This is a genomic window from Castellaniella sp. MT123, assembly GCF_039614765.1.
Taxonomy (GTDB): domain Bacteria; phylum Pseudomonadota; class Gammaproteobacteria; order Burkholderiales; family Burkholderiaceae_B; genus Castellaniella.
The window spans coordinates 2,964,139-3,021,809 of record NZ_CP154879.1; the positions used below are offsets into that span (position 1 = coordinate 2,964,139).

The following is a 57,671-nucleotide window of genomic DNA, read 5'->3' on the forward strand; positions in this document are numbered from 1 at the left end:
CCGCGCGTTGTGCCGCGTTGTCTCAGGTCTCCCGTCGCAGTCCTGCCTCCCCGCGTACTCGGGCAACGATATGCCGAATGCCGCAGCCGGCCGGGCGCAGGTCTGGCGCGATACGCTGGAGCGCGCCCTGCGCTTGGGGCGACCTGCGGCCACGCTGCTGGGCGGCGATGGGACGCGGCACGATCTTTTGCTGGCGGTGCCCGTTCCCGGCAGCCAGCATGTTCATGCGCTGCTCGCGGTGGTGTCGCTGGAGCGCCTGCTCAACAGCACGCTGCCATGGTGGTTCGCCCACGACAACGAAGTGACCCTGACCGACCTCGATGGCAACCTGCTGGCTGTGCGCGACGCCAGCGTCAAGGGGCTGGGCGTCTATACCCATCGCATCGAGGCGGGCGTGGCCGACCAAGCGTTCTACCTGAACGCCAACAGCACTCATGGGTTGCCTCACCTGGTGCCGAATATGCTGACGGGCGTGGTGATCGCGCTGTCGCTGCTGCTGGCGTGGTCGGCATGGCTGTTGTGGCGCGACCTGGTTCGCCGCAGCCGCGCGGAGAATGCCTTGCGTGAACAGCAGGCCTTGCGGCAGGCCATGGAGGATTCGCTGGTCTCGGGTTTGCGGGCGCGCGATCTCGATGGCCGCATCACGTACGTGAACCCCGCGTTCTGCGAGATGGTCGGCTACGGCCCCGAAGATCTGATCGGGCACGGGCCCGACATGCCTTACCTGGCGCTGGAACTGAAAGATCGCTCGCGCCAGCGCCATGCCCAGCTGATGGCGGGAACGCTGTCCAATAAAGCCTGCGAATCGACGTATGTCCGTCGCGACGGGACCCGGCTGACCGTGCTGGTCAGCGAAGCGCCATTGCTCGACGGCGCGGGGAAACAGACGGGCTGGATGGCCTCCATCATCGACATGACAGAGCAAAAGCGCGCGCAGGAATTCCAGCACCAGCAAAACGAGCGCATGAATCACATGGCGCGCCTGATGACGATGGGTGAAATGGCTTCCGCCCTGGCGCACGAGCTGAACCAGCCGCTGGCGGCAATCAACAGCTACTGCACTGCGGCGCTCAATGTCATGGCGCACGGCGGTGGCAACGACACGGAGTCATGCGGCCTGATCGACAAGGCGCGCAGCCAGGCCGAACGGGCGGGGCGGATCATACGCCGCGTCCATCATTTCGTGCGCAAGACGGAACCGCTGCCCGGCCCGGTGGCCCTGGATGAAGTCATCGCCGAGCTCCTGCACCTGATCCGGTTGCAGACAGCGCGCGCCGGGGAGCCCATCCAGATGTCCATTCCGGCGACGCTTCCCCGGGTGCTGGCGGATCGGGTTCTGCTCGAGCAGGTTCTGCTCAATCTCACACGCAATGCGTTCGAAGCCATGGCGCAATTACCGCCATCGGAGCGTCGCGTGATCATTTCCGCCGACCTCGTCCAGGCCGGCGAATCCGCCACGGCGGTGTGCGTGTCGGTGCGGGATTGGGGCGCGGGGTTGACGCAAGAAAACGCGTTGCAGGCTATGGAGTCGCCTTTCTTCACGACCAAATCCGACGGCATGGGCATGGGGCTGGCGGTGTGCCGCTCGGCCCTGGAGCTGATGGGTTCCCGCCTTCAATACCGCGGAGGCGAGGGCGGCGGCGCGTGTTTCTATTTCGATCTGAAGGTGCTCGAAGGGCAATCATGAAAACCGTTTATCTGGTCGACGACGACGAGATCATCCGCGACGCCCTGGGGGCGTTGTTCCGTTCTCGTGGGCTGGCGCTCCAGGTTTTCGCCGACGGGCCGGCGTTCCTGGCGGCATGGGGTGGACGTAGTCTTGCGCGGCTGCCGGCCTGCCTGCTCATCGATGTGCGCATGCCCGGCATGAGCGGATTGGAATTGCTGGCGAAATTGAAAGAGGGCGGCCTGGCCGCGCATCACGTGGTCATTTTCCTGACCGGGCATGGCGATATTCCCATGGCGGTCGAGGCCCTGAAAAGCGGCGCCTATGATTTTCTTGAAAAGCCGTTCTCCGACAATAAATTGGTGGATCGGGTGCTGGAAAGCCTGGACTATGTCGATGGCGCGGCCGCCGCGTCATCGGAATCCCGAGACCTGAGCACGCGCCTGACCCCGCGCGAATACGCGATCGCCGAGCGCATCGTGGCCGGGCAGACCAACAAGCAGATCGGTGATGCGCTTTTCATCAGCGTGCGCACGGTCGAGGTGCACCGCGCGCGTATTTTCGCCAAGCTGGAGATCAAGAGCGCGATCGGGCTCGCGCAGCTGTGGGTTGCACCGCATCATTGACGAAACAGTCCCCCCGGTTCCGAGCAGGGAAAATTCTGGGGAACCCGAGGGGCATTCCGATCGTTCAGAATGGATAATCCTGCCGGCCGTGTTGAATGGTTACCCAATGATTCCGGGTGAATTCATGCATGATCCATTCGCCGCCGAAGCGCCCGATGCCGCTGTTTTTTTCGCCGCCAAAGGGGCCGCTCGGGGTGTCGTTGACGCTATGGTCGTTGACATGGGTCATGCCTGCCTGCACGCCCAGCGCAAATCGCACGCCGCGCTGTTCGTCGCGTGTAAAGACGGCGCTGGAGAGCCCATAGGGCGTGCCGTTGGCGATTTGCAGTGCTTCCGCCTCGCTGTGAACCTTGATGATGGGGGCGATCGGGCCAAACATTTCATACTGGGCGATTCGCATTTCATTGTTCACGTCCACGAACACATGAGGCGGCAATACTTGGCCTTGCGGATCCGCGCCCACCACTTGGCGTGCGCCGGCGGTGCGCGCGCCCTCGATGTGCGCCATGTGCGCCGCCAGTTGTTTTTTGTTGATGATCGGGCCAATGACGGTGTCCGCCTGGTTGGGGTCGCCGTACTTCAGGCCTTTGACCTGTGATACGAAGCGATCAACGAATTCGTCGTACACCTTTGCGTCGACGATGATTCGGTTCCTTGATGAACTCAATCTGGCTAGTCGCGCGACTAGCTCTTTGATCAGTCAGCATGACTCATGCGCAAAATCGGCTTGATCACCTTGCCGGACTTGGAGTCCTCCAGGGCCTGCTCGATCTGGTCCATGTCGTAGAACTTGACGAGGCGGTCGAAGGGGAATCGCCCTTGCTGGAACAGTTCGACCAAGGCCGGAATCAATTGGCCGGAGCGCCCGCCCCCGCCCAGCACGCCCATCACAGTCTTGCCCCAAAGGGTGGTGAGGTGATCGAGTGAAAAGCGTGCGCCCGCCGGTGCGCCGCCGATCAGCACAAGGTGGCCGCGCATGCCGATCGTCTCGGCGAGTTGCTCGATGACGGCGATGACGCCCGTGCAATCGAACGCGTAATCCACCGTACTGCCAGTGACCTTGGTGACTTCCTCGACGAGATTCTGATCCCGCGAATTGATGACATGCGTGGCCCCGAATTCCTTCGCCAGTTCAAGCCGGCTGGCGTGGATGTCGGCGACGATGATCTTGGTGACGCCGGAATTCTTGGCGGCCATCACCGCCGCCAGGCCGACGGCGCCCACTCCGGCGATCAACACGGAATCGCCTAGCCGAGGGCGGGCTTCGTTGAGTACGGCGCCGGCCCCCGTTCCCAAGCCGCAGGCCAGAGGGCCGAGCAGCTCGACAGGCGTATCGGTTGGCACTTTGACGAGCGCGTCGGCCGATACGATGGAATGGGTGGCAAACGACGATTGGCCAAAGAAGTGGCCGTTAAGGGGCTCGCCATTGCGCGAATAGGCGGTGGTGCCTTTGCCGTCGCCCTTGAAGCGCCGTCCGGAAACCAGCGCCTCGCCGGTTCTGAGGCAATAACGCGGTTGACCATCGAGGCAGTTGCGGCAAACGCCGCAAGACGGCCAGCCGATGATGACCTTGTCGCCCGGCGCGACCTCGGTGACCCCGGGGCCGACCCGTTCGACCACGCCGGCGCCCTCGTGGCCAAGGACAGCGGGGAAGGGCATCGGCATGTCGCCAGCGCGGGTGATGGCGTCGGTGTGACATACGCCGCAGGCAACGATACGGATCAGCGCTTCACCGCGCTCGGGTTCCGCGAGGTCGATCTCCTGCGGCACGAAGGGGCCGTTCTGACGGTCGACTACGAGGGCTTTGATTTTCATGAGGTTTTCTCCTGAGGACGCCGAATTTTGCGCGGCGAGACCCTGGGCGTCCGAACGAAAATTGATTGTGGCCTGGCCCGTGCGAATACGCTGAAGACAACGGTTATGTTCGCCAATCCATGTGCGGTGGTCAATGGGTACTGGAAACTGTCCGCACGCCCACGGCGACAAGATCGCAAGGTCATTACAGAGGAGATTTCGGTGCGCGTGGCGCAGGACGGGGCCTACCAGAATGCACAGAGGCAGAACGCCAAGCTGGAACACGACAAAGCGCTGAATCGCGTCTTCTTCATATGCCTCTCGCTCTCTGAGAGGCCATTGTCTCAAGTTACCTTGGATCGAAAAAGCCGGGGCAGATCAGGTCGCCTACATCGCTGCAAAAACACGGGCGTTTGACCAGCAGATCGGCCTGAAACCCGTCACCACGGCGGCGCGCAGTCCCCAGAGCATGGGCATGGCCGAGAGTTTCGTGAAGGCGATCAAGCGTGATTACGTCGCCTTCATACCCAAATTACAGGGGCAAACCCACTACTTGCCAGCCTTGGCGTCGACTTCACACTTCTTCATGAATGAACTTTTCGCGGCGCCGGCGAGAGGCTTGCCATTCTTGTCGACTGCCTTCTCAGCGCAAGCGGATGCAGCAGCGCGTTTGGCATCGGCTTCGCATTTCTTCACAAATGAAGCCTTCGCGGCACCTGCGAGCGGCTTACCGTCTTTGCTGACGGCCTTGGACGCGCAGTCGGACGCGGCAGGTGATGCCGCCGTGGCAACTTGTGTGAACAACACAGTCGCTGCAAACAGGCTTCCCATGGCGTAGGAAATGAACTTATTCATATCAGCCTCTTCCTTTTGATGATGGATTGGGCAAAGCGCAATTCAGCATAGCATGGCGCGTTGACACTGATGATCGTACATTTGCCCGAAACGGGCACTGTTAGGGAAGGTCTGAACAAGCCGTTTGGGAAATCAGCCCAAACCGCGCAATCAGCCCAGATTTCATAATGCAGAAGAAGTGCTCAAAAATTGGTCAAAATCGGGGTGATTTTCACCCTGAGCGACCTGCTTTGGGCTTGCTTCGCCCATTTCGGGCGCACCTATCCTGCCGTCGCCATCAAATGGTGGCGCACCTTCCACAGGTTCGCCAGCGTAAACAGCATCTTCAACTGCGCCGTGTTCTTCGCCAGCCCCCGATAGCGCACCTTGGTAAAGCCGAACTGGCGCTTAATTACCCGCAACGGATGCTCCACCCGAGACCGAAGACTGGCCTTGGCCCGCTCGTAGGATTCCAGTATCCGGCCCATATTGCTTCTGCCCAGCAACCGACGCTTGCCCGGGCGCAGGGCAATATGCCACCGGACATTGCGCCCCAGATTCTCTTGCCGCTTCTCAACCCCCTGGTAGCCCGCATCGCCCAGCGCCAGCTCCTCCTCACCATGCAGCAAAGCGTGCGCCTGGGGTCACATCGCTCACGTTGGCCGCCGTGCCAATCACGGTATGCACGATGCCAGTCATGTCCACGCCTATGTGGGCCTTCATGCCAAAGTGCCACTGATTGCCCTTCTTGGCCTGGTGTATCTCGGGGTCTCGCGTGCCTGTCGCGTTCTTGGTGGAGCTGGGTGCCTCGATGATCGTTGCGATCCACGATCGTGCCCTTGCGCACCATCATTCCCTGGTCGGCCAGCAACAGGTTGACCGCCTCCAAGGCGTCGGCGGCGATGTCGTGGTGCTCCAAGAGGTGGCGGAAGTTGAGGATCGTCGTCTCGTCCGGGATACTGCCACGCGCCAGCGAGAGCTTGGCAAAGCGGCGAATCGAGGTGCTGTCGTACAGCGCCTCTTCCATGGCCGGGTCCGACAGGTTGAACCACTGCTGCATGAAGTGGATGCGCAGCATCACCTCCAGTGGGTAGGGCCTGCGGCCATTGCCCGCCTTCGGATAGTGGGGCTCAACCAGAGCGGCAAAGACCTTCCAGGGAATGGCCCGCTCCATCTCGGCGAGAAACTTCTCGCGGCGGGTCACCTTGCGCTTGCCGACGAATTCGGCGTCAGAGAAGCTCAACTGGTTCATCGGGGCCCTCCTGATTGGGTCTCACTCAACAAACTACATTCTGTCAGGTCCGCAGGACTTGTTCAGACCTTCCCTAAGTTTTCCCTAAGTCAGCACACCTAAAATCGTTGCAACGAGTCAATTCCTGTCACGGCATGATCCACATATCGAATAATTCGTTGCGATGGGAAGCGATGCTCACGGAGCCTCTTGAACAGCGAATCGGGATCGCCCCCGACGAATTGGTGTCTTGCATTACCCAAGACCATTCCCGCGCCAATAACGCTTTGCCTTTCGACTCCGGCCTGGAATTTGCCGGTGATATCCGGGATGCCATTGCGGAATTACCGGTTTCCCTGAGGGAAAAGCTGGAATTCAAGCTCCTTGGCATATTCTTCATGTCAGGACTGGATTCATCCGCCACCACGGGCGTCATTGCTTATCCCAACGGCGATTTGATCGGCGCATTCGTCGTCATCGACACCCATGTGTTTCTCAGTCAAACAGCCAACGAATGGGCCACTTGGAATGAAAACCATTCATTCCTGGATAAAGGCACAGGTACCGTACAGCTCGACGTGAAAATTGTGGAAGACGCGGCGGACAACAGAACAGCCGCGATGCAATTCATTCTGCTGCACGAATTCGGCCGTGTCATGGCGGCCGAGAGTGATCTGCTGCCGAATTGGTGGGAAGAGGCGCCGTTTCGAAAAGGGTCATACCCATTTCTCGATCTGGGCTGGGCATTTGACCAACAAGGAAAAATACAACCCGTCCATCAACAGGATTTCCTTTTGCGTCAAGGCGCCAAGTTCCATGAGCAAGGCAAACTTCCCGCCAGCGACATCCGCTTGATCTATCAGGGGTTGGCGGCGACTTTCTTTCCAACCCTGCGCGCATCAGCCAGCGTTCATGAGGATTTTGTTGAAAGTTTCGCGACGTATGTGCATGTCGTCCTGCTGAAGAAAAAATGGGAAGTGACGTTGCGTGACGGCGACACCATCATCGAACAGTATTCCGATTTCTGGGCATCCCCAAGAAGCAACGCGAAGCGCGCATTTTTCGATATGTTTTTTTGCGAGGAACCGCAGTTATCCAAGCAGCGGAAAGAGCATGCTGCAATGGCCAGGACCTGTCTTGAACTCCTTCAACAGTCAGGGAAACGCTTTCTCGCGCTTGCCCCATTTTTGAGACTGAATATCGCGAACGTCGATTTGCGGCAAATTGCCGACATCCTGTTGAGCGAGACGAATTTACACCAGGGCAATGCTTTCCTCTGGATGAACCTGTCCACCCTGTTTTTCACCATGGCGCAGAAGGAACTTGCCTTGGCGATGCAGGCTGAAGCACTCGCTATGCAGCGCCTGTATCACTCCCCGGCAACGCAACAACCGGCAAAAGCCAGATTGCTGATGATTGTGTCGTCAGGCGACCTGGCCCAGAATACCCCTCTCGATTGCCTGTTGGAGGATAGCTGTATCGACCTCGTCTTCTATTTCGCCACGCCTGACGAGCCTCTCCCGAAAGATATGCCTGAGCATGACGTCCTCATGGTGGCGATCTCGCAGACGGATGATAGCCATGCCATCCTGGCTGCGTTGGAAGAAGCACTGAATCGTTACGAGAAACCGGTGATCAACCGGCCGCAATACATCCCTGGTGTCGAGAGAAACACGGCCAGCCGATTGCTGCAAGGCGTGCATGGTCTATCCATGCCACTCACGCACCACGTGACGCGATCCACGCTGGAGGCGGTCACGAGAGGGGAAACGGCGATAGGAGATATCTTCAGCGATTGCCGTTTCCCGGTCATCCTTCGTCCCACATGGTCGTACGCCGGACACGGTCTCGAAAAAATCGAAGATGCGGATGCGCTTTCCCGGTATTTCCTGACCGTCCCGGAAGAACATTTCTATATCTCCAATTTCATCGACTACAGCAGCGCCGATGGTCAGTTCAGGAAGTATCGCATCGCCTTGGTCAAGAAGACACCATTCATCGCACACATGGCGATTTCATCCCATTGGATGGTCCACTACGTCAATGCCGGCATGTACGAGGACCGCGAAAAACGCATGGAAGAGGCTCAGTTCATGGAGAACTTCGCTGCCTTCGTGGAAAGACATCGTACGGCGCTTCTCGGCATCCATGAACGCTCGCAATTGGAATACGTTTGCATCGATTGCGCGGAAACCAGGGACGGCGAGTTGCTCATCTTCGAGATCGATCATGCGAGTGTCGTACATGCCATGGACCCGGTAGAACTCTTTCCGCACAAGCAAAAACATGTGCTGAAGATCAAGCAGGCCGTGGAAGACTTGATCCTGGATCAGAATCCGAACTGACACCTTCACATAACGACGCGATGAATAAAGTGACGAAGCACGACCTCAATAAGCACAATTTTTCCGGCGGTCCTGGCGTATTGCCGGAAACGGTTCTGGAACAGTTAAAGGAATCCATCGTTGCTGTGCCAGATGTTGGACTATCCATCTTGGGCATCAATCACCGATCCGATTGGTTCGCCGTGGTGGTGGCGGAGCTTGAAGAAAATATCCAGAACCTTTTAGGCCTGCCGAAGGACTACCATTGTCTTTTCCTGCAAGGCGGCGCCACGCAACAGTTCTCGATGGTGCCGATGACGCTATTAAAAGGAAAGACGCAATCGGCGGAATATTTACAAACCGGATATTGGAGCAACAAGGTCATCGCGGAGGCGAGACGGGAAGGGCCTGTCCACGTATCATGGAGCGGACAGGCGGCCGGCTTCACGCGTTTGCCAAAAGACGAGGAAATCGAATTTAATCCTGGCGCGCCGTATTTGCACTACGTCTCCAATGAAACGGTCGAAGGCCTTCAATTTCACCGGATACCGGGGCGCGATGACGTGCCGAGGATCTGCGACATGTCGTCGGACTTTCTTTCCGCTCCCCGCGCATTCGACAAGTTTTCGATGATCTATGCGCATGCGCAGAAGAATATCGGGCCGGCCGGCGTGACTGTCGTGGTGGTGAAGGATGAGTTGCTCAAGGATGCGCCGCGCGATCTACCGGCCTTTCTCGATTATCGTGCGCAAATTGATGCGCGCTCCATTCTGAACACACCGCCTGTATTTTCCATCTATGTCGTGTTGCTGGTCACGCGATGGCTGCGGGACAGTATTGGCGGTCTGGCGGCAATGGCAGATTTGAATATGAAGAAGGCAAGCGCACTCTATCGGGCAATTGATGCCAGTGATGATTTTTATTGTGGGCGCGTTGTCAAGGAAGACCGTTCAACCATGAACGTCGTCTTCAATTTGAAAACGAAGGATCTTGAGCATCAATTCCTGGCATCCGCGCAAGAAGCCGGATTTTCCGGCCTCAATGGTCATCGCAGCATTGGCGGTATACGAGCATCCTTGTATAACGGCCTCCAACTGTCGGCCGTCGAGAACTTGATCGACTTCATGGAAAATTTCAAAAAATGTCATTCATGACCGCAAATATGCTGGGATCGAATGGGATATAAGAAGCTGTTTCAGGATTAAAAGCAGCTGGCAAGGAAATCTGTCAATTTTTTTGCTTGTTTCCTTGGGCTGGGGGAGAACCAGCACTCGACAGCGTTGGCCGCAAAGCGCTCGTTCGGGTGAGGTGCAGCTTCAGTCGGGGGTGCTTCGCCTGCCAGGACGGAGCCGTGGCAGGCCCAGCAAACACCGGATTTTTCTGTGATCAGCCAGTTTGAATCGCTGTCTTGACGCCCGGGTCTACGAACCTGCCAACAGCGGAAACTGTGAATGAGTGACGGCCTGCTTCAGGAGCTCCTGAACGGCAGGACCGAATGCATCCGCCACATTTCTGCAAGCGGAATATGCGGTCCAGCTGGTTGCGAAGGGATATTTGACGGACACTGTATAGCCGGGGGAATAGTTTGAACTGACCTGCATGGTGATGTTCCAGCTCGCTGGCGATACCGAGCTGAAGCTGATGGCCTCCAGACGGCCATTGATTGTTGCTGGTGCATTCGATTTGTAAACCTGAGCCAGGAACAGCTCCTCTTGGAAGGCCTCTTTGATGTATTGGGCAAGCGACTTCCCGGGGGCAACCTTGACCGGGCCGTTCATTCTGCACATCAGGCTTTCATCAACGCCGGGGGCAAGTGTGATCGAGCCGATGTTTACTGTCTTGCCTTGAGATTGCAGACTTTGCTGAATCGAGATGACGTTGGTGGTGGAGGCCTTGTACGGGATGGAGTTGGTTGTTTCGCACCCGGAAAGAAATAATAAGAGGCCTGCTGCCGCCAATGTTGTTTTAGCTACACGATTCATATATGCTCACTTTATTGTTACAAAGGAGTCACATCTTAGCAGCAATGAAGATGCTTTTGTGCCGCGCCCGCGAGGCCAAACCGCGAAGGATTCATGCACAGGCTCCCAGCAATGCGTCGTATGCCGAGGGCGGCGGCAATTGGACCAGGACTTCCGGTACAGGGGCGGGGCGCGGGGCGAAGCGCCCGCGCAGCGCATCAATGTCCGGTATCACGTCACGCCGGTTTCTCTGGCTTAGACCTGTCCACTTCGTGGGAGGAGGTCAACCTGCTGATCAAGACCCGCGGCAGTAGACTCATACATCCTGAACGGTGCCATCGACCGTGAGAGCGCCCTGGTGTACATCGCAGCAAATCCGCTGGTCACATGCCGGCTGCCTTCAGCTTCTTTTCGTGTTTCGCCCGGTACATGTCGTGATCAGCCTGTTTGATAAGCTGCTGCGCGAGTTCGCCGTCCTCGGGGTAATGCGCAATCCCGATGCTGGGTGCGATGCTCAGGGTGTGGCCGTCCAGCGTGAAAGGTCGGCGCATTGCGTCGTGGATTTTTGCCGCGACCGCTGCGGCATGTCCGGGTGTAGGCACACGTTGGAGGAGGACAACGAATTCATCCCCGCCAATCCGCGCCACGGTATCCGACTCACGCACGCACTGCTGCAAGCGGCTGGCGACTTCCTGCAGCAGCAGGTCGCCCACGCTATGGCCCAGGGTGTCGTTGACCAGTTTGAACTGGTCCAGATCGAGATAAAGTACGGACAGCCGCTCGTGTTCCCGGCGCGCCATCGGCAGGGCCGTCTTGATCCGGTCATACAGCAGCCCGCGATTGGGCAGCCCGGTCAGTTGATCGTATTGCGCCATGTGCTGAAGCCGGGCCTGCATTCGTTGACTTTCTATGGCGGTGGCGATCTGGGCAGAGATGAACTGCAGCAATTCCTGATCTTTCTCGTTGTAGCGCACGCCGTCCGGATAGCTTTTCAGCATCAGCACCCCGATGGTGCCGTGGTGCGATCTGAGAGGAACGCCCAATTGGCAAAGGGGGCTCGGGCCGACATGAATGCCCGGTTCATTGGCTGGGGCCGTTTCCTGCGTTAGCAGGAGTGGCTGCCCGCTCTGCAGGATTCTTGCGTAGAGCGTGCCGGCCAGTGGCCTGTAGGGCTCGGGCTTGCGTTCGTACTGGTCCGCGTAATAGGGAAAGCTCAGCAACCCTGTTTTCTGATCGTATAGCGCGACGGAGAAATTGTCCGCCGGGAGCAAAGTGCCGACGATCTGGTGGATGCGCTGAATCAGCGTGAGCAGATCCACGGCCTCGTGAGAAGCTTCAGAGATCGCATAGAGCGAAGTCTGGATCAACTCGGCGCGCTTGCGTTCGGTGATGTCGCGCGCTACGCCGATCCGCACCTGATCGGCAGGTGACCAGCGTGTCGCCCACATGAGATGGACGATCTGCCCATCCTTGCGCACATAGCGGTTCTCGAAATGAAGCTGAGGGTGGTCGGCCATGACCTCGCGCACCGATTGCCGGGTGCGTTCACGATCCTCCGGCAGCATGATGTCGAACATGTTCATTCCGACCATTTCTTCAGGGGTGTACCCGAAGATGCGTTCGCATGCCGCACTGGCGAACACCACGCATGCGTCTATGTCGACCGCAACCACCGCATCCATGAGGAGATCGATGAAGTTGGCATCGGGCGTGTAAGTTCTTTTCCGCATGGGAAATCATGGATTTGGCTCCCGGCGGCGGCCAGGAATGCCGGAACTCTAGTATCAGGCCGCCACCTGGATTCGAACTGAACGGGATGATTCACCCCCGGGTGTCACACGGCCTTCCGGCCGGCGGAAACCCAGGTTGGGCTGTCAAGCATATTGTGATCAAAGATTAAAGCATATGCCGCGCGACTTCTGCCAGGAAGCCCGCCTGCCAGCCGATCCACTGCGCCAGGTTGGGCACGATCAGGCCAGCCTCTCTGGGCAAATCTAGAACGTGGTTTCCTCGATACTGTTGTGTACCAGGAAATCCCGGATGGTCGAACCGCCCTTTGATTGTGACGCAAAGGCACACTCCGGGCTGAAACCTTTGCCGCCCGTGCAGTCTCTCATTCGTGGGCAATTCTGGAACAGCTCGCTGACCCAGTCGACGAATACGCGCACTTTGGGTGAAAGGTGCCGGTTGTACAGGTATGCCACAGAGATTGGCATGGGGGCGGGCGCCCATGGAGCCAACACCTCGCGCAACGCGCCTGTTTGCAGATAGGGCGTGACCATGTAGCGCGGCAACTGGATCATGCCGAAGCCTTGCAGCCCGCATTTCAGGTATGCCTCCGAGTCGTTCACCGAGATGACACCGCTGACGCTCACGAGTGTCATGAAATGGTCCCCCTAGTTTCGATTCCGGTTAGGGAACTTTGGGGGACCACGGGGGGACCGTCAATAGCTGCGATCTGGTGCTATCGAATGCGACTGTTTGCGACCGAAAAATGGCCTAAGTCTTTGTGTTTGCTGGGGGATTTGCGACTTCCTGCGGCTGATTGCGACAGGAAAAAAGGATGGGATGGTGGCCCGGGGCGGAATCGAACCACCGACACAAGGATTTTCAATCCTCTGCTCTACCGACTGAGCTACCGGGCCAAGACGCAGAATAATACACGAAAATTTGATCCGATGCAGACAAATGACCACGTCAGTGGCCCAATCCGGATGCGGCGACCTATAATACCGACGTCCAGTCATGTAAATTTCCCTGCGGCATGTCCGTTGACGTCCTCACTTTTGGCTTGAATCATGTGTCCGCCCCGGTGTCGGTGCGCGAACGCGTGTCCTTTCCGCTCGACCTGCTGAAACCGGCGCTGGCCGGCCTGCGTTCCGCGTTTGGCGCGTCGGTGCGCGAGGCAGCCATCCTGTCCACCTGCAATCGCACGGAAATCTACTGCGCGGCGGATCCGGGCATCAGTGCCGAATTGCCGGGCTGGCTGGCGGAATTCAATCGGCTGGAAACCGGCCAGCTGACGCCCCACCTGTATCAGTACCAGCGCAACGACGCCGTGCGCCACGCGTTCCGGGTCGCCAGCGGCCTGGATTCCATGGTGCTGGGCGAACCGCAGATCCTGGGGCAGATGAAAGACGCCGTGCGGGCCGCCGAACAGGCCGGCACGCTAGGCACCTTGCTGCATCAGCTGTTCCAGCGCACCTTTTCCGTGGCGAAGGAAGTCCGCTCGCAGACCGCGATCGGCGCCCATTCCGTGTCGATGGCGGCCGCCGCTGTGCGACTGACCGAACGCGTGCTGGGCGATCTGTCCTCTTCGAACGTGCTCTTCATCGGTGCGGGCGAAATGATCGAACTCTGCGCGACCCACTTCGCGGCGGTGCGGCCCCGCCAGATCGCGGTGGCCAACCGCACGGTCGAGCGGGCCGAATCGTTGGCTGCGCAGTTCGATGCGCGCACGCTCAAACTGTCGTCGCTGCCGGAACATTTGGCGGAATTCGATGTGGTCGTCTCCTGTACGGCCTCATCCTTGCCCATCCTCGGTCTGGGGATGGTGGAAAGGGCTGCGCGCACGCGTCGCCACCGCCCCATGGTCATGGTCGATCTGGCCGTGCCGCGCGACATCGAACCCGAGGTCGGTCGGCTGGCTGACGTCTATCTATACACGGTCGATGACCTGGGCCGCATGGTGCAGTCGGGCACCGACGCGCGCCGGGCCGCGGTGGTCCAGGCGGAAGCCATCATCGAGGCGCGCGTGCAGCATTTCATGCACTGGCTCAGCAATCGCGCCATCGTGCCGGCCATCATCGACTATCAGCAGAATGCCGACGCGCTGCGCCTGGCCGAACTGGACCGCGCCCGGCGTCTGCTGGCGCGCGGTGACGACCCCGATGCCGTCCTCGAATCCCTGGCCTACGGCCTGACGCACAAATACATGCATGGGCCTTTGGCGGCGCTCAACCGCAGCGAAGGCACCGAACGCGCCCAGTTGTTGTCTCTGCTGCCGCGCCTGCTGCCCGAATCCGGCGCACGCCGCCGGTAGCGGCTTTTCCGCGTTTTATTTGCTCGACCCGGCAGTCGGCCTGCCGGGTCGCGGCCCACTCTGAACCCCCGGAACCCACCATGAAAAGCTCGATGCGCAGCCGCCTGGAACAGCTCAGCCACCGTCTGGCCGAGATCGATGCTCTGCTGGCCGAGCCCGACAGCGCCGACGACATGGACCGGTTCCGCAAATGGACGCGCGAGCGGGCCGAGCTGGAACCCGTGGTCACGGTGTTCGAGTCCTGGGAGCGGGCGTGCGCCGACCAGGAGGCCGCGCGGGACATGCTGTCCGACCCGGACATGAAGGCGCTGGCCGAAGAAGAACTGGCCGGAGCTGACGGACGGATCGAGCAACTGGAGGCCGATTTGCGGATCCTGCTGCTGCCCAAGGATCCCGATGACGACCGCAGCGTGTTTCTGGAAATCCGCGCGGGTACGGGGGGCGACGAGAGCGCCTTGTTCGCCGGCAATTTGCTGCGCATGTACAGCCGCTATGCGGAAATCCGGGGCTGGCGCGTCGAGCTGATGTCCGAAAGCGCATCCGAACTGGGCGGCTATAAAGAAGTCATTGCCCATATCGAAGGCGATGGGGTCTATGGCCGGCTGAAATTCGAATCCGGGGCCCATCGGGTGCAGCGCGTGCCGGAGACCGAGTCCCAGGGCAGGGTGCATACGTCGGCCTGCACGGTGGCGGTCATGCCCGAGGTCGATGCGCAGGCGGACATCCAGATCAATCCGAACGACTTGCGCATCGACACCTTTCGCGCCAGTGGGGCCGGCGGACAGCACATCAACAAGACCGATTCGGCGGTGCGGATCACCCACCTGCCCACCGGGCTGGTGGTGGAATGCCAGGACGACCGCTCGCAGCACCGCAACAAGGACAAGGCCATGCAGGTATTGGCCGCGCGCCTGAAGGATCGCCAGCAGCAGGAGGCCCACGCCAAGGAAGCCGCCCAGCGCAAGAGCCTGGTGGGCTCGGGCGACCGGTCCGAACGCATCCGCACCTACAATTTCCCGCAGGGGCGGGTGACCGATCACCGGATCAACCTGACGCTCTACAAGCTGGGTCAGATCATGGACGGCGATCTGAACGAACTGACAGACGCGCTGCTGTCCGAGTATCAGGCCGAACAGCTGGCGGCGCTGGCCCTGGAATGAGCTCCGCCATGGCGATGACGCTGCGTGAACGGCTGGCGGGCAGCTCGCTGCCGCGACTGGAAGCCCATCTGCTGTGGCAGCGGGCGTTGGGCGTGTCGCGCGCCTGGCTGATCGCGCACGACACGGATCCCCTGGATCCGGATCGGGTGGCGACTTATCAGGCGCTCGAAGATCGCCGGCTGGCGGGCGAGCCGATCGCCTATATCCTGGGCCATCGCGAATTCTGGGGGCGGGACTTTCTGGTCACGCCGGATGTGCTGATTCCACGTCCCGATACCGAACTGCTGGTGGACTGCGGCCTGCACGCGATCCAGCGCATCACGGCGCCGCGGGTGCTGGACCTGGGCACCGGCAGCGGCATCGTGGCGATTTCCCTGGCGCTAGACCGGCCTGACGCCTGCGTTCAGGCGACGGATTGCAGTCAGGCCGCCCTGGCGGTCGCCGAAATGAACGCACGCGCGCTAGGGGCAAAACTATTGTTTTCCCTGGGAAATTGGTACGATAGTCAGTTGGATTCGAGCCGTTATCATCTGATCGTCTCGAATCCGCCCTACATCGACGCACAGGATGTCCATCTGGCCCAGGGTGATCTGCGATTTGAACCACGCAGCGCCTTGACCGATGGTGCCGACGGTCTGCAAGCCCTGCGCCGCATCGTGCAGGGTGCGCCAGTCCATCTGGTGCCCGGCGGGGCGCTGTGTGTGGAACATGGCTGGGATCAGGCTGCGGCCGTCCGGGCCCTGTTCCTGTCGTCGGGTTTTGTCGATGTCGCCAGCCTGCGGGATCTGGCCGACATCGAACGGGTCACCTGGGGCCGCTTGCCGGCCTGAATTTTACGAGATCATCATGAGCGAAGCAGTCCAATCCGAAGTCCAGAATTTTATCCGTGAAACGGTCACCGGCCATCCGGTCGTCCTGTTCATGAAGGGCACCGCGCAGTTCCCGCAGTGCGGATTTTCCGGGCGCGCCATCCAGATCCTGAAGGAAATTGGCGTCACCCAACTGGTGACCGTCAACGTCCTGGAAGACGCCGAAGTCCGCCAAGGGGTCAAGGACTACGCCAATTGGCCCACGATTCCGCAGCTCTACATCAAGGGCGAATTCGTCGGTGGCACGGATGTCATGAATGAAATGCACGCCAGCGGCGAACTCGCGAAACTGCTGAAGGACGCTGGGGCGATCGCGTGATCGAAAAACGCCGGCTGGTTGTCGGCATCAGCGGGGCGACGGGCGCGCAATACGCCATTCGCCTGCTGGAACTTGCCCGCGCCCATGGCGGCGTGGAAACCCATCTGGTCGTCTCCCCTTCGGGGGTGCTGAACATCCGTCACGAGCTTGGCCTGGATCGCCAGGCCGTCCATGCCCTGGCGGATCGGGTCTATAGCCCGCGCGACGTGGGGGCTGCCCTGGCCAGCGGCAGTTTTGCCACAGCCGGCATGATCGTGGTGCCGTGCTCCATGCGCACACTGGCCGCGGTGGCGCACGGGCTGTCGGATAACCTGATCACTCGGGCGGCGGACGTCACCCTCAAGGAACGCCGCCGGCTGGTGATGATGGTACGGGAAACCCCTTTCAATCTGGCGCATCTGCGCAACATGACCGCCGTCACCGAGATGGGCGGCGTGATCTTTCCCCCGTTGCCCGCGTTTTACATGCGTCCCGCAAGCCTCGACGAGATGATCGATCACACCGTCTGCCGGGTGCTGGAATTGTTTGACGTTCAGGTGCCCGGCCCGCGCTGGGAAGGCATGGGTGCCGGCTCCGGCACGATGCCTGCGCCCCATTCCTGATCCGGCCAGGACGGTTCCATCACAGACTAGGTAGATATGCTCAAACGGGTCTCTGTTTCGCAGTTGTGCGTCGGCATGTATGTGCAGGAACTGGGTGGGTCTTTTCTGGACCATTCCTTCTGGCGTTCGCACTTCCTGATTTCCAGCGAAAGCAAGCTGCGGCGGCTGCGGAAATCCTCGCTGGAATGGGTGCTGATCGATACGGCGCGCGGTCTGGATGCCCAGGATGCCGCGCAGGCTGCCCCAGGCGCAGCCGCCCCGGGCGCGGCCGTTTCCACTGCCGGCGCGCCCGTGGCGGGCGACGGCGTCACTGCGCGGGCGCGGGAAGCCCAGGCCTTTGAAGACGCGCATGACATCATCGACGGCTCGCGCGCGCAGATCATGCAGCTGTTCTCGGACGCGAAGATCGGCAACAAGACCGACCTGAGCAAGGCCCAGGGCTTGATCCAGGATATGGCGGATTCCATCGAGGGTCACCCGGATGCCTTGACCAGCCTGGCCCGCATCAAGCGGGCCGATCAGTACACCTACATGCATTCGGTGGCGGTCGCCGCCCTGATGACGTCGCTGGCGCGTACGATGGGCCTGTCCGACGATCAGGTCCGCCTGGCGGGTATGGCCGGCCTGCTGCACGACATCGGCAAGGTACACATTCCCGATGCCGTGCTGAACAAGCCTGGCCGCCTGACGCCAGCCGAATATGAACTGGTTCAGAGCCATCCGGTATCCGGCGCTGCGATGCTGCGCGCGGATGCCGAGGTGCCGCCCGAGGTCGTCGATGTCTGCCTGCATCACCACGAGAAAATGGACGGCCAGGGCTATCCCGACCGGTTGGCGGGCAATCAGATCAGCTTGATGGCGCGGATGGGCGCCGTGTGTGATGTCTACGACGCGGTGACGTCGAACCGGCCCTACAAGAAAGGTTGGGATCCCGCGTTCGCCCTGTTCAAGATGATGTCCTGGGAAGGGCATTTCGACCCCGAAATTCTGCAGGCCTTCATCCGCACCGTGGGACGCTATCCGGTGGGTTCGATCATCAGTCTGACGGATAGTGAACTGGGGCTGGCCGTCGCGCAGAACCGCGATACGCCCGAACTGCCGGTCGTCAAGGTGTTCTATTCCATTCGCTGGAGCCATGCCATCCCCGAACGGCGCGTCGATCTGGCCGAACCCGATTGCCCCAGCCGGGTGTTGCCGGTGCGGTTTCCGGTGGACTGGGCGCAGTCCGGCCTGCCGGTGCCGCCGATCATCGGTTAAGCCGGGGATTTCGGCGCAAACCTGACCGGGTATCTCCGGGGACTGGCGATCAGACAATGCCCCGGGTGCGTCGCCCGATCAGGATCGCCAGCACGATGCCGATGGCAGCCAGCAGGCTGGTGGCCACCCAGGTCCATTGCCAGTCGTCGCCGGCCCGGTTCACGACCCAGGCGACCAGCGGTGGGCCGATGAACTGGCCAAATGAAGAGCATTGCTGCATCCAGCCGATGGTGGTGGAGGTCGTCTGCGGTGTCGGCGCCAGCGTCAGCGCCAGGACGAACAGCGTCGCGGGCACCAGTCCGCCCACCAGGGAAAAGGTCACAACGGCCAGAAATTGCGGGATCGCGGGCAGGTGCGCGCCGAATGCCGCATAGGCGCACACGATCATGGTGCCCAGCCCCGTCGCCAGCAGATGCCAGGCCCGAAATCCATGATGCAGCAGGCGTCCGGCCGTCAGGTTGCCGATGGCGTTCACCCCCGCGACGATGGCGGTCAGCAGGCCGGCGGTAGGGCCCGCCACGCCGGCCGTGGCATAAATCGTCGGCAGAAAGCCGATGATGGCGATCCACTGGCTGGAATAGGCGCCGAACGTCAGGGCGACGAGCCAGACGTTCGGCGAACGCAGCGTCGTGCCTACCAACGAGAGCGCGGGCGGGCGGGGGGTCGCGGCGTCGTGCGGCGGGTCCCCCGGCACGATGCGCAGCGTCAGCAGCAGGAAGACCAGCGTCAGGACCGACAGCAGCAGCCACAGCAGTTGCCAGTTGCCCAGGCTCAGGACCCAGGACCCGGTCAGCAGGGTGATGACGGTGCCCAGTGGCATATAGGTGCCCCACAACCCCATGATCCGGCTGAGCATGCCTGGCGGCACAATGCGGCGGATCAGGGATGGAATGGGCATGACGACCATCAGAAAGCCACAGCCTTCGACGGCGCGGCAGAGCAGCACCATCAGCCCGGAATCAAGCCAGGCGCCCAGCGCCGAGGCCACCGCCAGGATGCCCAGGCCGCGGACGATGCAGCGGCGCAATCCGATGCGTTCAGCCACCAGACCGATGGGCAGGCCCAGCGCCATGCCGCCGATCTGCACGACCGACAGCAGGAAGCCGGATTGCACCAGGCTCAGGTCGAACTGTGCCTGCAGCTGGGGTAGGGCGGGTGGCAGCTTCCAGATGTGCAGCGCGGCGCAGATGCCGACCAGCACCAGGAATAGGGACGCACGGGCGGCGGCGCGGCCGTCCAGGGTATCGAGGCCCAGTTCGGGCCCGGGGATGGCTTGCGCATTCATCCTGAAACCGGTCTCCGGGGTAGCCATTGCCAGAACATCCAGGCCGCTACGAGGCCGAGGCCGCCGATCGCCATGATCCCGGTGGCCAGCGACGCGGCCGCCGTCAGGCCGGACAGCAGCAGGGGCCCGCCGCTGCCGCCCAGATCGGTGATCTGGCGCCACATGCCCAGAAAAACAGTGCGCCCTTCGCGGGGGGATGCATCCGCGCCGATCGTCATGATGATGCCCGACCCGATGCCGTTGCCCAGCCCCAGCACCATGCAGACGGCCAGCAGGCTGGCAAAGCCGGTCGTCCAGGGCATGGCCAGCAGACTGGTCCCCATGATCAGCATGGAGGGCAGGGTGACCCACAGTCGGCCATGCTGATCCATGACCTTGCCGGCGGGATAGAACAGCAGCATGTCGACACCCCCCATGAGCCCGTAGATCAGGGCGGTCGTGGTGGCGTCCAGACCGATGTGGTCGGCCCAGAGCGGAATCACGATCTGGCGGCACGAGCGCAGCGCCGAGACCAGGGCGGTGGCGGTGCCCAGGGTCAGGAAGACGTGGCCGTGCTCACGCAGCAGCGTTTTCATGCCGACCTTCGGCGCGGTTGCGGTCGAGCCGGGGGCGCGGGGTTCCAGATCGGGGATCGCCAGCGACAGGCCGCCCGCGCCCAGCATGGCCAGCGCGGCCGCCCAGTAGGCGCCTTGGAGACCCATCAGATGGATGAAGCCCGCTGCCGCGAAAGGCCCTGCGAACAGGCCGATGCGCATCGTGCCACCCAGCGTGGACATGGCGCGGGCGCGCATATGCAGGGGCACGGCTTCGACCAGGAAGGTCTGGCGGGCCAGCAGGAAGACCGCGCTGGCCAGACCGATCATGAAGACCCCCAGGCCGAAGACCCACGGGGTGCGCGCACCGAGGCACAGCGCCAGCGCCAGCAGGCTGAAGGCCGCCGCGCCGACCATGGCGCGGCGTTCGCCGTAACGGGTCGCCAGCGCCGCCGCAGGCAGGTTGGCCAGCAGGGAGCCGATGCCCACCAGCGCGACGATCAGTCCGGCACCCGCTGAACTGGCGCCCAATTCGCGCGCGCTGAGCGCCAGGACCGGAAACATGGCCCCTTCGCCCAGACCAAAGAGCAGGGATGGCCCAAAGGCAGCCAGGGCGATCCGGCGCAAGTCGAAGTCTTCAGAGGATGCGGACACGTATCAGGCTTCAAGGAAACGATCGGCCATTGTCGCACAAGCCCCGTGCGTCGTCCGTGCCGTGCTGAAAGGTGTCAGGCCGAATTCCGCTGCGAGGATTGGCGGCGTTCCCGTACGATGGTCAGCCAGTTTTCGATGGGCATCGGGCGGGCCAGCAGGAAGCCCTGCAGCGCGTGGCAATCGTGCAGAAACAGCAGACGGGACTGCTCCTCGGTTTCCACGCCTTCGGCCACGACCCGCAGGTTCAGTTGGTCGGCCATCGCCAGGATGAGGCGCACGATGGCGATACCGTCGGTGTCGTCGGGCAGGTCCTGGATCAGGCTCTTGTCGATCTTCAGTTCATAGAGCGGCAGGCGTTTCAGGGATGCCAGATTGGAATAGCCGGTGCCGAAATCGTCGATGGAAAAGCGGATGCCCAACCGGGCGAGCGCCTGCATGCGCTGTGCGACGGCCTGGAAGTCCTGGATCAGTACGCCTTCGGTGACCTCGAAGATGAGCCGGTTGCCGGGGACGCCTTTCTGTTCCAGTATCTCGTGCACGTAGTCGACGAACTGGGGTTCCATCAAGCGTTTGGGGCTGACGTTGATCGACAGGGGGTAGGTTTCCCCCAGCGCCTGCAGGGTCCGCAGGGTGTCGCAGGCCACGCCCAGTGTCCAGGCGCTCAGCAGGCCGATCAGGCCGGATTCCTCGGCGACCGGGATGAACAGGGCGGGGGAAATCGGCCCGTGGGTGGGGTGGCGCCATCGGGCCAGCAGTTCGCCGCCGGTGACCCGCCCGTCCCGGCCGAACTGCGGTTGCAGGTACAACGACAGTTGCGGCGTGTCGATGGCCTGCAGCAGATCGTGTTCCAGCCATAGGCGCTGCTCGACCTCCGCCTGCAGGTCCCGCTCGTAGAAGGTGGCCTGATTGCCGCCCTGTTCCTTTGCCCGCTGGGTGGCCATGTCGGCTTCGCGCATGACGGTGTCGGTCGATGCGCTGTCGGCGTCGATCAGGGTCAGGCCGATGCTGGCCGTGACGAAGGCCGGACTGTCCGGCAACGTCAGCGCGTTGCCGCAGATGGCCAGCCGTAGTTTCTCGGCCACGTGCATGGCCGTGCGGGCGGCATCATGTTGTTCGGGGCCCAACTCGTCGAGCAGCACCACGAACTCGTCCGCGCTGGTGTGGGCGACCAGGTCGCGGTCGCGCGTCATGTGGCTCAGGCGTTCGGCGATGCAGCACAGGACCTGGTCTCCCACATGATAGCCCTGGGTGTCGTTGATCTTCTTGAACCCATCCAGGTTGATCTGCAGCAGCGCGCCATAGGCGCGGTCCCGCCGGGTGTGTTCCATGACCAGGGACAGACGATCCAGCGCCGTGCGCCGGTTGGGCAGATTGGTCAGACTGTCGTAGAAGGTCAGCTGGTGCGCCTTTTTTTCGGCCTCCACACGTTCGGTGATGTCGGTGGACACGACGCAGATGGCCTCGACAGCGCCATCGGAACCGAGCAGGGGGGCCTTAATCGTCAGCAGCGTGCGGGTGTCGGAGCCGTCGGGCCGTGTGATCGACAGCTGGCTGACGTTGCGTTCACGGGTTTCCAGGACGGTCTGGTCGCTTTGTTCGATGGCCGATAGGGACGCGGGATCGGTGATGAAGTCCGCGTCGCGCCGCCCGACGATTTCGTCGGGGCCGACCCCCAGGAATTCCTCGAGTTTGTGGTTGGCAAAGACATAGCGCAAAGAGGCGTCCTTGATGCTGACGATGGCGTCGATGCTTTCCAGGATGGCATCCTGCCGTCGTACGCTGGACTGGAGATGCTGCCGCTGGTGGCCGAACCGGATTTTCAGCCACAGGATGACGATCAGCACCAGGGCCAGCAGGCTGCTCAATCCGGCGATGATCCAGGCGGCGTTGCGCCCCAGCACCGAGGAGGGTTCGGACGACCGCCAGTGTGCCAGTGTGCGGAAATAAAAGGAGTCCGGATCGGCCTGCCAGCCCACCAGGTAGCGGTCGATGGCCGCCAACACCGCCGGATGCTTGCCTATCGGGGTGGCAAAGAAGGCCTGGGTCGGCTGGAAAACGATCGCCGTGGCACTGACCCCGTAATCCCTGGACATCAGTTCACCGACGTAAAAATCGGCGGCCACCGCGTCGGCCTGATGCTGGCTGACCATCTGAAAGCCTTCGTCCAGTTTCTGGACCGGGACCAGTTGTGTGTCGATCTTCAGGCCCGCCAGCGTGGCGCGCAGGTAGTCCTGTTGCGCCGATCCGGCCAGGACAGCGAGCGTGCGGCCTTGCAGATCCGTGATCGATCGCAGGGTCTTTCCCGGCAGCGTATAGATCTGGGACCAGCTGTGCAGCGCCGGCACGTGGTGAAAGTTGATGGCCGTGGCGCGTTCTGGCGTGTAGTAGACGTCGGGCAGCAGGTCGATCTGGCGGCTGGTCAGCAGCTGCATGCAGCGCTGCCAGTCGCAGGCCTGCGTCTGCAGCGTCCAGCCTTCGCGGCGCGCGATCTCGTTCAGCAGCTCGCCCAGAATACCGGCGGGGCGGCCGTTTGCAGCGATGTAGATGTCGGGGATCTGATCATAGATGCCGACCTTCAGCGTCGTGGCCCGGGCATGCGTGGCGGCGAGCCCCAGGCTGAGCGTCAGGGCAAGCTGGAAAACCACGAAAATGACACGAGGATGCAGGCGCATGGACTTCACGTCGGTGGGTGGCGGCCTTTGGGCCGGTCGTGTTCGCCACAAGATGATCACGACACGGGACACTCAGGTGACGCGGGCGAGCAGGAATCTAATGTTGCAATCATACGGTGAAGTGTTGCAAACCAATGGACCATACAGCACGCCAGATTGTCAACACTTTCGCCGATTGTGACAGGGGGCCGGAAACCGGGGGCGTACAATGCGGGGACGGTTTTTTGCATTCCCCCACGAAGGTGAATCATGTCCCAGGCATTCCTTGACGAAGCACGTGCCCGGATCGGGCAGCTGCGCGCCGACGGTTTCTACAAATCCGAACGCATCATCGCCAGCCAGCAGGCTGCGCGGATCCGGCTGGCCGACGGCGCCCAGGTGCTGAATTTCTGCGCCAACAACTATCTGGGGCTGGCCAACGACCCGCGCCTGATCCAGGCGGCCCGGGATGGTCTGGCCGCCGACGGTTTCGGCATGGCCTCGGTGCGTTTCATCTGCGGCACCCAGGCTGGCCACAAGGCGCTGGAATCCGAATTGGCGGCGTGGCTGGGCATGGGGGATTCGATTCTGTATTCCAGCTGCTTCGATGCCAATGGCGGCCTGTTCGAAGCGCTGCTCGACGAGCAGGACGCCATCGTCAGCGACGCGCTGAACCACGCCAGCATCATCGACGGGGTGCGCTTGTGCAAGGCGCGCCGGTACCGTTACGCCAACAACGATATGGCCGATCTGCGTGTCCAGTTGCAGGCGGCGCGCGACGGCGGCGCCCGCCATGTGATGATCGCCACCGATGGCGTGTTCTCCATGGACGGCATCATCGCCGACCTGCCGGCGATCTGCGATCTGGCCGATGAATTCGACGCGCTGGTCATGGTCGATGATTCCCATGCCGTGGGCTTCATGGGCGCGGGTGGCCGCGGCACCCCCGAATATTGCGGTGTCCAGGGGCGGGTCCATATCCTGACCGGTACTCTGGGCAAGGCGCTGGGAGGGGCTTCAGGCGGTTACGTGGCGGCCGACCCCGTCATCGTCGATCTGCTGCGCCAGCGCTCTCGCCCCTATCTGTTTTCCAACACGCTGGCGCCGGCCATCGTCGCGGCGTCGCGCCAGGTGCTGACGTTGCTGCAAAGCAACGAAGGCGGGCGCCTGCGCGAGCGCGTCCATCAGAATGGCGACCGGTTCCGGCAGGCCATGCAGTCGCTGGGCTTCACGCTGGTGCCTGGACATCATCCGATCATTCCCGTGATGCTGGGCGAGGCGTCCCTGGCTGGGCGCATGGCCGATGCTTTGCTGGCGCTGGGTATCTACGTGATCGGGTTTTCCTACCCGGTGGTGCCAAAGGGGCGGGCCCGCATCCGCACGCAGATGAGTGCCGCCCATACGCCCGACGACATCGATCGCGCAGTGGACGCCTTCGCCCGCGTGGGGCGCGACCTTGGCGTCATTGCGCATTCCTGACCCCGGTATCCCGTCTCTGGCGCGTCCGGATGCATGGACAGCGGGGGGGCGGGCAGCCGGGCAGACTATCCCTGATCCTGGAGTTCTCATGAGAGCCTTGGCCAAGATGCAGCCCGCTGTGGGGCTGGAACTGGTGGATGTCCCCAAACCCGCCATCGGTCACAACGACGTTCTGATTCGTATCCGCAAAACCGCCATCTGCGGCACGGACATCCACATCTGGAAATGGGACGAATGGGCCGCGCGCACCATCCCCGTGCCCATGCACGTGGGGCACGAATACGTGGGCGAGATCGTCGAGATCGGCCAGGAAGTCCAGGGGTTCAAAGTGGGCGACCGGGTGTCCGGCGAAGGCCACATCACCTGCGGGCATTGCCGCAACTGCCGCGCCGGCCGCCGCCACCTGTGCCGCAATACGCAGGGCGTGGGGGTCAACCGGCCGGGCGCCTTTGCCGATTATCTGGTGATTCCGGCCTTCAACGCTTTCCGTATTCCGGATGACGTGTCCGACGATCTGGCCGCCATTTTCGATCCCTACGGTAACGCCACCCATACGGCGTTGGCCTTCGATCTGGTGGGCGAGGATGTGCTGATCACGGGGGCGGGCCCGATCGGCGCCATGGCGGCGGCCATTGCCCGCCACGTGGGGGCGCGCAATGTCGTGATCACCGACGTCAATGATTACCGGCTGGATCTGGCCGCCCGCATGGGCGCCAGCCGCACGGTGAATGTGGCGCGCGAGGGTCTGCGCGACGTCATGCGCGAATTGGGCATGACGGAAGGCTTCGATGTCGGGCTGGAAATGTCGGGTGTGCCCAGCGCGTTTGCCTCGATGCTGGAACAGATGAACCACGGTGGCAAGATCGCGATGCTGGGCATTTTGCCGGATGGTGTCGGCGCCGCCTGGAGCCAGGTGATCTTCAAGGGGCTGGAGATCAAGGGTATCTATGGCCGGCAAATGTTCGAGACTTGGTACAAAATGGTCGCGATGCTGCAAAGCGGCCTGGATCTGTCGCCGATCCTGACGCACCGTTTTCCGGTGGCGGATTTTCGGCAGGGGTTCGACGCGATGCTGTCGGGGCAAAGCGGGAAGGTGATCCTGGATTGGCAATAACGCTGGCCGGGGGGTATTGCCCGCACCGGCCAGCCTTGTCTTGGTTTTCCAATATCCCTGCACCGTCCGCGCGATTGCGGACGGTGCAGGGATATCGTCAGATACCGATCAAGGATACAGGCCGCGCACCTGACGGGCCTCGAGGATGCGTGTGCAGGCGACGATGAACGCGGCCGTGCGCAGAGAGACCCCGTGCTGGCGGGCCACGCCCGACATGGCGCCATAAGCCGAACGCATCATGGCTTCCAGGCGGTGATTGATTTCCTGTTCTGTCCAGAAGAAGCTGGAAAAATCCTGCACCCATTCGAAGTAGCTGACCGTGACCCCGCCCGCGTTGGCGACCACGTCGGGGACGATGACCGTGCCCTTGGCCGAAATGATGTCGTCAGCTTCGGGGGTGGTCGGACCGTTGGCGCCTTCGACCAGGATGCGGGTACGGATCAGGTCGGCGTTGTCGTGGGTGATCTGGCCTTCCAGGGCGGCGGGGATCAGGATTTCGGTTTCCAGCGACCAGAATTCCTCGGGGGTCAGCGTCTGGGTGTCCGCGGCACCTGAGACCCCTCCGTTTTCCTGGTTGTGCTGGATCAGCGCCGCGATGTTCAGGCCATGGGCGTTGTAGACGATGCCGGTGTGGTCATAGACCGCGATGACCTTGGCGCCGGCCTCGTCGAACAGACGCGCCGCCGTGCCGCCCACATTGCCGAAGCCCTGAATCGTGACCCGGGCGCCCTTGATGTCGACACCCAGTTCCTTTGCGGCCTCGCAGGCCGTCACATAGACGCCCCGGCCGGTGGCCTCGACGCGGCCCAGGCTGCCGCCCAGGGAGACGGGTTTGCCGGTGACGACACCGGTCGTGGTGCTGCCCTCGTTCATGGAATACGTGTCCATCATCCAGGCCATGACCTGGCCATTGGTGTTCACGTCCGGCGCAGGGATGTCGCGGTTCGGCCCGATGATGACGCCGATCTCGCTGGTGTAGCGGCGGGTGATGCGTTCGAGTTCGGCCTGGGAAAACTGATGCGGATCGATACGGATGCCGCCCTTGGCCCCGCCGAACGGCAGGTTCACGGCAGCGGATTTCACCGACATCCAGGCCGACAGGGCCATGACTTCCGACAGTGTGACGTCCTGGTGGTAGCGCACGCCGCCTTTGCCCGGACCGCGCGAGGTGTTGTGCTGCACCCGATAGCCTTCGAAGTGGGCCACGGTGCCGTTGTCCAGTTCCACCGGGACATCCACGATCAGGATACGTTTTGGACGTTTGAGCGTTTCCACCCAGCGGGCCAGCGATCCCAGGTATGGGGTGACCCGGTCGACCTGTTCGAGATAGATCCCCCAGGGACCCGGATGGGCGGGGTCCAGATAGGACGGTAGGGTGTGCTTATGCTGTTCAGCCATGATCTGCAGCCTTTTTATGAATTCAGAATCGTCAAGGACATACAACCGGCACCATTTTAATGCGGCCTTCGCGTTCTGTGGCCTCGACCGTGAAGGTTATATGGAATCAACGATTTGTTCGTTCCTTTGACGCCGCCCGGCGCGCACACTGGCATCGCTGTCCGGTGCCATGGCGACATGGTCCGCCTGACGACCCATTCGCCCTTTGGCCGGTGCCTGGCGTGCTGTTCGAAACAGTGCGCTCTGACCGGTAGCTTCCGGAGAACTTCCGTGTCCGAATCTCTGCCTGTGCCGCTGTTCCGCCGCTGGGGGGCCCTGCTGGCCCGGCTGGAGGACATCGCCGCCGCCTACCCGGATGCCCTCCTGGCCTCGTCCATGGGTGTCGAGGACACTCTGCTGATTCACGCGCTGGCGCAACTGTCGCGGCCCCTGGGCGTCTTCATGCTGGACACCGGGCGGTTGCACGCCGAAACCCTGTCCATGGTGGACGTGATCCGCGACCGGTATGGGATCGAGACCCGTGTCATGCACCCGGACCCGGCCGCCGTGCAGGCGCACGTCGCGGCGCATGGCGAATTCGCCTTTTACGACAGCGTGGATCTGCGCAAGGCTTGCTGCGGCATCCGCAAGGTCGAGCCGCTGCGCCGCGCCCTGGCCGGGCATACGGCCTGGATCACCGGCCAGCGCCGTGAGCAGTCCGTGACCCGGGCCGACCTGCCCGAGGCGCAGTGGGATGAGACGTTCGGTCTGCGGAAATTCAATCCCCTGTCCACCTGGTCCTCGGACGAGGTCTGGGGCGTGGTCCGTGCGCTGGATGTGCCCTATCACCCGCTGCATGATCGAGGCTATCCATCGATCGGCTGCGAGCCCTGCACGCGGGCCGTGCGCCCCGGCGAAGATCCGCGCGCCGGCCGCTGGTGGTGGGAACAGCGCGACAGCCGGGAATGCGGGCTGCATGCGTCCAACCTGAACGATCGGCCGCGGGTCCGTTCCGCCTCATCCCATCCCGTTTCCGTCGAGTCCTGATCATGAGCATGACCATCGCACGATCCACCCGCACCCACCTGGACTGGCTGGAATCCGAAGCCATCCACATTCTGCGCGAGGTCGCCGCCGAATGCGCCCGTCCCGTGCTGCTGTTTTCGGGGGGAAAGGACTCCTGTGTGCTGCTGCGCCTGGCCGAAAAGGCCTTCCGCCCGGGACGCTTCCCCTTTCCGCTGATGCATATCGACACTGGGCACAATTTTTCCGAGGTCATCGAGTTCCGCGATCGGCGCGTGGCCGAACTGGGCGAGGACCTGATCGTGCGCGGCGTCGAGGATTCCATCGCCCGGGGTACCGTGGTGCTGCGCCACGCCACGGATTCGCGCAACGCGGCTCAGGCTACGACGCTGCTGGAATCGATCGCGGAGTTCGGCTTCGACGCCTGCATCGGCGGTGCGCGGCGCGACGAGGAAAAGGCCCGCGCCAAGGAACGCATCTGCTCCTTCCGGGACGAGTTCGGCCAATGGGACCCCAAGGCGCAAAGGCCCGAGCTCTGGAATCTGTACAACACCCGCGTGCATCCGGGCGAGAACATCCGCGTGTTTCCGATTTCCAACTGGACGGAGCTGGATGTCTGGCAATACATCGAGCGCGAGCAGCTGTCCCTGCCGTCCCTGTATTACGCCCACGAGCGTGACGTGGTACGCCGCCAGGGGCTGTTGGTCCCGGTCACGCCGCTGACTCCGCCGCGCGAAGGCGAGCGCCCCGAACGTCTGACGGTGCGGTTCCGCACGGTGGGGGACGTGTCCTGCACCTGCCCCGTGGCGTCCGATGCGGCAACGCCGGCCGACATCATCGCCGAAACCGCCGTCACCACCATCACCGAACGCGGCGCTACGCGCATGGACGACCAGACCTCGGAAGCGTCCATGGAGCGGCGCAAGAAACAAGGATATTTCTGATGAATGCGATCAATGAGCACTGGCCCGATGCCTCGGACGAAGGGGTGCTGCGCCTGATCACGGCCGGGTCCGTGGACGACGGCAAATCCACGTTGATCGGCCGCCTGCTGCTCGACAGCAAGGGCGTGTTCGCCGACCAGCTGCAAGCGATCGCCGGATCGAAATACACGCGGGCGCCCGATCAGCAGTACGACCTGGCGCTGTTGACCGACGGGCTGGAGGCCGAGCGCGAGCAGGGCATCACCATCGACGTGGCCTACCGGTATTTCGCCACTCCGGCGCGCAAGTTCATTGTGGCCGACGCCCCGGGCCACGAGCAATACACGCGCAACATGGTGACCGGGGCGTCCACGGCCGATGCGGCCATCATTCTGATCGATGCCAGCCGCGCCGCGGACGGCGCGCTGCTGCCGCAGACCAAGCGCCATAGCACGCTGGCCCGTCTGCTGGGCTTGCGACACATCATCGTGGCGGTCAACAAGATGGATCTGGTGGGCTGGGACCGGGCCGTCTTCGACCGGATTCATGCCGCGTATCGGGACCTGGCTGCGCGCCTGGGGATCGATGGCTTTCACATCATTCCGCTGTCGGCCTTGGCGGGAGACAACGTCGTGCAGCGCAGCGAGCAGACCCCGTGGTACGCGGGTCCGCCGCTGCTGACCCTGCTGGAGACCCTGCAGCCCAAGCCCGACCCGACCGATCGCCAGGCGCGCTTTTTCGTGCAGTGGGTGATTCGCCATAACGGCAGCGGTGTGGATGCCTTCCGGGGCTATGCCGGTCAGCTTCAGGGGGGTGGGTGGCGTGTCGGCGACGCCGTGCAGGTGCTGCCGGCCGGGATCCCGGCCACCATCACGCGTCTGTTGCGCGGGACGCAGGACGTGGACGAGGCATTGCCGGGCGACAGCATCACCGTGGTGCTGGATCGCGACGTGGATATTTCCCGGGGAGACGTTCTGACCAACGCCGGGACCACACCTGACCTGAGGCAGGAATTCGAAGCTGACCTGTGCTGGCTGGATCAGCAGGCGCTGAATCCGGCACGACTGTACTGGCTCAAGCAGGGTGCACGCCTGACCCAGGCGCGGATTCAGATGGTCCAGACGCGACGCGACATCCACGAACTGCGCTCGATCGACTGGAACGGAACCCTGGCGATGAACGACATCGGCCGAGTGCGCCTGCGGACCCGCGATGCCCTGGCGCTGGACGATTACGATGTCGAGCGCGCCACAGGTTCGTTTATCCTGATCGATGCGGCCACGAACCAGACGGCGGCGGCGGGGCTGGTGCGCCTGGGCTGACAGGGTATCGCGCGGCTGCCGGCCGCGAATGCCGGGGCGTCTAGGGACAGGCCGTCTCTCCGGGTCGATCCCGACAGACGGCGCCGGGGGGATGTGAAAGAATTCGTCATCTCCAATCAGGGCCACAAGCCCGACTGGTGTCCCGTCCGGTGAACCCGTAGCGCGTGTGTCCATCGTACGGGACACCCGCGTTCCGGTTATCGCGATGATCTCCCTTGCTCAGCAGAACGTTCGTTTACCCTCCCTGGCGACGATCAGGGCCTTCGAGTCGGCAGCCAGACTGGGATCGTTTGGCCGCGCGGCCGAGGAACTCTTCCTGACCGCCAGCGCGGTGGGCAAACGCATCACCCAGCTCGAGACCCTGCTGGGGCAGGCACTGTTCGACCGAGGCAGCCGGGGCGTCGCCCTGACAGCCGCAGGGCACGAATACCTGGAGCAGATCGAAACCGCCCTGCATCTCCTGACCGACGTGTCGCTGCATCATCGGTCGAAGCGGCCCCGCGAAAGCATCCGGCTGGTGACCACCCCGTCGTTCGGTCACTATGTCCTGGGCCCGCATCTGCTGGAATTCACCCAGGACCATCCCAATCTGGACATGAGTGTGGTGATGTCGATCCCCTATCTGGACATCGGGCCGTCGCAGGCCGATTTCTGGATCCGGTTCGGTCTGGGGCGATATCCGGGCGCGGTGTCCGAGCTGTTGACCGACGATCAGGTCTTTCCCGCCTGCTCTCCGGACTATCTGCGCCGTCACGGGCCCTTGCGCACGCCCGCGGACCTGCATTATGCCCATCTGCTGCACAGCCCGCTGGACCCCTGGAAGCCCTGGTTCGACGCCGCCGGGCTGGACTGGTCGGAACCCGAGGAAGGCACCAGCTTCTTCGATCTGGGGATGGCCATGGCCGCCGCCTGCGCCGGCCATGGCGTCATGATCATGCGCCGCAGCCTGGCCAGCGCCTGCCTGAACGACGGCCGGCTGGTGGCCCCGTTCGCCATCACGGCGGCGCCGGATTCCCACTACTACCTGTGCCACGATGCCTCGATGCCGCTGACCGGCGTCCGCCTATCGTTTTCCCTATGGCTGAAGGATCTGTGCCGGCGGATTCCCCCCGTTTCCCTAGGGGTGTAGCTTGAGTGCGGAATTTTTTTCCGCACTGTCCCGATGCAATTTCCAACCGCTCCACTGGGTGACCGATAGACTTTCCGGCGGAGCTTTTCGTGGCTGGCATTCATCGCCAGCCGCATCACAAGGAGACGACATGAAATTCCCCAAGACCTGCCTGGCTGTCGCGCTGTCGCTATCGCTCGCCACCGCCGCGCAAGCCGCCGACACGATCAAGATCGGGGTGTCCGGCCCCTACACCGGGGGGTCGTCCTCCATGGGTGTCAGCATGCGCGAAGGCGTGCGCCTGGCCGCCCAGGAAGTCAACGCCAAGGGCGGGGTCCTGGGGCGCCAACTGGAACTGGTCGAGCGTGATGACGAGGCCAAGAACGAGCGCGGCGTTCAGATTTCCCAGGAACTGATCAACCGTGAACGCGTCGTGGCGACGGTCGGTTTCATCAATACCGGGGTGGCGCTGGCCGGTACCCGCTTCTACCAGAAGGCGGAAATTCCCGTCGTCGTCAATGTGTCCACCGGCACGGTGGTGTCGCGTCAGTTCCTGGCACCGAAATACGAACATAACTACGTGTTCCGCACGTCGGCCGCCGACAACATCCAGGCCCCGATGATTGCCGCCGAAGCAATCACCAAGCGCGGCTTCAAGAAAGTCGCGATCATGGCGGACTCCACCAACTACGGTCAGCTGGGCCGCGAGGACATGGAAAAGGCCCTCGACAAGCTGGGCGTCAAGCCAGTGGCTGTCGAAAAATTCAACATCGGCGACGTGGACATGACCGCGCAGCTGCTGCGCGCCAAGGAAGCGGGCGCCGAAGCCCTGCTGACCTACGCCATCGGCCCCGAACTGGCCCAGCTTGCCAACGGCATGGCCAAATTGGGCTGGAAGGTCCCGATGATCGGCAGCTGGACGCTGGCCATGGCCAACTTCATCGATACGGCCCGGGCCAACGGCGACGGCGCCCTGATGCCGCAGACCTTCATCCAGAATCCCAACACGCCCAAGCGCAAGGCCTTCATCGATGCCTACGTCAAGGCAGCCCATCCGAAAAACGGCGTGATCGAATCAGCCGTGTCGGCGGCGCAGGGCTATGACTCCGTGCTGCTGCTGGCGGCTGCGATCCAGCAGGCCGGCAGCACGAAGGGGCCCGACATCCGTGCCGCCCTGGAGAACCTGCAAAAGCCGGTCGAAGGCGTCATCATGACCTACAAGCAGCCTTATTCCACGACGGACCACGAAACCATCGACAGCCCCGACATGGTCTATATGGGCGAAGTCTCCAAGGGCCGCGTGGTCTTCGCGCACCCGGAAGACGAAAAACGCAGCGTTGCCAACTCCGGGCAGGCTGCGCAGTAATTCCGTAGTATCCGTGCATCCCCGTGACAGCCTGATGGCGCGGGGGTGCATGTCTTGTAGCGCCGTCGATGCGGCCCCGCCCGCCGACGGCGCCTTTCGTTGGAATCTGTCATGACGATCTTTTTGCAGCTTGCCTACAGCGGTATAGCCCTGGGCATGATCTATGCGGTCATTGCCTTCGGCTATCAATTGACGTATGCCACGTCCGAGACCCTGAACTTCGGGCAGGGTGATGCCCTGATGCTGGGCGGGCTGGTTGGCCTGACCCTGGTGAGCTTCGGGGTCAGCTACTGGCTGATGATTCCCCTGGTCTGCATCTTCGGCATGGTGCAGGGCTCCGTCGTCGAGCGGATCGCCGTGCGACCGGCCATCGAGGCGCGGTCCGAGTTCGGCTGGATCATGGCCACGATCGCGCTGGGCATCATCTTTCGCAACATGGCGGAAAACATCTGGGGGCGCGATGCCCTGCGCTTTCCTTCGCCGGTCTCCGAGACCCCGTTCACGGTCCTGGGGGCGCACATCCTGCCGATGGAGTTGCTGGTGGTGGCCGGGGCGCTGCTCATCATGGGAGCGATCGAGATCTTCAACCGCACTTCGATTTACGGCAAGGCGGTGGTGGCAACCTCGGGCGACCGGGATGCGGCCGGGCTCATGGGCATCAACACCAAGCTGGTGATCACGTTTTCCTATGCGCTGTCCTCGCTGACGGCGGCTTTTGCCGGGGTGCTGGTGGCGCCGTTGACGCTGACCGGCGCCTCCATGGGTGCCGTGCTGGGCCTGAAGGCCTTCGCCGTTGCCATCGTCGGCGGCCTGAACAGCGGTCTGGGCGCCATCGTGGGGGGGTTGTTGCTGGGCGTGATCGAAACCATGACAGGCTTTTATCTGTCCACGGGCTACAAGGACGTGCCCGGTCTGATCCTGCTGCTGCTGGTCCTGACCGTGCGGCCTGCTGGTTTATTCGGCAAAACCGCGATCAAGAAGGTCTGAGCCATGAACAAGAAGTCTTTGCTGTCGTTTGCGCTGCTGGTGGTCGTCCTGGCATCGATCCCTCTGGTGGTCGCCAATCCGTACTATCTGCATCTGGTCGAGACGATCCTGATCTACGCGGTGTTGCTGCTGGGGCTGGATATCGTCGTCGGCTATACCGGCCAGGTATCCCTGGGGCACGCCGGCCTGTTCGGTATCGGTGCTTATACGGTGGGGGCGCTGATCCTGCACCTGGACATGCCCTTCTGGGTGGCGATCCCCGCCGCCATTGCCGTCACCTCGATCTTCGGGGCGATCCTGGCGCTGCCCGCGCTCCGGGTGACCGGGCCCTATCTGGCGATGGTGACGCTGGCTTTTGGCACCATCATCCAGATCCTGATCAACGAGATGGATTTCCTGACAGCCGGTCCTTTGGGCATCAGCCTGGACAAGCCCATGATCGGCAATCACATGCTCACCGGTCCGGAATTCTTCTGGCTGGTGCTGGGGCTGCTGTCCTTGTCCGTGCTGTTCACCGAACGGGTGGCGCGTTCCCACTACGGGCGCGCGTTCGAGGCGCTGCGCGACAGCCCCATCGCTTGCGATTGCATGGGGGTGTCCGTCTACCGCTACAAGGTCGTCGCCTTCGTCATCAGCGCCGGCCTGGCAGGGCTGTCGGGGGCACTGCATGCGTATTCGGAACAATACATCTCGCCCAACACCTATACGTTCGAACTGATGGTGTTGTTCCTGCTGGCGATCATCATGGGGGGGCGCAAGACCCGTTCCGGCGCGCTGCTGGGGGCTGCGATCATCGTGCTGCTGCCCAAGATGCTCGACGATGTGTCCACCTTCCGGCCGCTGGCCATCGGGCTGGCGATCATCGTGGTGGCGGGGGCGGTGTGGGCCGTGCGGCAGGGCCGGGCCACGCCGCGGCGCATGGCCGCTCCGGTGGTGGGCGTCCTGTTGCTGGCTGTCGGTTCGCTGGTGCTGACCCAGATGACCGACTGGCGTCTGTCGATTTTCGGCCTGATGATTCTGTTCGTCGTCTACTACCTGCCCGACGGGATCGTTGGTTTCGTCATCCAGTCCGTGGGGCGGCGCCGGCGCACGGATGATGCACTGGCAGCCTCCGTGGTGCCCCTGGCTACGGGGGTCCAGCGGGCCGATACCTCGCAGGGGGTGTTGCTGTCGGTCAGCCGGGCCGTCATGCAGTTCGGCGGCCTGAAGGCGCTCAATGAGGTCGATCTGCAAGTGCAACGCGGGACCATTCATGGCCTGATCGGGCCCAACGGGTCCGGCAAGAGCACCATGATGAACGTCCTGACCGGCATCTACGTCCCGACCTCCGGTTCCGTCGTCTTCGCGGGACGGGATCTGGCGGGCCTGACGTCTTCCCAGATCGCGGCACGCGGGGTGGCGCGCACGTTCCAGAACGTCCAGCTCTTCGGCGAGATGACCGCCCTGGAAAACGTCCTGGTCGGCCTGCATCATACGTTCCGCAGTCGGCTGGCCGGCGTGGCTTTGCGCCTGCCGGGCTGGCGGCGCGAGGAACAGGCCGCGCGCGATCGGGCGCATGCCCTGCTGAATTTCGTCGGTCTGGACGCACTGGCCAACGAAGAAGCCCGCAATCTGCCCTACGGCAAGCAGCGCCTGCTCGAAATCGCCCGGGCGCTGGCGCTGGATCCGCAACTGCTGCTGCTGGATGAGCCGGCTGCGGGGCTGACGGCCCCGGATATCGAGGAACTGCTGGCCATCATGCGCAAGATCAAGGAACGCGGCCTGACCGTGATCCTGATCGAGCACCACATGGACGTGGTGATGGGGGTCTGCGATGCGGTGTCGGTGCTGGACTTCGGCCAGAAAATCGCCGAAGGCCTGCCGGCGGACGTGCAGGCCGATCCCCGGGTGGTCGAGGCCTATCTGGGCGGCGAACAGGCGGAGGCACAGGCATGCTGAAAATCGAAAAACTGGAAGCCGGCTATGGCAAGGTCAAGGTGCTGCATGGCATCAGCCTGGAGGTCCCCGCCGGCAAGGTCGTGACCCTGATCGGCTCCAACGGCGCCGGCAAGACCACCACCATGAAGGCGGTGTCCGGGATGCTGCGGCCGTCGGCTGGCACCATCGTGCTCAGTGGCCGAGAGATCCAGGGAATGGATTCCCATCGGATCGCGCGCCTGGGTCTGGCGCATTCCCCGGAAGGGCGGCGTGTTTTTCCCACCCTGAGCGTCACAGACAATCTGCTGCTGGGCGCGTTTCCGCGACTGACGGGCGGACGCGCCCGGGGCGACGTCGATCACGACCTGAATCGCGCGATGGAGCTCTTCCCGCGCCTGAAGGAACGCCGCGCACAGCTGGCTGGCACCCTGTCCGGCGGCGAGCAGCAGATGCTGGCCATGGCGCGGGCGGTCATGCTCAATCCCGAAGTCATCCTTCTGGACGAGCCGTCCATGGGGCTGGCGCCGATCCTGGTGGACGAGGTCTTTCGCATCATCTCCCGGCTGAAGGGCGAGGGCGTCACCATGCTGCTGGTCGAGCAGTTCGCCGCCGCCGCGCTGGCGGTGGCCGATTACGGCTACGTGCTGGAAAACGGGCGGATCGCGATCGAGGGGCCGGCAGCCCGTCTGCGCAGCGATCCAGCGGTGGCCGCCGCCTATCTGGGCGGGCACTGACCATGGTGGGCCCCCTCGGGGGGCCGCCACCCTTGTGGTTCAGATCCCGTAGCGTTGCAGGCCGTCCAGATCCAGCACCTGGACGGCGCCGTACTCCACCTTCAGCAGACAGGCGTCCTCCAGCGACCGCAAGGCCTGGTTCGTGCGCTGGCGGGAAATGCGGGCCAGATAGCCGATCTCTTCCTGGGTGATTTCCAGTCGCATGGAATTGCCCGGATACAGCAGGGGATTGAACAGCTCGGCCAGGCAGCGCGCGACGCGCGCGTCGGGCGCCAGCAGCCGGTCGTATTCGGCCTTGCCGATGAACTGGGCGACGCGCTCATTGAGCTGATGCAGCAGGAACCGGTTGAAGGGGATGCTGCCGTCGAGCAGCCAGTCGAATGTGTCGCCACGCAGCCTGGCGATCGTGCTGCGGCGCAAGGCGATGATGTCGTACTTGCGGGCCTCGCGTTTCAGGAGCGACCCCTCGCCGATCCAGCCACCCGCCGGAACCCCCGTGAGCGAAGCCAGCTTGCCGTCCGCATTGCCGACGGATACTTTGATCAAGCCGTCCAGAACGCCGATCCACGCACCCGCCACGACACCTTTGTGCTCGATGATCGTGCCGGCCTCGACCGAGGCCATGGTCGTGTCCCGCAGCACGCGGGCCTGCTGGCCGTCGTCCAGGAGATCAAACCAGGCAGCGTGGGTCTGCAAAGCCCGTGACAGATTCATGGGGATTTACCCTAGATCGTGAGGGAATGTCATATGTGCGACAGTTACGCTGCCGGCCAGCTTGTACCTTAGACTGCAGTATCGCCCCACAGAGGCGCACCACCGGCGCCGCGCGGCACACACGCGCCAGGCGGCCCAAGGAGACATCATGGTACAGGAATCCACCTTGCCGGTGACCTTTCCAGCGTTGTTGATGCACCATGCGCAGGTTCGCCCCCAGCGACCCGCCATGCGGGAAAAGGACCTGGGCATCTGGCAGACGCTCACCTGGGCCCAGGTGGCCGCCGAGGTGCGCCGCGTGGCGGCCGGACTGGCGGGGCTGGGGGTCGCGGTTGGCGAGCACGTCGCCGTGGTCGGCGAGAACCGCCCCCGCCTGTACATGGCCATGATGGCAGCCCAATGTCTGGGGGCCATTCCCGTGCCGCTGTATCAGGACGCCGTCGCCGAGGAAATGGCCTTCGTGCTGCAGGATGCCCGGGTCGGCGTCGTGGTGGTCGAAGACCAGGAACAGCTGGACAAGATGCTGGAGGTCTCCGGCCGCTGCCCGGCCCTGCGCGCCCTGGTCTATGACGATCCGCGCGGCTTGCGCCACTACCGGGACGAGCGCCTGCTGTCCTGGGATGCGTTGGTCGAAAGCGGCGACGCGCGGGCTCTGCAACAGCCCGGCGAGATCGATGCGCGCATGGCGGCGATCGCGCCGGCCGACACGGCGGCCATGTTTTATACCTCCGGCACCACCGGCAAGCCCAAGGGCGTCGTGCTCAGCCACCTGGCGCTGATCGATCGGGCGCGGGTCATCGAACGCTTCGAAGGCCTGACGGATCGCGAGGACGTGCTGGCCTACCTGCCGCCGGCCTGGATCGGCCAGAACATGTTTTCCTATACCCAGTTTCTGACCACCGGTTTCACGGTGAACCACCCCGAATCGCCGGATACCGTGTCCATCGACATGCGCGACATCGGTCCCACCTATTATTTTGCGCCGCCCCGCGTGCTGGAAGGCCTGCTTACCCACGTCATGATCCGCATGGAAGACGCCGGGCGCTTCAAGCGCTGGCTGTTTCACCGGGCGATGGGGCTGGCGCGGCGTGTGGGCACGCATCTCCTGGATCAGGACGGTTCGGTCGGGCTGTGGGATCGCCTGAAGTACGCCGCAGGTGATCTGCTGATCTACGGCCCCCTGCGCAATACCCTGGGCATGAGCCGGGTGCGGGTGGCCTACACGGCGGGCGAGGCCATCGGGCCTGATCTGTTCGTGTTCTACCGTTCCATCGGCATCAACCTGAAACAGCTCTACGGATCAACAGAGACTTCGGTCTTCGTCTGCGTGCAGGCCAATGGCCGGGTACGCGACGACACCGTGGGGCCGCCCTGCGAGGGCGTGGACATCCGCGTGGCCGACAGCGGCGAAATCCAGGTGCGCAGTCCGGGGCTCTTCACGGGCTATTACCAGAATCCCTCCGCGACAGCCGAATCCTATACGGACGACGGCTGGTATCACACGGGCGATGCCGGCTATCTGGACACCGACGGCCAGCTGAAGATCATCGATCGGGCCAAGGACGTGGGCCATCTGGCCAACGGCAGCCTGTTCGCACCCAAATACATCGAAAACAAGCTGAAGTTCTTTCCTTTCATCAAGGAATCCGTGGCCTTCGGGGCCAATCGCCCCGAGGTCTGCGCCTTCGTGAACATCGACCTGGAGGCCGTGGGCAACTGGGCCGAGCGTCGCGGCCTTCCTTATGCCGGCTACACCGATCTGGCATCCAAGGCCGAGGTCTACGAACTGATCCGCGATTGTGTCGAGCAGGTGAATCGTGACCTAGCGCAGGATCCGAAACTGGCAGCGTCCCAGGTGGCGCGATTCCTGATCCTGCACAAAGAGCTCGACCCCGACGACGACGAACTGACCCGCACGCGGAAGGTTCGCCGGGCCTTCATCGCCCAGAAATACGCGGTGCTGGTCGATGCCCTGTTCGAGCACCGTGACCGGCAGTACATCGAGACCGAGGTCAAGTTCGAGGACGGTCGCACCGGCCGGATCGCGGCCGACCTGCGGATCGAGCCCGCCGAGGTCATACTGCCAGAACCTTTGAAAAAGGTGGCCTGAATGAGCAGCCTCATGAGCGATGTCGCCCCGGATGCCGTGCCCCATGCCGACCGGGCCGGTCGCATCGGCCCGACGATCCTGGATCTGCAGCACATCTCGCTGTCCTTCGGCGGGGTCAAGGCGCTGAGCGACATTTCGTTCGACGTGCGCGAGCACGAGATCCGCGCCATCATCGGCCCCAACGGCGCGGGCAAGAGCTCGATGCTCAACGTGATCAACGGCGTCTACACCCCGCAGGAAGGCCGCATTCTGCTGCAGGACCAGCAGTTCACCCGCATGAATCCGCGTCGCGCGGCCGAGATGGGCATTGCCCGCACGTTCCAGAACCTGGCCCTGTTCAAGGGCATGAGCGTGCTCGACAACATCATGACGGGCCGCAACCTGCGCATGAAGAGCGGGGTGTTGGCCCAGGCCCTGCGGCTGGGCTCGGCCGAACGGGAAGAAATCGCTCATCGCGCTTTTGTGGAAAACATCATCGATTTCCTGGAAATCCAGGCGCATCGCAAGACCCCCGTGGGCCGATTGCCCTATGGCCTGCAAAAGCGCGTGGACCTGGGGCGCGCGCTGGCGATGGAACCGCGCATCCTGCTGCTCGACGAGCCCATGGCGGGGATGAACATCGAGGAAAAGCAGGACATGAGCCGCTACATCCTGGATGTGAATGACGAATTCGGCACGACCATCGTGCTGATCGAACACGACATGGGAGTGGTCATGGATATCTCCGACCGGGTGGTGGTGCTGGACTACGGCCGCAAGATCGGCGACGGCACACCCGATGCCGTGCGCGGCAACCCCGAAGTCATTCGCGCCTATCTGGGCACCAGCCATTGAGACGTCCACCGGTGCGCCTCCCGCATCCGATGGGGCGTCCGGCGGACTGAACACGAGGAAATCGCGATGGGATTTTTTCTGGAAACGGTGATCGGCGGCCTGATGAGCGGCATGCTGTATGCGCTCGTGGCGCTGGGTTTCGTGCTGATCTTCAAGGCATCCGGGGTGTTCAACTTCGCCCAGGGCGCGATGGTGCTGATCGCCGCGCTGGCCATGGCGCGCCTGTCGGGCTGGATCGACGGCTGGCTCGGCGGCCAGTCCCCCTGGTTGTCGAATCTGCTGGCCTTCGCGCTCAGCGCGGCCTTCATGTGGCTGATCGCGGTGCTGGTGGAACGCTTGGTGCTGCGCCATCTGGTCAACCAGGAAGCCACCACGCTGCTCATGGCCACCATCGGCATCAGCTATTTCCTGGACGGCATCGGCCAGATCCTGTTCGGCAGTTCCGTGTATTCGATCAATGTCGGCATGCCCAAGGATCCCTGGTTCGTCCTGGGCAACTGGTTCGAGGGCGGCGTCCTGGTCAGCCTCGAAGACCTGACCGCGGCGATCGTCGCAGCCGTCCTGGTCGCGGTGCTGGCCTTCTTCTTTCAGGTCACCCCGGTGGGGCGCGCGTTGCGGGCGGTGGCCGACGACCACCAGGCGGCCCAGTCGGTCGGCATTCCATTGAACCGCATCTGGGTGGTCGTCTGGACGGTCGCGGGGCTGGTGGCGCTGGTCACCGGCATCGTCTGGGGGTCGAAATTCGGCGTGCAATTCACCCTGTCCACAGCGGCGCTGCGGGCGCTGCCCGTGGTCATCCTCGGGGGGCTGACCTCGGTGCCCGGGGCGATCGTCGGGGGCCTCATCATCGGCGTGGGCGAAAAGGTCTCCGAAGTCTACCTGGGGCCCTTCGTGGGCGGCGGGATCGAGATCTGGTTCGCCTATATGTTGTCCCTGGTATTTCTGCTGTTCCGTCCCCAGGGGCTGTTCGGCGAAAAGATCATCGACCGGGTCTGATCGGGTGACCCGCCACCGGTCCGGAGGAGTCCATATCCATGCTCTATCGTGAGAACGGCCAGTTCAAAAGCACCTACCGTGCGGATCAGCAGATCTTTCCGATCCGCCAGGACCGCTGGTTCATCCTGGCGCTATTGGTCGCCGCGTTCGTGCTGGTGCCCGCCTGGGCGACTGAATACTGGTTGCAGGCCATCCTGATCCCGTTTCTGATCCTGTCGCTGGCGGCGATCGGGTTGAACGTGCTGGTGGGCTATTGCGGACAGATCTCCATCGGGTCGGGGGCCTTCATGGCGGTGGGCGCCTATGCCGCCTGGAACTTCGGCGTGCGTCTGGATCTGCCGCTGCTCGCCCAGATCCTGCTGGGCGGAGTGTTCGCCATGCTGGCCGGGGTGGCATTCGGTGTGCCCAGCCTGCGTATCCGCGGCCTGTACCTGGCGGTCACCACGCTGGCGGCGCAGTTCTTCATGGACTGGGCATTCCTGCGCATCCCGTATTTCACCAATTATTCGAGTTCGGGCAACGTCTCCGTGCCCGAACTCGCCTTCTTCGGCCTGCCGGTGGTCACGCCCGCGCAGAAATATCTGTTCGTGCTGTGTTTCGTCGTGGTCTTTGGCCTGCTGGCAAAAAATCTGGTGCGAGGCGCCATCGGCCGGCAGTGGATGGCGATCCGCGACATGGACGTGGCCGCCGCCGTGATCGGCATCCGGCCGGTCTACGCCAAGCTCACCGCCTTCGCGGTCAGCTCCTTCATCATCGGGGTGGCGGGTGCCTTGTGGGCATACGTGCATCTGGGTTCCTGGGAACCGCTGGCCTTCGATCTGAATCGTTCGCTGCAGCTGCTGTTCATCATCATCATCGGCGGCCTGGGGTCCATCATCGGCAGCTTTTTCGGCGCGGCTTTCATGGTGCTGGTGCCGGTGCTGCTGACCAATGTCCCGCGTGTGCTGGGGCTGTCGCTGCCGGTGGACCTGGCGGCGCATATCGAACACATGGTGTTCGGCTTCCTGATCGTGTTCTTTCTGATCGCGGAGCCGCACGGTCTGGCCAGGCTGTGGAGCATTGCCAAGGAGAAGCTGAGGATCTGGCCGTTTCCCCATTAGGGTCCGGATGCGCGGCTCCCGGGATTTCCCGGGCCGCGCACCGGCCCTGGGGGTGTCATCCGGGGCGAGTCCGGTCGGATCCGCCCCCCACGAGATCGGTGCCGCAAGCACCAGGAGGAGCTACAAATGAAGCATGCATTGACCAAGACCACGACGGCGATCGTGCTGGCCGCCGCCGGACTGGTGGGTGTTTCCAGCACCGCGCAAGCCGCCGAAGAAGATTTCATTCCCCTGCTGGTGTATCGCACCGGGTCCTTCGCGCCCCTGGGGATCCCCTGGGCCGACGGCAAGCTCGATTACCTGAAGCTCGTCAATGCGCGCGACGGCGGGGTCAACGGCGTCAAGATCTCCTACGAGGAATGCGAGACCGCCTATTCCACGGACAAGGGCGTGGAATGCTACGAACGCCTGAAGGACAAGTCCGGCGGGGCGACCGGTTTCGATACCCAGTCCACCGGGATCACCTTCGCGGTGACGGACCGGGCCATGGTGGACGGCCGCTCGGTCGTCACGGTGGGCTACGGACTGTCCCAGTCGGCCGACGGCCGGGTGTTCAAGTGGAATTTCCCGCTGCTGGGCACCTACTGGACGGCCGCCGACGTCATGATCCAGGACATTGCGAAGAACCTGGGGGGCGAGGACAAGCTCAAGGGCAAGAAGATCGCCCTGATCTACCATGACTCGCCGTTCGGCAAAGAGCCGATTCCCCTGCTCGAGGAACGCGCCAAGGCCAATGGTTTCGAGCTGCAGCTGTATCCCGTGGCGGCCCCCGGTGTCGAACAGAAGTCCACCTGGCTGCAGGTTCGCAAGAACCGTCCCGATTTCGTTCTGCTCTGGAGCGCCGGCATCATGACACCGACGGCGATCCGCGAGGCGCAGTCGGTCGGCTACCCGCGCGACAAGATGTACGGCGTCTGGTGGGCCAGTTCCGAGACCGACGTCCAGGACCTGGGCGACGCGGCCAAGGGCTATCACGGCATCACCATCCAGAACAGCGCGGAGCACGGCCGGGTCCACGACGACGTTAAGAAATACGTGTACGACAAGGGTCAGGGATCCGATACCAACGGCAAGAGTTTCGGCTCCATCGCCTATACGCGCGGGATGATGATCTCGATGCTGCAGGTCGAGGCCATCCGCACCGCCCAAGAGAAATTCGGCAAGGGCAAGCACATGACGCCCGAACAGGTGCGCTGGGGGTATGAAAACCTGAACCTGGACGAGGCCCGTCTGGAACAGCTGGGTTTCGCGAAACTGATGCGCCCCGTGAAGACGACGTGCGAGAACCATATGGGGACGGACTGGGCGCGCATCATCCAGTGGGACGGCAAGAAATTCAAGGTCGTGTCCGACTGGTATCAGTCCAATCCGAAGTATGTACGGCCGCTCGTGCAGTCGCTGGGCGAGAAGTACGCCACCGAGAAGAAGCTGCCCGTGCGCAACTGCGCCGCCGAGTAAGTCCCGTCGGGGCCGGGCGGTCGCCCGGCCCCTGGAGGTGAATTCATGGAAAGCGCACAGGCGTCCGAACCCGCGGTCCTGCTCGACGTCAACGGGATCGAGGTCATCTACAACCATGTGATCCTGGTGCTGAAGGGGGTGTCCCTCAGCGTGCCGGACGGCCGTATCGTGGCCCTGCTGGGGGCCAATGGCGCGGGCAAGACCACGACGCTGCGGGCCATCTCGAACCTGCTGCGCGGCGAGCGCGGCGAGGTTACCAAGGGCCGCATCGACTATCGCGGCGAGCGCATCGAATCCCTGTCGCCGGCCGATCTGGTGCAGCGCGGGGTGGTCCAGGTCATGGAAGGCCGGCATTGCTTCGCGCACCTCAGTATCGAGGAAAATCTGCTGACCGGCGCCTACACGCGGCGCCTGGGCCGTGGCGATCTGGGTGCCGCGCTCGATCGGGTTTATCAGTATTTTCCCAGGCTGAAACAGCGCCGCAAGAGCCAGGCCGGCTATACGTCCGGGGGCGAGCAGCAAATGGCGGCGATCGGCCGCGCGCTGATGGCCGACCCGCGCATGATCCTGCTCGACGAGCCGTCCATGGGGCTCGCCCCGCAGATCGTCGACGAAATCTTCGAGATCGTGCGCGATCTGAATCAGCGCGAGGGCGTCAGCTTCCTGCTGGCCGAGCAGAACACCAATGTGGCGCTGCGGTACGCCGATTATGGCTACATCCTGGAAAACGGCCGCGTCATGATGGATGGCGAGGCCCGGGCGCTGGCGGAGAACGAAGACGTCAAGGAATTCTATCTGGGCGTGTCGGGGGCCGGGCGCACCAGCTTTCGCGATACCAAATTCTATCGCCGGCGCAAGCGCTGGCTGGCCTGATTCACGGGGGATGGCATGCAGGCATATTTCGATGCGCGTGAGACCATAGCCGCCGACGAGCGTGAACGAGACCTGCTCGCGCGGCTACCCGACGTGCTGGCCGCCGCGCGGGCGCGGGCGCCGGCCATCGCGCGGCAACTGCGGGACATCGACCCCGCGCGGCTGACCACGCGCGAGGCCCTGTCCCGGGTGCCGGTGCTGCGCAAGAGCGAACTGCTGGAAATCCAGCATGCGGCGCGTCTATCCCGGTCGGCGACGCGGGGGGATGCCGAACGCGAGCGGGTGTTCGGTGGGGTCTCGACCATCGGCTGGGGCGATGCGCGCCGGGTGTTTGCGTCGCCAGGCCCGATCTACGAGCCGGAAAGCGCACGGACCGACTACTGGGGCTTCGCCCGGGCTTTGCATGCCGCCGGCGTGCGTGCGGGCGATCTGGTGCACAACTGCTTCTCATATCATTTCACGCCGGCTGGTTCCATGATGGAAACCGCGTCGCACGCGTTGGGCTGCACCGTGTTTCCCGGCGGCGTGGGACAAACCGAGCAGCAGGTGCGGGCGATGGCGGATCTGGCGCCGCACGCCTACACCGGCACGCCCAGTTTTCTGCGCATCATTCTCGAAAAGGCCGACGAGATGGGCGTCGCCCTGCCGTCGGTGCGCCGGGCCCTGTTTTCCGGCGAGGCCTATCCACCCTCGCTGCAGGCCTGGTTCCAGGCGCGCGGCATCCAGGGCTTTCAGGCCTACGGCAGCGCGGATCTGGGCATGGTGGCCTACGAAACCGAGGCGCGTGACGGTCTGGTCGTCAACGAAGATCTGATCCTGGAAATCGTCCGTCCCGGCACCGGCCAGCCCGTCTCCGAGGGAGAGGTGGGCGAGGTCGTCGTGACCACCTTCAACCCGGATTACCCACTGGTGCGCTTTGGCACGGGCGATCTGTCCGCTCTGATGCCGGGCGTCTCGCCCTGCGGACGGACCAACGGGCGCATTCGCGGATGGCTGGGGCGGGCCGACCAGACGACCAAGGTGCGCGGCATGTTCGTGCACCCCGAGCAGATCGCCCGGGTGCTCGACCGGCATCCGCAGATCGTTCGTGCCCGGTTGGTGGTGTCCGGCGAGATGGGGCACGACGTGATGACGCTGAAGGTCGAGTCCGGCGATGGGCTGGACGCCGACCGTGTGGCCGAAACCGTGCGTGACCAGACCAAGCTGCGCGCCGTGGTGGACGTCGTGCCCCTCGGCAGCCTGCCCAACGACGGCAAGGTCATCGAGGACGTGCGGCGCTACGACTGAGGGCTGCGCGGCGGGGTCAGGCCCGCTTCAGCGCCAGCGCCCGTCCCGCGCGGCTGGCGGTGGGCCGGGCGATCCGTTCCGAGATCCATTGCCCGATGCCTACCACGGCGTCCAGGTCCACGCCCGTGTGCAGGCCCAGACCGTTCAGCAGGTACAGCACATCCTCGGTCGCCACATTGCCGGTGGCGCCCTTGGCATAGGGGCATCCGCCCAGCCCGGCCACCGAACTGTGGAAGATCCGCACCCCGCAGTCCAGCGCGGCCAGGATGTTGGCGACGCCCTGGCCATAGGTGTCATGGAAGTGCCCCGCCACCCGGGTGCCCAGATCGACGACCTGGCCGACGGCCTGCATCACGCGCTTGACCTGGGCGGCGGTGCCGACGCCGATGGTGTCGGCCACGTCGATCTCGTCGCAACCCAGTGCCAGGAAGCGCTCGGCCACATCCACGACCGCGGCGACGGGCGTTTCGCCCTGGTAGGGGCAACCCAGCGAGCAGCTGATGCTGCCGCGCAGCCGCAGCCCGGCCTGTTTGGCCGCCGCCGCGACGGGTTCGAAGCGGGCGATCGATTCGGCTATGGAACAATTGATGTTGCGCTGGGAGAAGGCCTCGCTGGCGGCGCCGAAGATCACGACCTCGTCGGCCTGCGCGGCGAGCGCGCCTTCGAACCCACGCAGGTTGGGCACCAGGACCGAGTAGATCGTGCCTGACCGACGCCGGATGCCGCCCATGACCTGGGCGCCGTCGGCCATTTGCGGGACCCATTTCGGCGATACGAAAGAGGCCGCTTCGATATTGGGAAAGCCGGCCGCCGACAGGCGATCGACGAGTTCGATCTTCACGGCCGTGTCGACGGGTTGCTTTTCGTTTTGCAGGCCGTCGCGCGGCCCGACTTCGACGATCTTGATGTGTTCGCTCATGGAGGCTTCCTGGGATTCTGTCCGGCGATGCGCCTGTTCAGGCGCGGGCTGGAATCGCTGCGCGGGATGATGCCGTCGATGATAGCGCGCGGCCCGGATCCGTGCTCATGGCTCTCGCCGATAGCGGCCGTCGGCCTGGCGCGCCACGGCCCCGTCGATCTCCATCAGGGTCAGCTGTGCCATCAACTGGTCGATGGGCCAGCCGGTGCGCGTCTGCAGGGTGTCCGTGTCGACGGCCTCGTAGCCCAGTGCGCGCAGCAGCGGGTCGGATTGGGTGCATGCGGGCTCGGGATCCGGATCCGCGGCCTGACCAGGACGAAGCGCGCCGGTCAGGCCGGGCAGGCCTCCCTGGCGGAGTTCCTCGAGGATGTCCTGACCCGATTCGACCAGTTTCGCCCCCTGGCGGATCAGGGCATGGCAGCCGTGCGACAAGGGCGAGTGGATCGAGCCGGGGATGGCGAAGACCTCGCGCCCCATCTCGCCGGCCAGCCGCGCCGTGATCAGTGACCCGCTGCGCGCGGCGGCCTCGACCACCAGCACGCCACGCGCCAGGGCGGCGACGATGCGGTTGCGCTGCGGGAAATGGAAGGGCAGGCCCTGCGCGCCCAGCGGGAACTCGGACAGCATCAGGCCGTGTTCCGCAATGCGATGCGCCAGCGCCCGGTGGGCGGGCGGATAGACCCGGTCGATCCCGGTGCCCAGCACGGCTACCGTCCCGCCGCCCGCCGGCCCGGCATCCAGGGCGCCCGCATGGGCTGCACCGTCGATACCGCTGGCAAGGCCGCTGACCACGCACCAGCCCTGCTGCGCCAGGTGTTGCGCGAAGTCGTGTGCGTTGCGTTCGCCCTCGGGCGTGGCGTGGCGTGCGCCGACGATGGCCAGCATGGGCCGGTTCAGGATATCCAGCTGGCCATGGGCGTACAGGATCGGCGGCGGATCCGTCAGTTCGTACAGCGCCTGGGGATATAAGGGATCGGCCAGCGTCAGCAGGTGGTGGCCGGGCTGCGCCAGCCAGCGCAGGCTCGATTCGATGGCGGCCCGCAGCGTGTCGTCGGGTGGCTGGCGCAGCCGGGTGACGAGGCCGGGATCCAGATAGCGGGCGAGATTGCCGGTCGAGGCCTCGCAGATCTGCTGCGGCATCCCGAAGACGGACAGCAGCAGCCGGATCCGCGCGGCCCCCAGATCGGGTTCCAGGCTCAGGCGGATCCAGGCGCGCAGTTCGTCGTCGTCGATGGTCAGAGGCATCGCGACAGTGTGCCACGGAACACCGCGCGGGCACTGCCTCGGCGCGTTCAAAAGGTCACACGTGGATTCGAGGGAGAACGAGGCTGCCGCCGCAGGACACGGCATCGGGGCGGGCGGTCGCCACGGACTCCGTCGCGGGCGTCTTGTTTTATCATAGAGTTTTAGGATTCACTGAATCGGCGGTCATCATGGCTTTGCTTCCCATCCTCAAATATCCGGACCCCAGGCTGCACAAAGTCGCTGAACCGGTGCGGCAGGTGGATGACCGGATCCGTCAGCTCGTGCGCGACATGGCCGAAACCATGTATACGGCGCCAGGCGTGGGCCTGGCGGCCACCCAGGTGGACGTCCACGAACGGGTCGTCGTCATCGACGTGTCCGAAGACGGCAATGATCTGCACGTGCTGATCAATCCGGAAATCACCTGGAAAAGCGAAGAGCAGCAGGTGTACGAAGAAGGCTGCCTGTCTGTCCCGGGTATCTATGACGAGGTCCAGCGCGCCGCCCGCATCCATGTGCGCGCCCTGAACACGCAGGGCGAATCCTACGAATTCGATGCCGAAGGCCTGCTTGCCGTCTGCGTCCAGCACGAACTCGATCATCTGATGGGCAAGGTCTTCGTCGAGTATCTGTCCATCCTGAAGCAGAATCGCATCCGCACGCGCCTGCGCAAGCAGCAGCGTGAGGCCCAGCGCGAAACCGTCGGGGCCTAGGGCGGATGCGGGTCGTTTTCGCGGGGACGCCGGAATTCGCGCGGCAGGCGCTGCTGGCGATCATCCAGGCCGGGCATGGTGTGGCCGGTGTGCTGACGCAACCGGATCGGCCTTCCGGTCGCGGCATGAAGCTGCAGCCCAGCCCGGTCAAGCAATCCGCGCTGGATGCCGGCATCCCGGTCATGCAGCCGCGCAGCCTGCGGCTGGACGGCAAATTTCCAGACGAAGCGCAGGCCACCGGCGATGCGTTGCGGGCGTTGGCGCCCGACGTCATGGTGGTGGCCGCCTATGGTCTGATCCTGCCGCAGTGGGTGCTGGATCTGCCGCGCCTGGGCTGCCTGAACATCCACGCCAGCCTGCTGCCGCGCTGGCGCGGGGCGGCTCCCATCCAGCGTGCCATCGAAGCGGGCGACGCCGCCAGCGGCATCACCATCATGCAGATGGATGCCGGCCTGGATACCGGTGCCATGCTGCTGCGCGTGGAACGGCCGATCCGCCCGGAAGAGACCGGGGCCAGCCTGCATGACGGGCTGGCGGTCGATGGCGCACAGGCCATCGTGGACGTATTGGCCCGTCTGGAAGCGGGCCAGGCGGTGCCGGCGGTGCCTCAGCCGTCGGACGGGGTTACCTATGCCGACAAACTGCTGAAATCCGAGTCGGCGCTGGATTTTTCACAGCCGGCGACCGTGCTGGCGCGGCGTATCCGGGCGTTCGATCCGTTTCCGGGGACGACGATGCCGCTGCCCGGTTTCGATCAGCCGGTGAAAGTCTGGGCGGCGCAGGCCTTGCCTGACGAGACTGCCGGCCAGAGGGCACATGAGCCCGGTGCGATCGTGGAGATGGGGCGCGACGGCATCGATGTGGCGACGGCCGATGGCATCCTGCGCGTGACCGCCCTGCAGAAGCCGGGTGGCCGGCGCCAGCCGGTGGATGTCTTCATGCAGTCCTGTCGCGGCTGACACGCCCCCGGACACTACCCGTTCGTCGATTTCTTGCGCGACGTGTCGATACCCAGCTGTTTGAGCTTGCGGTAGAGGTGTGTGCGTTCCAGGCCCGTACGTTCGGAAACCCGCGTCATGCTGTGATTTTCGTGCAGCAGGTGGTATTCGAAATAGATGCGTTCGAATTCGTCGCGGGCTTCGCGCAGGGGCTGGTTCAGTGAAATGGAGCCCAGGTGGGAATCGTCGGCGGGTGCCGTGGCGACCGTTGGACTGGACGGTGCCAGCGCGGCGGGCGATCCCCCGATGGCGGGCTGCTGCGTGAAGACGGGATCCGGCATGACCGGGCGTTCCGTGCGGCTGCGCATGGAGGCCGGAATCACCGGATGGGCCAGGCCCGCTGCCACGGTCTTCAGCAGTTTCTGCAGGGTGATGGGTTTTTCCAGGAAATCCACGGCGCCGATGCGCGTGGCCTCGACAGCGGTATCGACAGTGGCGTGGCCGCTCATCATGATGACCGGCATGTTCAACAAACCCTGACTGGACCATTCCTTCAGGAGGCTGACGCCGTCGATGTCGGGCATCCAGATATCCAGCAGGACCAGGTCCGGGCGCTGGCGCAGACGGGATTCGCGTGCCTGGGCCGCGTTTTCCGCAAGTTCGACCGTGTGGCCTTCGTCGTAGAGAATTTCGGACAGAAGTTCACGAATGCCGATTTCATCGTCGACCACCAGAATTCTGGCCATATCACCTCACCTGTGTATTGTGCGTATTATCCTGTTCCTGACCGGGCGCGTCCAGCCGACCGGGTGGCGCATCGACGGCGGCCAACAAGTGGGAAAACAGGATGGAAATGCGTGCGCCGCCTTCGGTGCGATTGGCAATGTCGACCTGGGCGCCATGCTCTTCAAGGATTTTCTTGACGATGGCCAGGCCCAGTCCCGTGCCGGCGGATTTCGTCGTGACGTAGGGTTCGAAGACCCGATGCATGACTTCGGGTGCGAACCCGGGGCCGTTGTCCGACACCGTCAGGCGGACGCTGGCGTGCCCGGGTTCATCCTCGGGCACGATCAGGCGCGTCTGCACGCGGATCTCGGCGGCACCGGAGGCGGCATGCACGCTGATGGCGGCATCGCGGGCATTGGCCAGCAGGTTGTGGATGACCTGGCGCAGTTGCGCGGGGTCGCCCTCGATGTGCGGCAGCGCCGCAGCCAGATGAGCGTCGATCCGCAAGCCCGATCTGGCGGATGCGGCGCCATTGTCGTCCGGATCCCAGCCATAGAGGCTCAGGACTTCGCCCAGCAGGGCATTGAGGTCGATATCCTGCATCTGGGCGGGTGGCGTGCGGGCATATTCGCGGAAATCATCCACCATGCGTTTCAGGGACGAGACCTGGTTGACGATGGTCTGGGTCGAACGCTGGAGCATGGCGGCGTCTTCCGGGTTCAGCCGGTCCGTCAGCTTCATGGCCAGCCGTTCGGCCGACAGCTGGATGGGTGTCAGCGGGTTCTTGATCTCGTGGGCCAGGCGCCGGGCGACCTCGCCCCAGGCCACGGTGCGGCTGGCGGAGATGACCTCGCTGATGTCGTCGAACACCACCAGATAGCCGTCCTGTTGTCCGCTCATGAGCAGGCGCGTGCCGCGTGCCAGCAGGGTGATGACGTGTTTCTTGCGCTCGTTGTCCGGCGCATCCTGCAGATCGATCTCGAATTGCTGCTGCCAGTAGGGGCGGGTGGATTCGACGGCGTCGTGTGCAGCGAACGCCTGGCGGATCAGTTGCGCCAGCGCCAGGGCGCCCTCGGCGGCTTCCAGGGGACGCCCCTGGCTGGTGCGCAGATCGATGTGCAGGATGGTCTGTGCGCCTTGGTTGAACAGGGTCAGGCGAAAGGCGTGATCGAAGACCAGCACCCCGGATGACAGATTGCTCAGGACGGACTCGAGGTACAGGTTGCTCTGCTCGAGCTGGCGGCGGTGGCGATCGACCATCTGCCGGGCTTCATCCAGCTGGCGCGTCATGGCGTTGAAGGATCGAGTCAGCTGGCCGACCTCGTCGCGGGCAGGGGGCTCCGGCAAGGGCCGGTAGTCGCCCACGCCGACCGCTTGGGTCCCCGAGGCGAGGGTCAGCAGCGGGCGCACCAGGCGGCGCGACACGGCCAGCGCGAACGCCACGGCGGCGAAGACGGCCAGAAGCAGGGCCAGTGTCAGAGTGATGCCGTAGAGTTTACGCAGCCCCAGCCGCGACAGCGCCAGTTCCTGGTAGTCGCGAAAGCCTTGCTGCACCTGGCCGGCGTTGTGGGCGATACGTTCGGGAACCCTCTGGATCACCTGCAACCAGCGCGTATCGCTGCCCAGGCCCATGGGGGTTCCCAGGCGGTCGGACGAGGATCCCAACGGGATGATGACGCGCAGGTGCAGTCCTGTGTTGGTGGGGCCTTCGCCCTGTTTGACGTCGGCTTCGGCGGCGGCATAGCCCTGCGAGACCCGCAACTGATTCATGACGCTGCTGGGGGGCAAATCGGGCAGCAACTGGCTGAATGCCGATGACGAGAAGGCGATCAGACGGCCGTTGCCGGTGAACACCATCGTTTCATCGATACCGTTGGCCTCGCGCAGCGACGTGATGAGGACGGCGATCTCGGAGTCGCTCGCGCTGTTCAGGCGCAGGGCCATGCTGCGCGCCCGGCTGCTCAGATCCGTCAGCTGCGCGTCCAGCGCGGCGCGTCCCAGGTTCAGGCCGGCCTCCAGCGCGCTGTCCACCCGGACGTTGAACCAGGACTCGATCGAGCGCGACATGAACTGCACCGACAGGACATAGATGATGACGCCGGGCAGAATGCCGATCAGGGTGAAATAGAGTGTGAAGCGGGCTGTGAGCCTGGCGCCGAACTGCCGGCGCCGGATCTGGCGCAGCAGGCGGATGGCCAGCATGAACACCCAGGACATCAGGGCCACGGCCAGGATGCCATTGAGCAGCAGCAGCAGGTCGTACTGCTGCGCGTAGCGCGAGGCATTGCCCGTGGACCAGACCAGCAGGCCCAGCAGGGCCAGGGCGCTGACGGCCGCCACCGCCAGGGCGATCCGCAGGGCCCAGCGGATCAGTCGCGGGGCGTTTCGGCGGAAAGAGAAAAGGTGAACTTTTTCCATGGGGTCGAGAGGGACCAGGTCTTGCTGTTGATAGCGTCGATCTGGAAGGGGCGCGCGAGGCGGGAGGTGTCCAGGCGCAGCCGCAGCTGGCCTTCATAGCGGACACCGGACTCGAAAAGACTGACCGGCCCGATCGGCCAGCCGCGAACGTGGCGCACGAGATTGAGCGCCTCGTCCAGGGTTGCGGCAGGCTGCGATACGTCGCCGATACCGACCTGCCATTGCCGGGTCAGGGCGTTGAACTGGATGCTCCAGGTCCGTTCGATGGCGATGATCGTCTCGTCGAACCACCACCAGCGGGGGTGTTCGATCTTCAGATCGGCGGTGAAATACAGGGGAACGCCCTTCTGGGCGGCATCGTGCAAGTCGCCGTCCAGGGTGAAGTCGATATCGGCGTCGAGCAGCAGCCGGCCCTGCTGCACGATGGGTTCGATCCGGACGACCGCGCCCTCGCGCGCATAGGCGGACGGTAGCAGATTCAGCAGGCAGAAGGTCAGGGCGATCAGGAAACGAGGCATGCGCGGCGGCGAGTGACAGGAGCGGACAATGGCGGTATTGTTGATGACCCGGCGGGCAAGCGCAAGCACGGGCCGCTTGGGAGACCTGCCCGGTGCCTGCTTTTTGCTTGGCTCATTCAGGGCAGTCCTTGCGGAGCAGCGCGTAGAAGAAGCCGTCGCCCCGGTCCGCGCCGCCCGGCAGGATCTGACCAGGAGCCGGCTGGCGCCGCGCATCGGCATGACGGGCCAGAAAATCCTGAATCTGGCATTCGCCTTCCTGGGGGAATATCGAGCAGGTGGCATACAGCAGATGGCCGCCTGGCGCCAGCAGCGGCCACAGGGCATCGGTGATCCGCGCCTGCAGCGCGGCGGTGCGGGCGACGTCCTCCGCGCGGCGCAACCAGCGGATGTCCGGGTGGCGGCGTACCACGCCGGATGCCGTGCAGGGCACATCGGCGAGGATCGCGTCATAGGGTTGGCCGTCCCACCATCCGGCGGGATCGGCCGCGTCCGCGCAGCGCAGCAGCACGTCGTCGGACCGCAGACGTAATCGCAGCAGGTTGTCGGCGACCCGCGTCAGGCGGGTTTCGTCACTGTCCAGCGCGGTGAGCGCCAGGGTGTGGCGTTCCAGCAGATGGGCGGTCTTGCCACCCGGCGCGGCGCAGGCGTCCAGCACCCGCATGCCGTCCCGCAGGGGCAGCAGCTCGCCCGCGCGTTGCGCCGAGGCGTCCTGCACCGACCACCAGCCCTCGGCAAAGCCCGGGATGTCGCGCACCGGATGGGGGCGGTCCAGGATCAGGCCAGCCGAGCCGACCGGCGCGGCCGCGATACCTGCCTGTTCCAGCCGCGTCAGCAGCGCGTCGCGGGAAACCTGCCGGATGTTGGCCCGCAAAGTCATGGGGGGCGGCTGGTCCGCAGCCCTCAGGATGGCCTGCCAGTCTTCCGGCCAGGCCTGGCGCAGGGTCTCGACCCACCAGTCGGGGTGGTTCCATCGCGCCAGCGGCTTTTCCATGACTTGCGCCAGCAACGCTGTCCGTTCCCGGCCATAACGGCGCAGGACGGCATTGATCATGTTCTTGGCGGGGCGCGTCTTGCGGTCGGCATCGGCCGCCTGCACCAGCTGGTGGACCAGGGTATGTTCGGGGTAGAGAGGCGTGCCGGGAATCTGTGGCGTGCCGTCGATCTGGCGATGACAGGCTTCCAGAAGGCTGATGCCCAGCAACAGCAGTGCCTCGGTCAGACGGTCCGGCGGGCGGCGCGGCACCAGCAGCATCCGCGCCGTCTGGGCGAAGCCCAGCTGACGCATCGCATGGAAGGACAGGGCCTGGGCGGCCGGGCGCAGTGTGGGCGGTGCCCGGTCCAGGGATTCGGACAGAGACTGGCCATCGAGCACCCCGCGGATGGCGTGGGCCGCCGCCATCAGCTGTCGGGACAGGGTATGGTCCGTTTGATCGGACTGCCCGGTCTTGGCGAACGAAACGGCTTTTGAGGTGCGTCGCCCGGGGGACTGACGCTGGGGCGATTGTGGTGATTCTGGCACGGTTGGCGATGAATTCCGCAGGTGGAAGGCTGTTTTTGGGGACTGTAGCACCAATTCAGTAAAATCAAAGGTTTGCTTTGCCCGTCGAGGATTTCATGAGCCAATCCCCCCGTGTCGGTTTCGTCAGTCTGGGCTGCCCCAAGGCCCTGGTCGATTCCGAACGCATTCTGACCCAGCTGCGCATGGACGGCTATACCATCAGTGCCGATTATGACGGCGCGGACGTGGTGGTGGTCAACACCTGCGGCTTCATCGACAGCGCGAAGGCCGAATCGCTGGACGCCATCGGCGAGGCCATCGTCGAAAACGGCAAGGTCATCGTCACCGGCTGCCTGGGCGTCGAAGCCGACATGATCCGCGATGTGCACCCCGCCGTGCTGGCCGTCACCGGTCCGCAGCAATACGAGCAGGTGGTGCGCGCCGTGCACGAGGCCGCCCCCCATGAACGCGACCATGACCCCTATACGGATCTGGTGCCGCCCCAGGGCATCCGCCTGACGCCGCGGCATTACGCCTATCTGAAGATTTCCGAGGGCTGCAACCACAACTGCAGCTTTTGCATCATCCCGTCGATGCGCGGGCGCCTGGTCAGCCGCCCGATTGGCGACGTGCTGGGCGAGGCCCGCCGCCTGGTGGATGCTGGCGTGAAGGAACTGCTGGTAATTTCGCAGGACACCAGCGCCTATGGCGTGGACATCAAATACCGCACGGGCTTCTGGGATGGCCGTCCGGTCAAGACCCGTCTGACCGAACTGGCGCAGGCCCTGGGCGAGTTCGGCGTCTGGGTGCGCATGCACTACGTCTATCCCTACCCGCACGTCGACGAGCTGATTCCGCTGATGGCCGAAGGCCGCATCCTGCCGTATCTGGACATTCCCTTCCAGCACGCCAGCCCGCGCATCCTGAAGGCGATGAAACGGCCCGCCTTCGAGGACCGTACTCTGGCCCGTATCCGCCAGTGGCGCGAGGCCTGTCCGGACATGACCCTGCGGTCCACCTTCATCGTCGGCTTTCCTGGCGAAACCGAGGACGACTTCCAGTATCTGCTGGACTGGATGAGCGAAGCCCAGCTGGATCGTGTCGGCTGCTTCCAGTATTCGCCCGTCGAAGGGGCCAAGGCCAATGAACTGCCCGACGCCGTGCCCGACGAGGTCAAGGCCGAACGCTGGGAACGCTTCATGGCGCATCAGCAGGCGATTTCCACGCAGCGCCTGGCGGCCAAGATCGGCCGTACCCTGACGGTGCTGGTGGACGAGGTCGACGATCAGGGCGGCGCGACCGCCCGGTCCATGGCCGACGCCCCCGAAATCGACGGCAGCGTGCTGTTGCGCGACGCAGCCGGCCGCGCCCCCGGCGACCTGATTCAGGTGCGCATCGAGGATGCCGACGAATACGATCTGTACGGGGTGCCGGTTTAGGGCAGTTTTCGCGGCACGACGCGTGGCGGCGGCTTGCCGGCTTCCAGCGGCTGGGCCCGCTTGAACACCGTGACCGGCATGTCGCCGATCACGCCGCGTCGGGCCGCTGCGCGCCAGGCGTGGCCGTAGGCGACTTCCAGGCTCAGGTGAATGGTGCCGTCGTCGTGGCGGCGGCGCTCCAGCGCCTGGAGCAGACGGTCGCGCCAGGCGCGGCCGGACAGGCCCCGGCGGCGTTCAGGGTGTGGGTTGCCGCCCAGCGACTGGACGTCTTGCAGCAATTTGTCCGCCGTCCGGTAGGTCAGTGTGATGATTTCCTGATCCATGACCGGGTCGGCGAACCCGACCTGGATCATCAGATCGCCGAAATCGTGCATGTCCACGAATTCCATGGGGCGTGTGTCCAGACCAGCCTCGGCGACGGCGTCGCGCAGTTCGCGCAGCGACCCGGGGCCCAGGCTGGAATACATGGCCAGGGCGTCGTTGCGCAGGATCCGGCGCCATTCCTGCAGCACCAGATGGGGCTCGGGGTGCCAGTGCAGGGCCAGATTGGACCACACCAGGTCCAGGCTTTCGTCCGGCAGGCCGGTGTCGGCCAGATCCGCCTGCAGGAATTCGGGCTGCGGCGTGGGTTTGTTGCGCAGGCGGTGCCAGAAGCCGGGCTTGCCGGCATGACGCCCGCGGGCGGTGTCCAGTAATGCGCCGCAGTTGTCCTGGCCGATGTAGTGCA

General features: G+C 63.8%; 48 protein-coding genes, 1 tRNA gene and 2 pseudogenes (2 of these 51 only partly in view). 31 read left to right on the plus strand and 20 right to left on the minus strand.

Going from position 1 to position 57,671, the window contains the following annotated elements:
* On the plus strand, positions 1-1,687 hold the 3' portion of the coding sequence (locus tag ABCV34_RS13985) for a PAS domain S-box protein (protein ID WP_345796823.1). Its footprint begins 317 nt before the window's first position; the window shows 1,687 of its 2,004 coding nt (coding positions 318-2,004); its start codon lies beyond the left edge, outside the window; the stop codon is at positions 1,685-1,687.
* On the plus strand, positions 1,684-2,292 hold the full coding sequence (locus ABCV34_RS13990; RefSeq protein ID WP_345796824.1) for a response regulator: 609 nt from the start codon (positions 1,684-1,686) through the stop codon (positions 2,290-2,292). Before ABCV34_RS13985 ends, ABCV34_RS13990 begins: the two co-directional genes overlap by 4 nt.
* 64 nt (positions 2,293-2,356) lie before the next feature.
* On the opposite strand, the gene ABCV34_RS13995 is transcribed toward ABCV34_RS13990, so the two are convergent.
* Both ABCV34_RS13995 and ABCV34_RS14000 read right to left on the minus strand, forming a co-directional pair.
* Positions 2,357-2,920, minus strand: coding sequence for an aldehyde dehydrogenase family protein (locus tag ABCV34_RS13995; protein ID WP_345796825.1), 564 nt, complete (start codon positions 2,918-2,920; stop codon positions 2,357-2,359).
* A gap of 68 nt (positions 2,921-2,988) precedes the next feature.
* Positions 2,989-4,107, minus strand: coding sequence for an NAD(P)-dependent alcohol dehydrogenase (locus tag ABCV34_RS14000; RefSeq protein ID WP_345796826.1), 1,119 nt, complete (start codon positions 4,105-4,107; stop codon positions 2,989-2,991).
* 367 nt (positions 4,108-4,474) lie between these two features.
* Between ABCV34_RS14000 and ABCV34_RS14005 the strand changes: the two are divergent.
* Positions 4,475-4,618, plus strand: a pseudogene (locus ABCV34_RS14005) (IS3 family transposase); the annotation flags it as partial.
* A gap of 17 nt (positions 4,619-4,635) precedes the next feature.
* On the opposite strand, the gene ABCV34_RS14010 reads toward ABCV34_RS14005, so the two are convergent.
* Together ABCV34_RS14010 and ABCV34_RS14015 are read right to left on the minus strand one after the other, a co-directional pair.
* Positions 4,636-4,941, minus strand: coding sequence for a hypothetical protein (locus ABCV34_RS14010; RefSeq protein WP_345796827.1), 306 nt, complete (start codon positions 4,939-4,941; stop codon positions 4,636-4,638).
* A 260-nt stretch (positions 4,942-5,201) separates the two neighbouring features.
* Positions 5,202-6,172: pseudogene (locus ABCV34_RS14015) on the minus strand (IS5 family transposase).
* A gap of 134 nt (positions 6,173-6,306) precedes the next feature.
* Between ABCV34_RS14015 and ABCV34_RS14020 the strand changes: the two are divergent.
* Positions 6,307-8,496, plus strand: a complete 2,190-nt coding sequence (locus ABCV34_RS14020; RefSeq protein ID WP_345796828.1) for a hypothetical protein — start codon at positions 6,307-6,309, stop codon at positions 8,494-8,496.
* A gap of 20 nt (positions 8,497-8,516) precedes the next feature.
* Complete coding sequence (locus ABCV34_RS14025) at positions 8,517-9,629, plus strand: phosphoserine transaminase (protein ID WP_345796829.1); 1,113 nt, start codon at positions 8,517-8,519, stop codon at positions 9,627-9,629.
* Positions 9,630-9,896: 267 nt separating this feature from the next.
* Here ABCV34_RS14025 and ABCV34_RS14030 read toward each other — a convergent pair whose 3' ends face one another.
* The 4 genes from ABCV34_RS14030 to ABCV34_RS14045 form a co-directional block, all read right to left on the minus strand.
* Entirely contained in the window at positions 9,897-10,457 is a 561-nt protein-coding gene (locus ABCV34_RS14030) for a hypothetical protein (RefSeq protein ID WP_345796831.1), read from the minus strand.
* Between the two features lie 362 nt (positions 10,458-10,819).
* Positions 10,820-12,118: a diguanylate cyclase gene (locus tag ABCV34_RS14035; RefSeq protein ID WP_345796832.1), complete on the minus strand. Its 1,299-nt coding sequence runs from the start codon at positions 12,116-12,118 to the stop codon at positions 10,820-10,822.
* Positions 12,119-12,430: 312 nt separating this feature from the next.
* Positions 12,431-12,820, minus strand: coding sequence for a LysR substrate-binding domain-containing protein (locus ABCV34_RS14040; protein ID WP_345796833.1), 390 nt, complete (start codon positions 12,818-12,820; stop codon positions 12,431-12,433).
* Positions 12,821-13,005: 185 nt separating this feature from the next.
* Positions 13,006-13,081, minus strand: a tRNA-Phe gene (locus ABCV34_RS14045).
* Positions 13,082-13,200: 119 nt separating this feature from the next.
* Here ABCV34_RS14045 and hemA point away from each other — a divergent pair.
* From hemA to ABCV34_RS14075, 6 genes are all read left to right on the plus strand, one after another.
* Positions 13,201-14,478, plus strand: coding sequence for a glutamyl-tRNA reductase (hemA, locus tag ABCV34_RS14050; protein ID WP_345796834.1), 1,278 nt, complete (start codon positions 13,201-13,203; stop codon positions 14,476-14,478).
* A gap of 80 nt (positions 14,479-14,558) precedes the next feature.
* Positions 14,559-15,638 (plus strand): peptide chain release factor 1, encoded by a 1,080-nt coding sequence (gene prfA / locus ABCV34_RS14055; protein WP_345796835.1) that lies wholly within the window; start codon positions 14,559-14,561, stop codon positions 15,636-15,638.
* A 14-nt stretch (positions 15,639-15,652) separates the two neighbouring features.
* Positions 15,653-16,468 (plus strand): peptide chain release factor N(5)-glutamine methyltransferase, encoded by an 816-nt coding sequence (gene prmC, locus ABCV34_RS14060; RefSeq protein ID WP_345798792.1) that lies wholly within the window; start codon positions 15,653-15,655, stop codon positions 16,466-16,468.
* A 16-nt stretch (positions 16,469-16,484) separates the two neighbouring features.
* The gene (grxD, locus tag ABCV34_RS14065; RefSeq protein WP_345796836.1) at positions 16,485-16,826 is read left to right on the plus strand and encodes a Grx4 family monothiol glutaredoxin; all 342 of its coding nucleotides are present in this window, start codon (positions 16,485-16,487) and stop codon (positions 16,824-16,826) included.
* Entirely contained in the window at positions 16,823-17,428 is a 606-nt protein-coding gene (locus tag ABCV34_RS14070; RefSeq protein WP_345796837.1) for a UbiX family flavin prenyltransferase, read from the plus strand. Before grxD ends, ABCV34_RS14070 begins: the two co-directional genes overlap by 4 nt.
* 36 nt (positions 17,429-17,464) lie before the next feature.
* A complete protein-coding gene (locus ABCV34_RS14075) occupies positions 17,465-18,685 on the plus strand; it encodes an HD-GYP domain-containing protein (RefSeq protein ID WP_345796838.1) in 1,221 nt (406 codons plus the stop codon).
* A gap of 49 nt (positions 18,686-18,734) precedes the next feature.
* On the opposite strand, the gene ABCV34_RS14080 is transcribed toward ABCV34_RS14075, so the two are convergent.
* The 3 genes from ABCV34_RS14080 to ABCV34_RS14090 form a co-directional block, all read right to left on the minus strand.
* Entirely contained in the window at positions 18,735-19,970 is a 1,236-nt protein-coding gene (locus ABCV34_RS14080; protein ID WP_345796839.1) for an MFS transporter, read from the minus strand.
* The gene (locus ABCV34_RS14085) at positions 19,967-21,157 is read right to left on the minus strand and encodes an MFS transporter (RefSeq protein WP_345796840.1); all 1,191 of its coding nucleotides are present in this window, start codon (positions 21,155-21,157) and stop codon (positions 19,967-19,969) included. Before ABCV34_RS14085 ends, ABCV34_RS14080 begins: the two co-directional genes overlap by 4 nt.
* A gap of 74 nt (positions 21,158-21,231) precedes the next feature.
* Positions 21,232-23,829, minus strand: coding sequence for an EAL domain-containing protein (locus tag ABCV34_RS14090; protein ID WP_345796841.1), 2,598 nt, complete (start codon positions 23,827-23,829; stop codon positions 21,232-21,234).
* A gap of 249 nt (positions 23,830-24,078) precedes the next feature.
* Between ABCV34_RS14090 and ABCV34_RS14095 the strand changes: the two genes are divergently transcribed.
* On the plus strand, positions 24,079-25,287 hold the full coding sequence (locus tag ABCV34_RS14095; RefSeq protein WP_345796842.1) for a glycine C-acetyltransferase: 1,209 nt from the start codon (positions 24,079-24,081) through the stop codon (positions 25,285-25,287).
* 88 nt (positions 25,288-25,375) lie between these two features.
* Positions 25,376-26,401, plus strand: coding sequence for an L-threonine 3-dehydrogenase (gene tdh / locus ABCV34_RS14100; RefSeq protein ID WP_345796843.1), 1,026 nt, complete (start codon positions 25,376-25,378; stop codon positions 26,399-26,401).
* A gap of 108 nt (positions 26,402-26,509) precedes the next feature.
* Here the strand turns inward: tdh and ABCV34_RS14105 are convergent, their stop codons facing one another.
* Positions 26,510-27,799, minus strand: coding sequence for a Glu/Leu/Phe/Val dehydrogenase (locus ABCV34_RS14105; RefSeq protein WP_345796844.1), 1,290 nt, complete (start codon positions 27,797-27,799; stop codon positions 26,510-26,512).
* Between the two features lie 270 nt (positions 27,800-28,069).
* Between ABCV34_RS14105 and ABCV34_RS14110 the strand changes: the two genes are divergently transcribed.
* The 8 genes from ABCV34_RS14110 to ABCV34_RS14145 all read left to right on the plus strand — a co-directional run bounded on the left by ABCV34_RS14110 (position 28,070) and on the right by ABCV34_RS14145 (position 37,158).
* Complete coding sequence (locus tag ABCV34_RS14110; protein WP_345796845.1) at positions 28,070-28,825, plus strand: phosphoadenylyl-sulfate reductase; 756 nt, start codon at positions 28,070-28,072, stop codon at positions 28,823-28,825.
* Between the two features lie 2 nt (positions 28,826-28,827).
* Positions 28,828-29,745 (plus strand): sulfate adenylyltransferase subunit CysD, encoded by a 918-nt coding sequence (cysD, locus tag ABCV34_RS14115; protein WP_345796846.1) that lies wholly within the window; start codon positions 28,828-28,830, stop codon positions 29,743-29,745.
* Complete coding sequence (locus tag ABCV34_RS14120) at positions 29,745-31,046, plus strand: GTP-binding protein (RefSeq protein WP_345796847.1); 1,302 nt, start codon at positions 29,745-29,747, stop codon at positions 31,044-31,046. Before cysD ends, ABCV34_RS14120 begins: the two co-directional genes overlap by 1 nt.
* Before the next feature lie 205 nt (positions 31,047-31,251).
* Positions 31,252-32,175, plus strand: coding sequence for a LysR substrate-binding domain-containing protein (locus tag ABCV34_RS14125; protein WP_345796848.1), 924 nt, complete (start codon positions 31,252-31,254; stop codon positions 32,173-32,175).
* Positions 32,176-32,305: 130 nt separating this feature from the next.
* The gene (locus tag ABCV34_RS14130) at positions 32,306-33,520 is read left to right on the plus strand and encodes an ABC transporter substrate-binding protein (protein WP_345796849.1); all 1,215 of its coding nucleotides are present in this window, start codon (positions 32,306-32,308) and stop codon (positions 33,518-33,520) included.
* Positions 33,521-33,631: 111 nt separating this feature from the next.
* Positions 33,632-34,507: a branched-chain amino acid ABC transporter permease gene (locus ABCV34_RS14135; RefSeq protein WP_345796850.1), complete on the plus strand. Its 876-nt coding sequence runs from the start codon at positions 33,632-33,634 to the stop codon at positions 34,505-34,507.
* A 3-nt stretch (positions 34,508-34,510) separates the two neighbouring features.
* A complete protein-coding gene (locus ABCV34_RS14140; RefSeq protein WP_345796851.1) occupies positions 34,511-36,445 on the plus strand; it encodes a branched-chain amino acid ABC transporter ATP-binding protein/permease in 1,935 nt (644 codons plus the stop codon).
* Positions 36,439-37,158, plus strand: coding sequence for an ABC transporter ATP-binding protein (locus tag ABCV34_RS14145; RefSeq protein WP_345796852.1), 720 nt, complete (start codon positions 36,439-36,441; stop codon positions 37,156-37,158). Before ABCV34_RS14140 ends, ABCV34_RS14145 begins: the two co-directional genes overlap by 7 nt.
* A 39-nt stretch (positions 37,159-37,197) precedes the next feature.
* On the opposite strand, the gene ABCV34_RS14150 is transcribed toward ABCV34_RS14145, so the two are convergent.
* Entirely contained in the window at positions 37,198-37,872 is a 675-nt protein-coding gene (locus ABCV34_RS14150; RefSeq protein ID WP_345796853.1) for a Crp/Fnr family transcriptional regulator, read from the minus strand.
* A 148-nt stretch (positions 37,873-38,020) separates the two neighbouring features.
* Between ABCV34_RS14150 and ABCV34_RS14155 the strand changes: the two genes are divergently transcribed.
* The 7 genes from ABCV34_RS14155 (at position 38,021) to ABCV34_RS14185 (ending at position 46,530) form a co-directional block, all read left to right on the plus strand.
* On the plus strand, positions 38,021-39,982 hold the full coding sequence (locus ABCV34_RS14155) for an AMP-binding protein (RefSeq protein ID WP_345796854.1): 1,962 nt from the start codon (positions 38,021-38,023) through the stop codon (positions 39,980-39,982).
* 12 nt (positions 39,983-39,994) lie between these two features.
* Positions 39,995-40,816 (plus strand): ABC transporter ATP-binding protein, encoded by an 822-nt coding sequence (locus ABCV34_RS14160; protein WP_345796855.1) that lies wholly within the window; start codon positions 39,995-39,997, stop codon positions 40,814-40,816.
* A 66-nt stretch (positions 40,817-40,882) separates the two neighbouring features.
* Positions 40,883-41,812, plus strand: a complete 930-nt coding sequence (locus ABCV34_RS14165) for a branched-chain amino acid ABC transporter permease (RefSeq protein WP_345796856.1) — start codon at positions 40,883-40,885, stop codon at positions 41,810-41,812.
* A gap of 38 nt (positions 41,813-41,850) precedes the next feature.
* Positions 41,851-42,912, plus strand: coding sequence for a branched-chain amino acid ABC transporter permease (locus tag ABCV34_RS14170; protein WP_345796857.1), 1,062 nt, complete (start codon positions 41,851-41,853; stop codon positions 42,910-42,912).
* 126 nt (positions 42,913-43,038) lie between these two features.
* Complete coding sequence (locus ABCV34_RS14175) at positions 43,039-44,370, plus strand: ABC transporter substrate-binding protein (protein WP_345796858.1); 1,332 nt, start codon at positions 43,039-43,041, stop codon at positions 44,368-44,370.
* Between the two features lie 45 nt (positions 44,371-44,415).
* A complete protein-coding gene (locus ABCV34_RS14180) occupies positions 44,416-45,243 on the plus strand; it encodes an ABC transporter ATP-binding protein (RefSeq protein WP_345796859.1) in 828 nt (275 codons plus the stop codon).
* A gap of 15 nt (positions 45,244-45,258) precedes the next feature.
* Entirely contained in the window at positions 45,259-46,530 is a 1,272-nt protein-coding gene (locus ABCV34_RS14185) for an AMP-binding protein (protein WP_345796860.1), read from the plus strand.
* Between the two features lie 16 nt (positions 46,531-46,546).
* Here the strand turns inward: ABCV34_RS14185 and ABCV34_RS14190 are convergent, their stop codons facing one another.
* Together ABCV34_RS14190 and dprA are read right to left on the minus strand one after the other, a co-directional pair.
* A complete protein-coding gene (locus ABCV34_RS14190) occupies positions 46,547-47,449 on the minus strand; it encodes a hydroxymethylglutaryl-CoA lyase (RefSeq protein WP_345796861.1) in 903 nt (300 codons plus the stop codon).
* Between the two features lie 105 nt (positions 47,450-47,554).
* On the minus strand, positions 47,555-48,694 hold the full coding sequence (dprA, locus tag ABCV34_RS14195) for a DNA-processing protein DprA (protein WP_345796862.1): 1,140 nt from the start codon (positions 48,692-48,694) through the stop codon (positions 47,555-47,557).
* A 188-nt stretch (positions 48,695-48,882) separates the two neighbouring features.
* Between dprA and def the strand changes: the two genes are divergently transcribed.
* Both def and fmt read left to right on the plus strand, forming a co-directional pair.
* A complete protein-coding gene (gene def, locus ABCV34_RS14200) occupies positions 48,883-49,407 on the plus strand; it encodes a peptide deformylase (protein ID WP_345796863.1) in 525 nt (174 codons plus the stop codon).
* Positions 49,408-49,412: 5 nt separating this feature from the next.
* Positions 49,413-50,366 carry a methionyl-tRNA formyltransferase gene (fmt, locus tag ABCV34_RS14205; protein WP_345796864.1) on the plus strand — a complete coding sequence of 318 codons (954 nt, stop codon included), beginning with the start codon at positions 49,413-49,415 and terminating at the stop codon, positions 50,364-50,366.
* Between the two features lie 14 nt (positions 50,367-50,380).
* Here the strand turns inward: fmt and ABCV34_RS14210 are convergent, their stop codons facing one another.
* The 4 genes from ABCV34_RS14210 to rsmB all read right to left on the minus strand — a co-directional run bounded on the left by ABCV34_RS14210 (position 50,381) and on the right by rsmB (position 55,406).
* Complete coding sequence (locus ABCV34_RS14210) at positions 50,381-51,091, minus strand: response regulator (protein WP_345796865.1); 711 nt, start codon at positions 51,089-51,091, stop codon at positions 50,381-50,383.
* A 1-nt stretch (position 51,092) separates the two neighbouring features.
* The gene (locus ABCV34_RS14215; RefSeq protein ID WP_345798793.1) at positions 51,093-53,441 is read right to left on the minus strand and encodes an ATP-binding protein; all 2,349 of its coding nucleotides are present in this window, start codon (positions 53,439-53,441) and stop codon (positions 51,093-51,095) included.
* Positions 53,441-54,007, minus strand: coding sequence for a DUF4390 domain-containing protein (locus ABCV34_RS14220; RefSeq protein ID WP_345796866.1), 567 nt, complete (start codon positions 54,005-54,007; stop codon positions 53,441-53,443). The genes ABCV34_RS14215 and ABCV34_RS14220 overlap by 1 nt, the downstream gene beginning before the upstream one ends.
* A 112-nt stretch (positions 54,008-54,119) precedes the next feature.
* Complete coding sequence (gene rsmB / locus ABCV34_RS14225) at positions 54,120-55,406, minus strand: 16S rRNA (cytosine(967)-C(5))-methyltransferase RsmB (protein ID WP_345798794.1); 1,287 nt, start codon at positions 55,404-55,406, stop codon at positions 54,120-54,122.
* Between the two features lie 215 nt (positions 55,407-55,621).
* On the opposite strand from rsmB, the gene rimO reads away from it, so the two are divergent.
* Positions 55,622-56,944, plus strand: a complete 1,323-nt coding sequence (gene rimO / locus ABCV34_RS14230; RefSeq protein WP_345796867.1) for a 30S ribosomal protein S12 methylthiotransferase RimO — start codon at positions 55,622-55,624, stop codon at positions 56,942-56,944.
* On the opposite strand, the gene ABCV34_RS14235 is transcribed toward rimO, so the two are convergent.
* Positions 56,941-57,671, minus strand: the 3' portion of a protein-coding gene (locus ABCV34_RS14235; RefSeq protein WP_345796868.1) for a methyltransferase domain-containing protein. Its footprint extends 217 nt past the window's final position; 731 of the gene's 948 nt are visible here — the last part of the coding sequence; the start codon falls outside the window, past its right edge; its stop codon occupies positions 56,941-56,943. The two genes, rimO and ABCV34_RS14235, sit on opposite strands and share 4 nt — an antisense overlap.

Coding starts and splice junctions, on each gene's coding strand:
- ABCV34_RS13990 (WP_345796824.1), top strand. CDS start 1,684: ATGAAAACCGTTTATCTGGTCGACGACGACGAGATCATCCGCGACGCC.
- ABCV34_RS14000 (WP_345796826.1), bottom strand. CDS start 4,107: ATGAAAATCAAAGCCCTCGTAGTCGACCGTCAGAACGGCCCCTTCGTG.
- ABCV34_RS14010 (WP_345796827.1), bottom strand. CDS start 4,941: ATGAATAAGTTCATTTCCTACGCCATGGGAAGCCTGTTTGCAGCGACT.
- ABCV34_RS14020 (WP_345796828.1), top strand. CDS start 6,307: ATGATCCACATATCGAATAATTCGTTGCGATGGGAAGCGATGCTCACG.
- ABCV34_RS14025 (WP_345796829.1), top strand. CDS start 8,517: ATGAATAAAGTGACGAAGCACGACCTCAATAAGCACAATTTTTCCGGC.
- ABCV34_RS14030 (WP_345796831.1), bottom strand. CDS start 10,457: ATGAATCGTGTAGCTAAAACAACATTGGCGGCAGCAGGCCTCTTATTA.
- ABCV34_RS14035 (WP_345796832.1), bottom strand. CDS start 12,118: ATGGATGCGGTGGTTGCGGTCGACATAGACGCATGCGTGGTGTTCGCC.
- ABCV34_RS14040 (WP_345796833.1), bottom strand. CDS start 12,820: ATGACACTCGTGAGCGTCAGCGGTGTCATCTCGGTGAACGACTCGGAG.
- hemA (WP_345796834.1), top strand. CDS start 13,201: ATGTCCGTTGACGTCCTCACTTTTGGCTTGAATCATGTGTCCGCCCCG.
- prfA (WP_345796835.1), top strand. CDS start 14,559: ATGAAAAGCTCGATGCGCAGCCGCCTGGAACAGCTCAGCCACCGTCTG.
- prmC (WP_345798792.1), top strand. CDS start 15,653: ATGACGCTGCGTGAACGGCTGGCGGGCAGCTCGCTGCCGCGACTGGAA.
- grxD (WP_345796836.1), top strand. CDS start 16,485: ATGAGCGAAGCAGTCCAATCCGAAGTCCAGAATTTTATCCGTGAAACG.
- ABCV34_RS14075 (WP_345796838.1), top strand. CDS start 17,465: ATGCTCAAACGGGTCTCTGTTTCGCAGTTGTGCGTCGGCATGTATGTG.
- ABCV34_RS14080 (WP_345796839.1), bottom strand. CDS start 19,970: ATGAATGCGCAAGCCATCCCCGGGCCCGAACTGGGCCTCGATACCCTG.
- ABCV34_RS14090 (WP_345796841.1), bottom strand. CDS start 23,829: ATGCGCCTGCATCCTCGTGTCATTTTCGTGGTTTTCCAGCTTGCCCTG.
- ABCV34_RS14095 (WP_345796842.1), top strand. CDS start 24,079: ATGTCCCAGGCATTCCTTGACGAAGCACGTGCCCGGATCGGGCAGCTG.
- tdh (WP_345796843.1), top strand. CDS start 25,376: ATGAGAGCCTTGGCCAAGATGCAGCCCGCTGTGGGGCTGGAACTGGTG.
- ABCV34_RS14105 (WP_345796844.1), bottom strand. CDS start 27,799: ATGGCTGAACAGCATAAGCACACCCTACCGTCCTATCTGGACCCCGCC.
- cysD (WP_345796846.1), top strand. CDS start 28,828: ATGAGCATGACCATCGCACGATCCACCCGCACCCACCTGGACTGGCTG.
- ABCV34_RS14120 (WP_345796847.1), top strand. CDS start 29,745: ATGAATGCGATCAATGAGCACTGGCCCGATGCCTCGGACGAAGGGGTG.
- ABCV34_RS14125 (WP_345796848.1), top strand. CDS start 31,252: ATGATCTCCCTTGCTCAGCAGAACGTTCGTTTACCCTCCCTGGCGACG.
- ABCV34_RS14130 (WP_345796849.1), top strand. CDS start 32,306: ATGAAATTCCCCAAGACCTGCCTGGCTGTCGCGCTGTCGCTATCGCTC.
- ABCV34_RS14135 (WP_345796850.1), top strand. CDS start 33,632: ATGACGATCTTTTTGCAGCTTGCCTACAGCGGTATAGCCCTGGGCATG.
- ABCV34_RS14140 (WP_345796851.1), top strand. CDS start 34,511: ATGAACAAGAAGTCTTTGCTGTCGTTTGCGCTGCTGGTGGTCGTCCTG.
- ABCV34_RS14145 (WP_345796852.1), top strand. CDS start 36,439: ATGCTGAAAATCGAAAAACTGGAAGCCGGCTATGGCAAGGTCAAGGTG.
- ABCV34_RS14150 (WP_345796853.1), bottom strand. CDS start 37,872: ATGAATCTGTCACGGGCTTTGCAGACCCACGCTGCCTGGTTTGATCTC.
- ABCV34_RS14155 (WP_345796854.1), top strand. CDS start 38,021: ATGGTACAGGAATCCACCTTGCCGGTGACCTTTCCAGCGTTGTTGATG.
- ABCV34_RS14160 (WP_345796855.1), top strand. CDS start 39,995: ATGAGCGATGTCGCCCCGGATGCCGTGCCCCATGCCGACCGGGCCGGT.
- ABCV34_RS14165 (WP_345796856.1), top strand. CDS start 40,883: ATGGGATTTTTTCTGGAAACGGTGATCGGCGGCCTGATGAGCGGCATG.
- ABCV34_RS14170 (WP_345796857.1), top strand. CDS start 41,851: ATGCTCTATCGTGAGAACGGCCAGTTCAAAAGCACCTACCGTGCGGAT.
- ABCV34_RS14175 (WP_345796858.1), top strand. CDS start 43,039: ATGAAGCATGCATTGACCAAGACCACGACGGCGATCGTGCTGGCCGCC.
- ABCV34_RS14180 (WP_345796859.1), top strand. CDS start 44,416: ATGGAAAGCGCACAGGCGTCCGAACCCGCGGTCCTGCTCGACGTCAAC.
- ABCV34_RS14185 (WP_345796860.1), top strand. CDS start 45,259: ATGCAGGCATATTTCGATGCGCGTGAGACCATAGCCGCCGACGAGCGT.
- ABCV34_RS14190 (WP_345796861.1), bottom strand. CDS start 47,449: ATGAGCGAACACATCAAGATCGTCGAAGTCGGGCCGCGCGACGGCCTG.
- dprA (WP_345796862.1), bottom strand. CDS start 48,694: ATGCCTCTGACCATCGACGACGACGAACTGCGCGCCTGGATCCGCCTG.
- def (WP_345796863.1), top strand. CDS start 48,883: ATGGCTTTGCTTCCCATCCTCAAATATCCGGACCCCAGGCTGCACAAA.
- fmt (WP_345796864.1), top strand. CDS start 49,413: ATGCGGGTCGTTTTCGCGGGGACGCCGGAATTCGCGCGGCAGGCGCTG.
- ABCV34_RS14210 (WP_345796865.1), bottom strand. CDS start 51,091: ATGGCCAGAATTCTGGTGGTCGACGATGAAATCGGCATTCGTGAACTT.
- ABCV34_RS14220 (WP_345796866.1), bottom strand. CDS start 54,007: ATGCCTCGTTTCCTGATCGCCCTGACCTTCTGCCTGCTGAATCTGCTA.
- rsmB (WP_345798794.1), bottom strand. CDS start 55,406: ATGGCGGCGGCCCACGCCATCCGCGGGGTGCTCGATGGCCAGTCTCTG.
- rimO (WP_345796867.1), top strand. CDS start 55,622: ATGAGCCAATCCCCCCGTGTCGGTTTCGTCAGTCTGGGCTGCCCCAAG.